The organism is Planktothrix prolifica NIVA-CYA 540, assembly GCF_963864145.1.
Lineage (GTDB): Bacteria > Cyanobacteriota > Cyanobacteriia > Cyanobacteriales > Microcoleaceae > Planktothrix > Planktothrix agardhii.
The window spans coordinates 1122665-1180335 of the sequence record NZ_CAWLTW010000001.1 but is presented as its reverse complement, the minus strand read 5'-3'; the positions used below and the strand labels follow the sequence as shown (position 1 = coordinate 1180335).

Annotated in this window: 51 protein-coding genes and 1 pseudogene; 23 read left to right on the top strand and 29 right to left on the bottom strand. The window is 39.6% G+C overall.

Annotation, left to right across the window (positions count from 1 at the left end):
- Positions 1–116: 116 nt before the first annotated feature.
- From AC559H_RS05410 to AC559H_RS05390, 5 genes are all read right to left on the bottom strand, one after another.
- Positions 117–2870, bottom strand: a complete 2754-nt coding sequence (locus AC559H_RS05410) for a class I SAM-dependent DNA methyltransferase (RefSeq protein ID WP_026793955.1) — start codon at positions 2868–2870, stop codon at positions 117–119.
- Positions 2871–3136: 266 nt separating this feature from the next.
- Positions 3137–4051: a polyphosphate kinase 2 family protein gene (locus AC559H_RS05405; protein ID WP_081693670.1), complete on the bottom strand. Its 915-nt coding sequence runs from the start codon at positions 4049–4051 to the stop codon at positions 3137–3139.
- Positions 4052–4069: 18 nt separating this feature from the next.
- Entirely contained in the window at positions 4070–4567 is a 498-nt protein-coding gene (locus AC559H_RS05400; RefSeq protein ID WP_158442151.1) for a c-type cytochrome, read from the bottom strand.
- 142 nt (positions 4568–4709) lie between these two features.
- Positions 4710–7196 (bottom strand): plasma-membrane proton-efflux P-type ATPase, encoded by a 2487-nt coding sequence (locus AC559H_RS05395; protein ID WP_026786786.1) that lies wholly within the window; start codon positions 7194–7196, stop codon positions 4710–4712.
- A gap of 94 nt (positions 7197–7290) precedes the next feature.
- Positions 7291–7419: a helix-turn-helix domain-containing protein gene (locus AC559H_RS05390; RefSeq protein WP_081693671.1), complete on the bottom strand. Its 129-nt coding sequence runs from the start codon at positions 7417–7419 to the stop codon at positions 7291–7293.
- A gap of 423 nt (positions 7420–7842) precedes the next feature.
- Between AC559H_RS05390 and AC559H_RS05385 the strand changes: the two genes are divergently transcribed.
- Positions 7843–7995 (top strand): four helix bundle protein, encoded by a 153-nt coding sequence (locus AC559H_RS05385; protein ID WP_081692338.1) that lies wholly within the window; start codon positions 7843–7845, stop codon positions 7993–7995.
- A gap of 61 nt (positions 7996–8056) precedes the next feature.
- On the opposite strand, the gene AC559H_RS05380 is transcribed toward AC559H_RS05385, so the two are convergent.
- A complete protein-coding gene (locus AC559H_RS05380) occupies positions 8057–9493 on the bottom strand; it encodes an aminotransferase-like domain-containing protein (RefSeq protein WP_026793953.1) in 1437 nt (478 codons plus the stop codon).
- A gap of 224 nt (positions 9494–9717) precedes the next feature.
- Between AC559H_RS05380 and AC559H_RS05375 the strand changes: the two genes are divergently transcribed.
- Positions 9718–10011 carry a hypothetical protein gene (locus AC559H_RS05375; protein ID WP_036831873.1) on the top strand — a complete coding sequence of 98 codons (294 nt, stop codon included), beginning with the start codon at positions 9718–9720 and terminating at the stop codon, positions 10009–10011.
- Positions 10012–10182: 171 nt separating this feature from the next.
- Here AC559H_RS05375 and AC559H_RS05370 read toward each other — a convergent pair whose 3' ends face one another.
- Complete coding sequence (locus tag AC559H_RS05370) at positions 10183–10842, bottom strand: L-threonylcarbamoyladenylate synthase (protein ID WP_026793952.1); 660 nt, start codon at positions 10840–10842, stop codon at positions 10183–10185.
- 68 nt (positions 10843–10910) lie between these two features.
- Here AC559H_RS05370 and larC point away from each other — a divergent pair, with 68 nt between their 5' ends.
- The gene (gene larC, locus AC559H_RS05365; RefSeq protein ID WP_026793951.1) at positions 10911–12164 is read left to right on the top strand and encodes a nickel pincer cofactor biosynthesis protein LarC; all 1254 of its coding nucleotides are present in this window, start codon (positions 10911–10913) and stop codon (positions 12162–12164) included.
- A gap of 68 nt (positions 12165–12232) precedes the next feature.
- Here larC and AC559H_RS05360 read toward each other — a convergent pair whose 3' ends face one another.
- Positions 12233–13498 (bottom strand): acyltransferase family protein, encoded by a 1266-nt coding sequence (locus AC559H_RS05360; RefSeq protein ID WP_043937494.1) that lies wholly within the window; start codon positions 13496–13498, stop codon positions 12233–12235.
- A 154-nt stretch (positions 13499–13652) separates the two neighbouring features.
- On the opposite strand from AC559H_RS05360, the gene AC559H_RS05355 reads away from it, so the two are divergent.
- Both AC559H_RS05355 and AC559H_RS05350 read left to right on the top strand, forming a co-directional pair.
- On the top strand, positions 13653–14435 hold the full coding sequence (locus AC559H_RS05355; RefSeq protein WP_026786792.1) for a slipin family protein: 783 nt from the start codon (positions 13653–13655) through the stop codon (positions 14433–14435).
- A 140-nt stretch (positions 14436–14575) separates the two neighbouring features.
- Positions 14576–15103, top strand: a complete 528-nt coding sequence (locus tag AC559H_RS05350; RefSeq protein WP_026786793.1) for a Ycf51 family protein — start codon at positions 14576–14578, stop codon at positions 15101–15103.
- Here AC559H_RS05350 and AC559H_RS05345 read toward each other — a convergent pair.
- The 11 genes and pseudogenes from AC559H_RS05345 to AC559H_RS05295 all read right to left on the bottom strand — a co-directional run.
- On the bottom strand, positions 15100–15759 hold the full coding sequence (locus tag AC559H_RS05345; RefSeq protein ID WP_026793950.1) for an SH3 domain-containing protein: 660 nt from the start codon (positions 15757–15759) through the stop codon (positions 15100–15102). The genes AC559H_RS05350 and AC559H_RS05345 overlap by 4 nt on opposite strands.
- 188 nt (positions 15760–15947) lie before the next feature.
- Positions 15948–17273, bottom strand: a complete 1326-nt coding sequence (guaD, locus tag AC559H_RS05340) for a guanine deaminase (RefSeq protein ID WP_026786795.1) — start codon at positions 17271–17273, stop codon at positions 15948–15950.
- A 266-nt stretch (positions 17274–17539) separates the two neighbouring features.
- Entirely contained in the window at positions 17540–17956 is a 417-nt protein-coding gene (locus AC559H_RS05335; protein ID WP_026793949.1) for a type II toxin-antitoxin system VapC family toxin, read from the bottom strand.
- Between the two features lie 9 nt (positions 17957–17965).
- Positions 17966–18223: a hypothetical protein gene (locus AC559H_RS05330; RefSeq protein ID WP_026786796.1), complete on the bottom strand. Its 258-nt coding sequence runs from the start codon at positions 18221–18223 to the stop codon at positions 17966–17968.
- Between the two features lie 291 nt (positions 18224–18514).
- A complete protein-coding gene (uraD, locus tag AC559H_RS05325) occupies positions 18515–19018 on the bottom strand; it encodes a 2-oxo-4-hydroxy-4-carboxy-5-ureidoimidazoline decarboxylase (protein ID WP_026793948.1) in 504 nt (167 codons plus the stop codon).
- A gap of 5 nt (positions 19019–19023) precedes the next feature.
- Positions 19024–19386 (bottom strand): hydroxyisourate hydrolase, encoded by a 363-nt coding sequence (uraH, locus tag AC559H_RS05320; RefSeq protein WP_026793947.1) that lies wholly within the window; start codon positions 19384–19386, stop codon positions 19024–19026.
- Between the two features lie 106 nt (positions 19387–19492).
- Complete coding sequence (gene hpxO, locus AC559H_RS05315) at positions 19493–20662, bottom strand: FAD-dependent urate hydroxylase HpxO (protein ID WP_026793946.1); 1170 nt, start codon at positions 20660–20662, stop codon at positions 19493–19495.
- Positions 20663–20666: 4 nt separating this feature from the next.
- Entirely contained in the window at positions 20667–21416 is a 750-nt protein-coding gene (locus AC559H_RS05310; protein ID WP_081694475.1) for an SGNH/GDSL hydrolase family protein, read from the bottom strand.
- 390 nt (positions 21417–21806) lie between these two features.
- Positions 21807–23294: an ammonium transporter gene (locus AC559H_RS05305; protein ID WP_036831892.1), complete on the bottom strand. Its 1488-nt coding sequence runs from the start codon at positions 23292–23294 to the stop codon at positions 21807–21809.
- A gap of 206 nt (positions 23295–23500) precedes the next feature.
- Positions 23501–24874, bottom strand: a complete 1374-nt coding sequence (locus tag AC559H_RS05300; protein WP_339367664.1) for a PAS domain-containing sensor histidine kinase — start codon at positions 24872–24874, stop codon at positions 23501–23503.
- A 135-nt stretch (positions 24875–25009) separates the two neighbouring features.
- Positions 25010–26185, bottom strand: a pseudogene (locus AC559H_RS05295) (ammonium transporter); the annotation flags it as partial.
- 464 nt (positions 26186–26649) lie between these two features.
- On the opposite strand from AC559H_RS05295, the gene AC559H_RS05290 reads away from it, so the two are divergent.
- The 3 genes from AC559H_RS05290 (at position 26650) to AC559H_RS05280 (ending at position 30222) form a co-directional block, all read left to right on the top strand.
- Positions 26650–27774 (top strand): THUMP domain-containing class I SAM-dependent RNA methyltransferase, encoded by a 1125-nt coding sequence (locus AC559H_RS05290; RefSeq protein ID WP_026793943.1) that lies wholly within the window; start codon positions 26650–26652, stop codon positions 27772–27774.
- 28 nt (positions 27775–27802) lie between these two features.
- Positions 27803–28444, top strand: a complete 642-nt coding sequence (locus AC559H_RS05285; protein WP_026786804.1) for a histidine phosphatase family protein — start codon at positions 27803–27805, stop codon at positions 28442–28444.
- Positions 28445–28629: 185 nt separating this feature from the next.
- Positions 28630–30222, top strand: a complete 1593-nt coding sequence (locus tag AC559H_RS05280; RefSeq protein ID WP_026798453.1) for an FAD-dependent monooxygenase family protein — start codon at positions 28630–28632, stop codon at positions 30220–30222.
- Positions 30223–30265: 43 nt separating this feature from the next.
- On the opposite strand, the gene psaK is transcribed toward AC559H_RS05280, so the two are convergent.
- The gene (gene psaK / locus AC559H_RS05275; RefSeq protein ID WP_423212663.1) at positions 30266–30526 is read right to left on the bottom strand and encodes a photosystem I reaction center subunit PsaK; all 261 of its coding nucleotides are present in this window, start codon (positions 30524–30526) and stop codon (positions 30266–30268) included.
- 346 nt (positions 30527–30872) lie between these two features.
- On the opposite strand from psaK, the gene AC559H_RS05270 reads away from it, so the two are divergent.
- The 3 genes from AC559H_RS05270 (at position 30873) to AC559H_RS05260 (ending at position 34192) form a co-directional block, all read left to right on the top strand.
- The gene (locus AC559H_RS05270) at positions 30873–32093 is read left to right on the top strand and encodes an NAD(P)/FAD-dependent oxidoreductase (protein WP_026797693.1); all 1221 of its coding nucleotides are present in this window, start codon (positions 30873–30875) and stop codon (positions 32091–32093) included.
- A 107-nt stretch (positions 32094–32200) separates the two neighbouring features.
- Positions 32201–32926, top strand: coding sequence for an HAD-IA family hydrolase (locus AC559H_RS05265; protein WP_233422981.1), 726 nt, complete (start codon positions 32201–32203; stop codon positions 32924–32926).
- Positions 32927–32980: 54 nt separating this feature from the next.
- The gene (locus tag AC559H_RS05260; RefSeq protein ID WP_026798451.1) at positions 32981–34192 is read left to right on the top strand and encodes a DUF4336 domain-containing protein; all 1212 of its coding nucleotides are present in this window, start codon (positions 32981–32983) and stop codon (positions 34190–34192) included.
- A 958-nt stretch (positions 34193–35150) separates the two neighbouring features.
- Here the strand turns inward: AC559H_RS05260 and AC559H_RS05255 are convergent.
- Positions 35151–36242, bottom strand: a complete 1092-nt coding sequence (locus tag AC559H_RS05255; protein WP_026795269.1) for an ISAs1-like element ISPlr1 family transposase — start codon at positions 36240–36242, stop codon at positions 35151–35153.
- Between the two features lie 374 nt (positions 36243–36616).
- Between AC559H_RS05255 and AC559H_RS05250 the strand changes: the two genes are divergently transcribed.
- The 5 genes from AC559H_RS05250 (at position 36617) to AC559H_RS05230 (ending at position 41914) form a co-directional block, all read left to right on the top strand.
- Entirely contained in the window at positions 36617–37552 is a 936-nt protein-coding gene (locus tag AC559H_RS05250) for a DUF1517 domain-containing protein (RefSeq protein WP_026793939.1), read from the top strand.
- 284 nt (positions 37553–37836) lie between these two features.
- Complete coding sequence (locus AC559H_RS05245; protein ID WP_043937060.1) at positions 37837–38064, top strand: hypothetical protein; 228 nt, start codon at positions 37837–37839, stop codon at positions 38062–38064.
- Positions 38065–38077: 13 nt separating this feature from the next.
- Complete coding sequence (gene hpsL / locus AC559H_RS05240) at positions 38078–39688, top strand: hormogonium polysaccharide biosynthesis protein HpsL (RefSeq protein WP_043938676.1); 1611 nt, start codon at positions 38078–38080, stop codon at positions 39686–39688.
- A 201-nt stretch (positions 39689–39889) separates the two neighbouring features.
- Positions 39890–41686 (top strand): EAL domain-containing response regulator, encoded by a 1797-nt coding sequence (locus tag AC559H_RS05235; protein ID WP_026793938.1) that lies wholly within the window; start codon positions 39890–39892, stop codon positions 41684–41686.
- Positions 41687–41914, top strand: coding sequence for a response regulator (locus tag AC559H_RS05230; protein WP_081692312.1), 228 nt, complete (start codon positions 41687–41689; stop codon positions 41912–41914). It begins immediately after the preceding gene.
- Position 41915: 1 nt separating this feature from the next.
- Here the strand turns inward: AC559H_RS05230 and AC559H_RS05225 are convergent, their stop codons facing one another.
- The 4 genes from AC559H_RS05225 to AC559H_RS05210 form a co-directional block, all read right to left on the bottom strand.
- Positions 41916–43211, bottom strand: coding sequence for a recombinase family protein (locus tag AC559H_RS05225; protein ID WP_026793937.1), 1296 nt, complete (start codon positions 43209–43211; stop codon positions 41916–41918).
- Positions 43208–43570, bottom strand: coding sequence for a VOC family protein (locus AC559H_RS05220; RefSeq protein WP_026793936.1), 363 nt, complete (start codon positions 43568–43570; stop codon positions 43208–43210). Before AC559H_RS05220 ends, AC559H_RS05225 begins: the two co-directional genes overlap by 4 nt.
- Positions 43571–43650: 80 nt before the next feature.
- The gene (locus AC559H_RS05215) at positions 43651–44448 is read right to left on the bottom strand and encodes a phycobilisome rod-core linker polypeptide (RefSeq protein WP_026793935.1); all 798 of its coding nucleotides are present in this window, start codon (positions 44446–44448) and stop codon (positions 43651–43653) included.
- 116 nt (positions 44449–44564) lie between these two features.
- Complete coding sequence (locus AC559H_RS05210) at positions 44565–45071, bottom strand: bilin-binding protein (RefSeq protein ID WP_026786815.1); 507 nt, start codon at positions 45069–45071, stop codon at positions 44565–44567.
- Between the two features lie 247 nt (positions 45072–45318).
- Between AC559H_RS05210 and AC559H_RS05205 the strand changes: the two genes are divergently transcribed.
- The 3 genes from AC559H_RS05205 to AC559H_RS05195 all read left to right on the top strand — a co-directional run bounded on the left by AC559H_RS05205 (position 45319) and on the right by AC559H_RS05195 (position 48235).
- Positions 45319–46002 carry a pentapeptide repeat-containing protein gene (locus AC559H_RS05205; RefSeq protein WP_026797688.1) on the top strand — a complete coding sequence of 228 codons (684 nt, stop codon included), beginning with the start codon at positions 45319–45321 and terminating at the stop codon, positions 46000–46002.
- A gap of 64 nt (positions 46003–46066) precedes the next feature.
- A complete protein-coding gene (locus AC559H_RS05200; RefSeq protein ID WP_026793933.1) occupies positions 46067–46804 on the top strand; it encodes a cytochrome c biogenesis protein CcdA in 738 nt (245 codons plus the stop codon).
- 21 nt (positions 46805–46825) lie between these two features.
- Positions 46826–48235 (top strand): cytochrome c biogenesis protein, encoded by a 1410-nt coding sequence (locus AC559H_RS05195; RefSeq protein ID WP_027250332.1) that lies wholly within the window; start codon positions 46826–46828, stop codon positions 48233–48235.
- A 97-nt stretch (positions 48236–48332) separates the two neighbouring features.
- Here AC559H_RS05195 and AC559H_RS05190 read toward each other — a convergent pair whose 3' ends face one another.
- Positions 48333–48704, bottom strand: a complete 372-nt coding sequence (locus tag AC559H_RS05190; RefSeq protein ID WP_026793931.1) for a HEPN domain-containing protein — start codon at positions 48702–48704, stop codon at positions 48333–48335.
- Positions 48701–49063, bottom strand: coding sequence for a hypothetical protein (locus AC559H_RS05185; RefSeq protein WP_051319805.1), 363 nt, complete (start codon positions 49061–49063; stop codon positions 48701–48703). Before AC559H_RS05185 ends, AC559H_RS05190 begins: the two co-directional genes overlap by 4 nt.
- A 460-nt stretch (positions 49064–49523) precedes the next feature.
- On the opposite strand from AC559H_RS05185, the gene AC559H_RS05180 reads away from it, so the two are divergent.
- The 3 genes from AC559H_RS05180 to AC559H_RS05170 all read left to right on the top strand — a co-directional run bounded on the left by AC559H_RS05180 (position 49524) and on the right by AC559H_RS05170 (position 54388).
- Positions 49524–53507, top strand: coding sequence for a magnesium chelatase subunit H (locus tag AC559H_RS05180; protein ID WP_026793929.1), 3984 nt, complete (start codon positions 49524–49526; stop codon positions 53505–53507).
- A gap of 99 nt (positions 53508–53606) precedes the next feature.
- Complete coding sequence (locus tag AC559H_RS05175) at positions 53607–54212, top strand: transposase (protein ID WP_026786823.1); 606 nt, start codon at positions 53607–53609, stop codon at positions 54210–54212.
- A gap of 26 nt (positions 54213–54238) precedes the next feature.
- Positions 54239–54388, top strand: coding sequence for a PIN domain-containing protein (locus AC559H_RS05170; protein ID WP_155806207.1), 150 nt, complete (start codon positions 54239–54241; stop codon positions 54386–54388).
- Positions 54389–54447: 59 nt separating this feature from the next.
- Here AC559H_RS05170 and AC559H_RS05165 read toward each other — a convergent pair whose 3' ends face one another.
- On the bottom strand, positions 54448–54669 hold the full coding sequence (locus AC559H_RS05165) for a DUF559 domain-containing protein (RefSeq protein ID WP_431602508.1): 222 nt from the start codon (positions 54667–54669) through the stop codon (positions 54448–54450).
- Positions 54670–55202: 533 nt separating this feature from the next.
- Complete coding sequence (locus AC559H_RS05160) at positions 55203–56765, bottom strand: hypothetical protein (protein WP_026793928.1); 1563 nt, start codon at positions 56763–56765, stop codon at positions 55203–55205.
- Between the two features lie 477 nt (positions 56766–57242).
- On the opposite strand from AC559H_RS05160, the gene tnpA reads away from it, so the two are divergent.
- Positions 57243–57671, top strand: a 429-nt coding sequence (tnpA, locus tag AC559H_RS05155) for an IS200/IS605 family transposase (protein ID WP_071782788.1), incomplete at its 3' end; no start/stop codon positions are given.

The window sequence follows — 57671 nt, the reverse complement described above, 5'->3', positions numbered from 1 at the left end:
TTTGGACATAGAAAATATCCTGATATTTAGCTAATGCCTTAATACCTTATACTAAAAAGCGATCGCCCAAAAATCACGAATCACACCGAATAGCGATCGCCACATCATCTAATTTATTAACTATCTTTTTTCTTGCTTCGCTTTTTCTTCTCGACTTTGAGCAATGGCGCACTTAGGGCTTCATAGAGGCTAAATAAATACTCAATGCGATTTAGTTCGCTAACGAAGGGCTGGGGACGATAGCAGAGGTCTACCGCTTTATCTAGGGCTTGATGGGCTTTTACCAAGTCGGGCGGCATGGTGAGAGGATCGTAAAGATCGGCGAGGCTAATATCAGGATATTTTGCCCTTGTGTCTAATACTTTTTGGGCGGCAGTTTCGACTTTTTGCTTTTGTTTGTCGCTGACGTTTTCAGGGAATGGATAGTTGTTGTAAACGATTGTACTTGAATAATCAAAATCACTTTTTAATCTTCCACAGACATACCTAACCCAAGTCATGTGCATTTCAGATGTAAGAATGCCAAAAAGATAGAGATTTGCATTATGAATAATTTGAAGCTTATTGCTAGCAATTATGGACTTATCTAAAAAGCCAATAGGAATATATTTACGTCTCTCTGATGATACTTCAGGAATTGCTAAGTAGTTGGTGTCTGGTTGCGAAATGTAAAAGAAAAGAGATGGAGTTAGAGCGGTTTTTCTTGTTGGAGCAGCCGTACTATTTTCTCTAAATTTCCTAACCTTATCAATTTTTTCTAAGACTAATGGCATTTTCTTTAATTCGACTGGGGGAATGTCTTTTAACCATAGACACCAACGAAACGTATTATTAATCAACTCTGCTGAACCAATATATTTTCTAAAAAAACTGTGTGCTAGAGGCTCTTTCTTTACAAATTCATTTTTCTCTACATCGCTAAAAATAAAATTTCCATCATCGCTAGGCTTATTACCACAGGTAATGGGGCTTACATTACTTAGAGGTTTAGATCGTTTACTAATTAGAACGAGTGAACCAGAATTGAGATAAGGATTGATTTTTTCAACTATGATTTTTTGTGGATCTGAATTTATACTTTCATAATCAAAAATTTCTTTTCTAGGTCTTTCAAAGAGCGAGAATCCAATAATTACGCAATGCACTACAGCATTTCCTTTGGCTTCATTGCTCCATTTAAAAGTTCTATGAACAAAATTAATTTTTACTCCAAAATCATTGATTAATGAATTCCATAATAAATAAACTTGCTCACCTTGAGTTATTGAACTGGTAGCAACAAACCCTACTTCAACTCTAGTGTTTTTTATAATCGAGGCTGCTTTGTAAAACCATGCCGTGACATAATCTAGATCAGACAATCCTTTCATATAATCAAAAACTAACTGCATATCTTCTTTTTGATTTCTACTCTGTAAATGTTTCCCGACAAATGGAGGATTACCCAAAATAAAATTTAACTTATCTTTTGCAACAACATCCCCCCAATCAATCCGCAACGAATTACCATGCACAATCTTTGCTGCTTTCTTCAATGGCAAACGCACAAAATACTGCCCAAACTCATTACTCACCTTCAAATTCATCTGATGATCAATTAACCACATCGCCACCTCAGCCACCCGCACCGCAAATTCATCATATTCAATCCCTGCAAACTGATCTACATCGACTTGAATAATTGAGCTAATATCCGTCACTAACTGCCCACTCTTATTCAATTCCAACAAAATCAGAATCTCTAAATCTCGCAATTCCCGATAGGTAATAATCAAGAAATTACCACAACCACAGGCAGGATCGAGAAAGTGTAAATTTGCAATCTTTTTATGTAATGTTTCTAGTTTGCCCTTACTACCCTTAGCCTTCTCAAATTCAGTATAAAGATCATCCAAAAAAAGCGGTTTAATCAACTTTTGAATATTCTTTTCAGAAGTGTAATGCGCTCCTAAATTGCGGCGTTCCGTCTGATTCATTACCGCCTGAAACATCGACCCAAAAATTGCCGGGGAAATCTTACCCCAATCAAACGCACAAGCCTTTAACAACATTTCACGCATCGGTTTATCAAAAGTCGCAGGTTTTACAGTCTCCTCAAATAACTTCCCATTCACATAGGGAAACTGCGCTAAATTTTCATCTAAATTTTTTAATCGCTTCTCATTAGATGTATTTAAAATATGGAAAATTGAGGCGATGTGCATCGCCAAATCACTGCCATTTTCCTTCGTATGCAAATCAATATATTCCCAAAAAATTCCCTTATTATTAAAAATGCCCGTATCATCGGCAAACATACAGAATAATAGCCGCACTAGATAAACCTCTAAATCATGCCCTGTATAGCCAATTTCTTTGAGGCGATCGTGCAGTTCTCCCATCAATTCCGCCGCTTTAATATTGACAGGATCTTCATCCTTATAAACCCGTTTTTCATATCCCGCCATAAAGCCGAATAGATGGACATGATCTAAAAAATCCTTTAGCTCAAACTCTGTAGTTTCGGCCGTATCTAAATCATAAAGCCGGAATTTTTGGAAATCCGAAACCAAAATATATTTTGGTAATTCATGTTCTTTTAAATTTGGAAAATAATCTTTTGCTTGTTGTGTAGCCTTATCTAAGTCCTTGCCCCTAGACTTATGCTCCACCAAAATCGTCCCCTTCCACAGCAAATCAATAAACCCTTGCTTATTGTCTGCCTTTTTAATTGGTAGTTCAAAACTTCCTACCCGCCGCCGTGAAATGCCAAACACATTAAAAAAGTTATTCCAGAATGATTGCGACTCTGACTTCTCTGAAGTTTCACTTTCCCATTCCTTAGAAAAGGTGATCGCCCTTTGTTTAATCTCATTCCAACTTAGAGGCATATCGGCAAATGTTAAGACATAATTTTAGTTAATATTTTATACTAGCACTCATTTTCTAAAATTATAGCAGGGAACAGGCTGCGTCGTGAGCCGTGAGCCAGTCGAACGGTCGAACGAGAACAGGGAACAGGGGGGAAATACTTCACCGTCTGGGTTCCAATATCCGTCTGGTGTCCTAACTGCCTTGGCGGTTGCTATACCTATAATCAACTTGAGGAGAGAAAAAACAGGAATATGGCGATCGCTAAATCAACCAATTCTCATGCTTATTTCTGGCTCTCCAGAATCTCTTTCGCTTTTAAAAGCTCCTTATGTTGCTCTTTACTGAGACTAGGATACTTGAGATTCAGTTCCTTTAACTGCGTGTAAATGATACCCGCCACAACTAGACGAGTAAACCATTTATGATCGGCAGGAATAATATACCAAGGGGCATATTTTGTACTGGTGTGATTGAACATATCCTCATAGACACTCATATAGTCATCCCAAAATCTACGCTCTTTCGCATCATTTTCAGAAAATTTCCAATTCTTTTCAGGGCGATTAATCCGTTCTAAAAAACGTTCTTTTTGCTCCTCTTTCGATACATTGAGAAAAAACTTGAGGATGATCGTCCCATTATTAACTAGATGCTTCTCAAAATTGTTGATTTCTTCAAAGCGGCGCTTCCAAATATTATTATCAATTATGCTCATAGGGAGCGGTCGCTGCTCTAGGATTTCTGGATGTACTCTTGTTACTAAAATTTCTTCGTAATAAGATCGATTAAAAATTCCAATTCGTCCTCTTTCGGGTAAAGCCTTAGAACATCGCCATAAATAGTCATGATTTAACTCCTCCGTAGATGGTGCTTTAAAGCTATGCACCTGACATCCTTGAGGATTAATACCTGACATAACGTGCTTGATGGTGCTATCTTTTCCCGCCGCATCCATCGCCTGAAAGATGATTAGCACAGCGTGGGTATTTTGGGCATAAAGAACATCCTGATATTCAGCTAACGCCTCAATTCCTTCCTTTAATTGACCTTTAGCTTTCGACTTTTTGAGATGATCGGCTTTGTAGCCTGGATCATAGTCTTTGGCAAGGGAAATTTTTCGTTCTGGTGGCACAATAAAAGGACGAGTCAAATCGTCAATATTTTTAATCGGAAATAGGTTCAATGATGAATCAGTCATACTTTTAACTCTCCCCTGTTAAGGTAGTGTCTTGAGATAAGTTATTAAATCAGCTAAGTCTTCATTCCCGATGTTCCAGCGCGGCATATAATTATTCAACTGCTTCTTACCGTCGGGGTCTTGACCTTTCGTAATTGCTAATCGGAATTTTTCGGCATCAAATTCATTTTTTAAAGCTGACCAGCGAATGTCGGGTGCATTCATTGTTTGTATTCCCATCATGGTGCTTGTACCACCACGACCATTCAAACCATGACAGGAAGCACAGGTCATGTTGCTATTACCCATCATCCCACCGGATGATCCACCGCCCATCATTCCACCCTGGGAACCACCGCCCATGCTACCCGATGATTGTTCGTTAGTATAAGTAATGTTTGTGCCGCGATCGCTTGTAGAAGTCACATAAATCCGTTCGCCGTTGGAGTTAAATGTTCTTGTTGCTTGGGCGGTTTGACTGCGCTCTACTGACTGTGGGCTCGAAGTGTTTACTGCTTGGGCGGTTGGACTGGGCACTACTGAATGTGGGCGCAATCCACAGGTGACAAGTAGTAAAGTAAACATGAAAACCAACAGGCTGTTAACAATAATTTTGATTTCCCGGTTCATAGTTTGTTCTCCTTTAATGGTGATTGCTAGAAATTTTTGTTTTGATTACTTAGTTAACAGGCTTATGAAAAAACCATTGATTCAACAGTCTTAAACCCCGTGTTACATAGACAGGCTGATCATGATTAAACACACCGTAGGCAAGTTGTTTTACCCAGTCTGCAATCAAAAACCAGATCAACGCATAAATCCAGACAAAACCTGCCAAACCCCATCCGAGAGGGGTCATAAAGATGCCATACACTGCAATCAGGGTGGCGATTATTTGAGTTCCCACGACGGCTGCAAGTAAAATTCGGGCTGGTTTAATTGACCAAAATGGCCCCTTAGTGCGGGTTACGAAAATAGTTAAATGTCCAGCAATGGAGAGCTTCAGGTAAATTAGCGTTTGCAGAATGCTGCGATCGAGGTGAAAATACCGTTCTCCCAAATACAACATCCCAAAAGAACTGGCTAATCCAGTTATTCCCAAAATAGTTGCCAGTCCCAAGACGATGGGCATATTCCAGGTTTCAGGACGCTTGGCGGGACGGGTGTTATCGTAGGCAATGGAGATAATTGCACCATCATTTAATAATGCCAGCAGCACAATCATGATGGCGGTGACGGGATAGAAGTTATAGACCACAATGGAAAGGGTCATGAACAACAAAACCCGGATGGTTTCGGTAATCCGGTAAATAGCGTAATTGTTCATCCTCTGAAAGATGCGGCGACTTTCTTGAATCGCCTCTACGATTACAGAAAGTCCAGGGGTGAGCAAAACAATATCGGCAGCCGCACGGGCGGCATCAGTGGCTCCAGAAACCGCAATCCCAGCATCAGCTTTTTTCAGGGCAGGAGCATCATTAACCCCATCACCAGCCATACCTACGAGATGCCCCCGTTGCTGCAAGACATCGACGATGTGGTATTTGTGTTCTGGGAAGACTTGAGCAAATCCGGCGGCGGCTTCAATGGCATCACCAATTTGTCCAGTTTCGTGAGGTGCGGCGGAACTTAGCAGGCTGGCATCGAGGATATCTCCCTTTAGTCCTAGTTGATGGGCCGTTTCACGGGCGATCGCCTGTTGATCTCCGGTTAACATTTTCAAGTCAATTCCCAGCTTTTTGACTGCCTGAATCATCAGTTGGGAGTCGCTGCGGGGTGGATCGAATAGGGGTAATACGCCCAAAAACTGCCAGTTATCACCATCGTCAGTCCGGGCAACCCCCAGGGATCTAAATCCGCGTTTGGCAAAACCTGCGATCGCTTGATCCACTTGCGGTTGCACCTGATCGACATTTTTTGAGAGCGCCAGAATTACTTGGGGTGCACCTTTAGTTACTTTAAAGTTATCGCCATCGCTTTTAACGGTGGCTTCAGTACGTTTTCCCACGGGGTCAAACGGTTGGAAGTGGACAATTTGGTAAGTATCTAAAGATTGATCTGGCTTCAAACCAGCGAGAATTGCCAAATCGATCGGGTCTTTATTCTCATCACGGGAAGCCAGGGCAGCGTTGAGGATCAGGGATTCTGGAGCCGTATTGCCTACACAAAAAGGCTCTCCCAAAGTTAACTGGTTGAGAGTTAAAGTACCTGTTTTGTCGGAACAGAGAATGTCAATACCAGCCATCTCTTCAATAGCTGCTAACCGACTGACAATCGCTTCCTTTTTCGCTAGTTTTTGCGCTCCTACAGCCATCGTCACTGACAAAACCGTTGGCATGGCTACGGGAATGGAGGCAACCGTTAGCACCAGTAAAAACCGCAGGGTAGTTAACCAAGGATCGCCCCGAAATAGTGTTACTACCAGCACTAAGACCACCAGCACCAGGGCAATCATGATCAGGTAATCGCCAATTTTTAATACTGCTCGTTGAAAGTGGCTGACTGTCTGAGCCGATTCTACCAGGTGGGCGGTTTTGCCCATGTAAGTATTAATTCCCGTGGCATAGACAATGCCATCCAATTCTCCTTGCTTGAGGATGGAACTGGAATACAACACACTTCCAACTTTGCATTCTACGGGTAGTGATTCCCCCGTTAACGCCGATTGGTCAACCTGTGCCGGATCGCCTGACAAAAACCGTACATCTGCGGGGACAATATCGCCCAGACGTAACCGGATCAGGTCGCCAGGAACTATTTCACGGGCGGGTATCTGCGTCCAGGTGTTTTCTCGTTTCACCCGTGCTTGGAGTGCTAATTTTGCCTTGAGAGCCGCGATCGCATTTCCGGCTTGAAATTCTTCCCAAAAACCCACTACTCCGTTGCCAATTAGGAGTACCAAAATGATGCCAAAATTAACCCAGTCTCCAACTATTGCCGAAAGAATCACTGCTGCCTCTATCATCCAAGCGATCGGCCCCCAAAAGTGCGATAGGAATTGCATGATTGGGTTGACGGTTGTTTCGGGTAACTCGTTGTAGCCACCTGTTGATTGTCGTTGCAGAGCTTCTTTTTTGCTCAATCCCTGATTAGAAGTATTTAGTTGCTTTTGTAATGCTTCTAAAGATAGATGCGAAAGTGTTTCTTGATCGGTAGATACTGTCATAAAATGGCTCCTATAGAACTCATTTGGGATCTTAGATTTTGTATGGCACTACGCATTACAGTTAAGACATCACTGCTTACTATTTCCTATTCCCTCATTTATACTCAGAAATGCAGAAAGCCAGACCATCATTCCACACTACCTGTACACACCCAAATGACTTGGCTAATGCCAATTTTTGACGGAGTGCTGGATAGCATTTATAACGATATCTGGCTTTTATTTATGGTTGTTGACTTTATTCTAATTTAGTCTATCATGATTTTTGGTAAGATGAAAAATAGACGCCGTACTCTAGTAGATTAACCGAGCATTTATAGATTAATAGGCTCTCAATCAGCTATTCAATTAAGAAAGTGTCCTTTGTTTTTTACTTAAAGTGAACTGTTCAATTAATTCTCTATATTGAACCAAATAATTTTCATATTTGATCTGACCTGTTCCTCACGTCAAGGGTTTCAAACTATCACAGGTTTATCCAAGCTCTATCACTGCAAGTCAAAAATTAAAACAGGCAAAAATCACTGAAAATGTTCCTTTATTGTGGATGAGTCGATGTCGAAGGTGCTCAAAAAATTGTGGGGAAAATTCAACTTCAAATCCGTTCTCTACAAATTCCCCATGCTTCATCCCCGATTAGTTCTTTATTGCACAAGGCTCTATTAATGAATTACAAACCCATCTTTTTCTGGTTGAATCTGTAGGATTATGTGAGAAAAAAGATATAGAATCTTTAATAAATGATCTACAATCTGAAACTAGAATGATTATTTCTCTTATTAGAACACTTGAAAAATAAATCCCTATTCTCCAGTCCTTTTTTTCCATTGCCCATTGCCCATTCCCTATTCCCTAATTATTTATATTTTAATTAATTTTCCCAAGGTTTGCATGGCTTGATCGAGTTGATCTGACCAAGGTAAACCACAGTTTAAGCGAAAACAGTTTTGATAGGCTCCCGATGCTGAAAACATCGAACCCGGAGCAATACTAATTTGATGTTGATAGGCTTGTTCATGTAATTCTAAAGCGTCAAAATGAGCGGGCAATTCCACCCACAATACATGACCCCCAGAAGGACGAGAAACCTTAGTTTCTGGAGGAAAATAATCACAAATTGCCTGGGTCATTCTCATCACTTGTTCATAATAAGCTCGCCTTAATTGGCGTAAATGTCTTTCATAGCCACCATTGGATAAAAAAGCGGCGATCGCTAACTGATTTACCGTCGCCGTAGCCATATTGGTAAATAGTTTTAATTGTTCGACTTGAGTTTGATATTGTCCTGCTACCAACCAACCGACCCGTAATCCTGGGGATAGGGTTTTACTACAAGAAGAACAATATAAAACCAATCCTTTTTGATCAAATGCTTTAATAGCTTTGGGGCGATTTCCTTGAAAACATAAATCCCCATAAATATCATCTTCTACTAAGGGAATATTATATTTTTCTAGGACAGTTACTAATTGTTTTTTATGTAAATCACTCATACAAGTGCCTAAAGGATTACTAAAATTAGACACTAAGGCACAAGCAGCAATTGAGCCTTTTTTTAAGGCTGTTTCTAAGGTGTCTAAACAGAGTCCGTCCCGGGGATGGGTCGGCAATTCTAAGGCGCGTAAATTCAGTGAGGCTATGACTTCTAATAATCCATAATAGGAGGGGGATTCAATGGCAACGGTATCCCCAGGTTTGGTGATCGCCCTCAGTGATAAATACAGGGCTTCGGTGGTGCCATTGGTAATCAAAATCTGATCCGGTGTGATCGAACATCCGGCTTCCATTAACCGACGGGCGACTTCATGCCGCAGGGGTTCACAACCGGGTAGGACATCATAGGAATGACAGCGCTCCGGGTCATTTCTCAAGGTTTGTCCGATCAAACGGTTTAATGTGGCCAGGGGAAGCAGGGAGGGATCGGCTACTGCCGCCCCCAGTTTAATAATATTCGGTTCCCGTAGGGCGCGATTAATCCGAACAGCGAGGGACGTATCAACCTGTAGGGCTCTGTGGGGAGGGGCTGAGGGGTTGGGTTCATCTCGATGGGATAACAGGCCTGGACGGACAAAATAACCGGACTGGGGACGCACGGCAATTAATCCCCGGTCTTCTAATAGACGATAGGCTTCTAAGACTGTAGAAATACTTACGTTCATCTGTTGGTGCATTTTTCGCACGGAGGGAATGCGATCGCCTGTTTGTAAAGTGCCTTCGCTAATTAAGCCTTCTATGCGATGGGCTACCTGCTCATAGAGGTTTGTACCATTTTCCATTTCCAGGGGTCTAACTTTCATGGGGGTAGAGGGGTAACAGTTAAGGGTAAGAACTAGCATAACAGTTTAGATCAATAAAACTGTTATGGTTACAATTTAGTATAACTGCATCTGTACGGGTGAGAGAGAAACCGCAACAATAGGAATATAACAAGATTAGTTTTCCCAAGTGGGAATTAAGCAAGGATTGAGTATTTGTTTAATTTTGGGATAACTCACCATCCATTTTTAGTGAGGTGATTCGGATGAAAATGACCAGAAGTTCATCATTGGCGACGCTGCAAATATCTTTTCCTGTATTGCCCAGTTATCAGGCTAAAGGGTTGAATGTTGGCAAAAATATTCTTCATAGCCTCAAAAGTATTACAGCAATATTTGTGAATGCCTTAACTTCACCAACTGAACCTAAAATCTGGCAAAAAAAAGACGCTGATGGAAATATGATTTGGCAGATTTATGATCCGGTGACGGGTCATCAAGCCCGGTTTGATACGGAACAGAAAGTTAGAATTTGGTTAGAAAAACGTTATAATTTATAGAAAAATAAAATTATCTAAATCCTCCTTAAAAAGAGGATTTTTATCTAATAATTTTAATTAAAACACAAAGACACAAAGGCACAAAGAGGTTGTGTAAGGGCGGTTTCTGTTAGATATTTTTTAATCACCTAAATCTCGATTAACCCGCCCCTACAACTGCTACAATTATTCTTAAAACCATTCTTCTACTTGTTCCCAGCCTTGACCTTTTCTCACAATTACTGGTTCATCAGTGGTTAAATCAATAATAGTTGAAACATGATATCCTGGGTCTGAGGTATCATCTACAATAATATCAACTAACTTACCTAAACTATCGTACAATCTGGCTTTATCAACTTGATGTTCTATGGGTAAAGCAATCGGGGCTTGACCTTCTTCTTCTGTGGTAATATGGGCAGAAGTGGAAATAATGGGATTGCCTAAAGTTTTAAGAATGGACAAACAACCTTGATGATTCGGGACACGAATACCTGTGGTTTTACGTTTAGGAGACATGACTAATTTAGGAACTAATTTAGTCGCGGGTAATAAGAAAGTGTATGTCCCTGGAACTAATCTTTTAATTAAACGATAAGCGGGGTCACTAATGATCGCATAATCGGTAATATTAGATAGGGAAGAACACAGGAACGTCAAGGGTTTATCATTGGAGAGTTGTTTGATGCGTCGGACTCGTTCAATGGCTGACTTGACGGTTAAATCACAACCAATGGCATAGACCGTATCGGTAGGATACAGCATCACCGCCCCATCCTTGAGGTCGTCTTTGATTTTTTCTAGGATGCGTTCTTGGGGGTTTTGGGGATGGATTTCATATAGAATTGCCATGGTAATATGTTGTATTTTAGAGAACAAATTTTATATCGATTTCAAGACTAGCAGACTAACGACAAATTATGGCTAAGATTGCTTATTTTCAATGTCCGACAGGAATTTCCGGCGATATGTGTTTGGGAGCATTAGTCCACGCTGGTGTTCCTTTGGATTATTTAAAAGAAAAGTTAGAGTTACTGGGAATTGGGGCAGAATATGAGTTAAAATCTGAACCTGTTCGTCGTCAGGGACAGTTAGCAACAAAAGTTTCTGTTAATTTAACTCAACACAACTCTGATGATCATGAAGATCATCACCATTCTAGTACCACCCGGCATTTATCACAAATTGAAGCCATTATTCTACAAGCTAAATTGCCTCAACAGGTGGAAATTAGGAGTTTAGCTATTTTTAGGAAGTTAGCAGAAGCGGAAGCGGATGTTCATGGTATTCCCGTTGAAGAAGTTCATTTTCATGAAGTTGGGGCGACGGATGCTATTGTTGATATTGTTGGGACTTGTTTGGGTTTAGATTGGTTAAATATTGAACAATTTTATTGTTCGACATTACCCACGGGCGGGGGAACGGTTTGGGCAGCCCATGGACAATTACCTGTTCCAGTTCCGGCGGTTTTAAAGTTATTTGAAATGGGGAAAGTTCCGGTTTATAGTAATGATATTGAACGGGAATTAGTGACACCAACGGGGGCGGCAATTGCGGTGACTTTAGCTCAAAGTTTTGGAGAACCTCCGGCTTTATCTATTCAAACCATAGGCTTAGGTGCAGGTTCTCAGGATTTACCTATTCCTAATATTTTAAGGCTATGGGTTGGGGAACAACATCCATCCCTAGATAGCGATATTTTCTCAACGGTTAATACAGAAATTCAAACGATTACAGAAACTATTTCTGTACTACAAACTCAAATTGATGATTTAAGTCCTCAAGTGATTGCTTATACTTTTGAATTATTATTTCAAGCGGGGGCTATTGATGTTTTTAGCCAACCAATTACCATGAAAAAATCCCGTTTGGGGGTATTATTAACGGTTATTTGTCATCCCGAACACCGTCAAGTTTGTGAAGCCATATTATTTCGAGAAACCACAACATTAGGAATTCGTCATACCCTACAAAATCGCAGTATTTTGAAACGGGATATTCAAACTGTTGAAACTCAATATGGTGCAGTTAGAGTTAAAGTTGGTTTTTCAGGTAAAAAAATCACTAATGTTCAACCGGAATATGAAGACTGTGCAAAACTCGCTAAACAGCATAAAGTTAGTTGGTTAGAAGTGCATAGATTAGCATTACAAAGTTGGTATGGTTTGCCTTAAAGATGGGTAATAGGTAATGGGTAATAGGTAATGGGTTTAGTTGGATTTTAGTTTGTTGATTATGGATGTTAGTATTTTGATGATTGTGAAGAATTATATTTTTTTAATTTCGCATAGGGAACTTCCACCAAAGAATAAGTAACAGCAGATAAAATAACGGATAAAATCACAACGACGGAGAGTTTATGAAAAAATGTGGTTAAGGGGTCAGTAACTTGAACAATGGGAGCTATTTTTTGGATAATATGATAATGCCATAAATAAATTCCATAGGATAATACTCCCATAATTTCTAACACTCTAACTGGATTTTCCAGACAGGTTTCAAAAGATAATTTTTTGTTTTTTACTCTATTATTATACTGACCATTCCGCTCAAAAGCATAGATAAAGAATGTTGTACAAATTCCAGTGATTACAGGCATAAAATAATAACTAAATGGAGTAATAAATAGGCTTCTTTGCATTAATGTGGCTGGACGAGTTGCAACATTCCATAATTCTTGATGGTAGCCATGATAGGCTGAAATTAGATATAAACCTATCATAGCTAAAATAGCAATTACTTTTAAAGAGATTAAATTTTTAAACCGTTTTCTGAAAGGCATAAAAATTGAAGTCTGAATATTTTTTATAGGTTTACACTGAAACCAAGCATTGAGTAAAAAACCAGATAAGAACACATCTAAGTTGAGGACAAGGGAGGTATGATGGGGAAAGAAAAGTAACGCAAAACCTCGACAAATTGATGTAAACCCAATAATGGCTAGGGCGGTAATTAAAATTTTAGTTCGATTAACCAGAATGGGTCGAAACGCTGTATATAAAAAGGGTACAATTAAATAAAATTGAACTTCCGTTGATAATGACCAAATCACTGGATTAAAATTAAAATCTGGATGATTAGGGGATAAAGGCAAAGGAAAGGTATAGGTAAAAGTTAGAATCCTGAATAATTCAAACCATTTTTCTGCTTTTAAAATTTCAGGATAAACAAAAATTGCAATAATTAATACGGAAAAGTAATAGAGGGGACAAATTCTTAAAACTCGATTCATAAAAAATGCTTTATATCCCGATACCGTGGGTAAATAACGATAGGTATAAAAGGCTTTTCCCATTAAATATCCTGAAAGGGCAAAAAATATCCAGACGGCAACAATACCATCCCCTAGTAATAACCAAGAAAAATCATAGGGGGGATAAACAATTAATTGCCGTGAAATACTACAATGAAATAATACAACGACTAAACAGGCAATTCCTCGCAAGCTTAATAGCGCATCAACGGAGTTAGAAACAGCAGGTGATGATTCTGAGGACAAAGGATTCATAAAAATTTTAATTTGGGATTCTCCCAAAAATTACCAAACTGGTGTAAAATTATATCATAAAAATTAATTCTCCTAATCATAAAATAATATTAAGAAATTAGGCTTAACTTCTGGTACTGTTTATAATGGAGTTGAGATTGGAGATCAAAAAACCATGAATTATTTCTTTGGCTCTTTCTTTATTCTATTAGCTTATTTAACCATTTCCGGCTTTAAGTTAGATCGAGAATATCAACGGGGAGTTGTTTTTAGATTGGGGCGAATTCAATCGGTTAAGGGGCCGGGTTTATATTGGATTATTCCAGTATTTGATCAAAAAATTCAAGTGGATATTAGAACCAAAACCGTTGATATAGAACCGCAAGAAACCATCACATCTGATAGTGTAACCATTCGAGTAAATGCAGTTCTTTATTACCGTTTAATTGATCCTTCCAAGGCAATTGTTAAGGTGGAAAGTTATGAAAAAGCAGTTTATCAAGCTGCCTTAACAACCCTGCGGAATGTCATTGGTCAAAGTAGTCTTGATGATGTTTTACAAAATCGAGATAAGATTAATCAGAAAATTCAAGAACTCGTGGATGAAATGACTGAATCTTGGGGAGTTGTGATTGAAAGAGTAGAAATGAAAGATGTTGAAATTCCTACTTCTATGCAACGAGCTATGGCAAAAGTAGCAGAAGCACTTCGAGAAAAACGTTCGCGTTTAATTAAAGCAGAAGCGGAACAAGAAGCCTCTATTAAGTTAGCAGAAGCCTCTCAATTAATTATGGCAAATCCCGCCGCCCTGGAGTTAAGACGGTTACAAATGCTCTCGGAAATTGGGATAGAAAATAATACCACAACTATTGTGGTGCTTCCCTCAGATTTATTGCCATTTGTTCAAAATTTGAGTGTTCCACCTACACAAAAACCCCCACTTCCTCCGAAAGTCTAATTCTAAGTATAACCCTCAAGAAAGTTTGGAGATCTAACCCCTAACGTTATTTGAGGGTTAATGATAGTCAATATTAATATGCAAATTCACCCTTTTAAGATTAAGCTATAAGTTTAGATGTTGTTTCTTTCATATCTGTTATGGACTTCTCATTCTCAACCGCAGAATTGCTAAATTTTGCTAAATGGATCGGAATTGCTACTTTAGTTCTGGCTATCGTTACCGTATTCTCATTTATTTTTAAATGGGGTATTCGGTTTAGGTTAGTAGGAATTACAGCCTTTACAGGAGTTTTAACGGGCGGGGTTTTTGGTTTGAGTTTGGGTTTATTTCATCATGTTCAAGTTCCTGGGGCGGCGCGCTATAGTCGGGTATTTGATGATGGGAGTAGACAGATTGTTATTGCTGTTGCACCTAATATTACCAAAACTGAATTAGATGCCACCTTACGTCAAGCGGCGTCAGATTTATATTCCTCTGGACGGGGAGGACAATTTCAAGCACCACTATTAATTCGCGCTAGAACTATTGTTCACCCCGATGCAAATGTTTCTCAACCACTCTATTTGGGTCAAGTTAAACGTTCTGTTATTGAACAACAGGAGGATAACTTAGACATTCAGATATTTGAGAAAAATCTAGCTCGTTTAAAACAAGTTCAATCTTAATTTTCTGGTTTCTTAACAATTAAATGGGTGGGTTGATATTCGAGAATAAAGGTTGTCATCATCTCACGTTCTTCTATTGTCGGTGTGGCTAAACATCCTGATGTTCCCGTTTCAGAAACATATAACAAAGCCGAAGGATCATAATGTACACCTAATCCCACTCTTTCTGTGGGAAAAGTCGGTGTAATTGCTGACCAAACTCCGCCAAATTCTCCGGGTGCATCTTCAACGATACCCGGAGCATCAAAGGTATAAATCCCAAAGGGTAAAGGAGTTTGAGAACCCGATATATCCGAGGGAATTTGTTGACCAATGCGACCAGAAACACAGCGCACGGTATTAATAATTGTACCTGTATTATCCAGTAATTTAGTTTGATAAACTTGTAAACCCCCTCCGATTTGTTCCTCGGTTTGTGTAGATATTATTTTAGCGCCTGGAATAGCTAAAATTTCGTCATCAATAAGCGTTAAGTATTTCGCAGCCACCCAACGATTTATCCCAATGGGTGTCCAGATTTCACCCTCAATATTAACAGAATCTCCACTAATTTCAACCTGGGTGCCATCGTCCAAAATATCAACAATTTCACCGTTAGGAGTAGAACGCACATTCAGGGTATCACCGGGAGTCGTAACAATAGCTGTAGGAGTCATATAGCAGGGAACAGGGAACAGGGAACAAGGGAACAGCCCCCCAAACCCCCCGTGCACGGGGGGCTAGGGGGGGGAGGGAACACCGGAGGAAAAGACTTCACCGTCTAGCTTTGCTGCATCACTCTTTGTCCTAATAGGTCTGGCGACTGCTATATTAAAATTGGCAAGTCTATTAGTTCTATTTTATCCTATTCTTTTGAATATGCCCTCTCTCCCATAATATAGGTGGCTTGAATAGCTCGGTCATCCCCTAATATAATTAAACTAAATATAGTTTCCGCAATTTTTAATCGGGTTTGAGGTTCGGAAATTTGTTGATTTCTCAATCTCATTAACGGGGTCGAGTTATAGTCTAAAACAATAAAATCTGCTTCTTTCCCGATGTCAAAATTACCAATTTTATCCTCTAATTTTAGAGCTTTTGCTCCGCCTAATGTGGCTAAAAATAAAGATTGAAAAGGTGAAAGAGTTTGATTTTGTAGTTGAGCAATTTTGTATGCCTCATTAGCAGTTTGCAGGAGGGAAAAACTGGTTCCCGCTCCAATATCGCTACCCAAACCGACATTAATGGGATAGGTTTTAGATTTAGCTTGATGGAGTTTAAACAGTCCACTTCCTAGGAATAAATTAGAAGTGGGGCAAAATGCGATCGCAGATTTAGCCTCTGATAACCGTTGAAATTCAGCTTCTGTTAAATGAATACTATGGGCAAAAATTGAACGTTCTCCGACTAAACCCGCTTGGTCATAAACCCCTAAATAGTTTGGAGATTGGGGGAAAAGTTCGGCGACTAATTCAACTTCTTTGAGATTTTCTGAAAGATGGGTTTGTAAATAAACATCGGGAAATTCTGTTAATAATTTTCCAGCTATTTTTAATTGTTCAGGACTAGAAGTTATGGCAAATCTGGGAGTAATTGCATAGAGTAAACGTCCTTTTTTATGCCAAGTTTGGATTAATCTTTTGCTATCTTGATAGGAGGTTTCCGGGGTGTCTTTTAAATAATCCGGGGCGTGACTATCCATCATCACTTTACCCGAAATCATGCGTAAATTTCGCCGATAGGCTTCTTCAAAGAAAGCATCAACGGACTGGGGGAAAACCGTGGCAAAAACTAGGGCGGTTGTGGTTCCATTTTTAAGTAATTCATCTAGGAAAAATGACGCAATTTGTTGAGCATATTCTTTACTACTAAATTTACGTTCTGTGGGGAATGTATATTGATTTAACCATTCTAATAGTTGTTTTCCATAGGAGGCTATCATTTCGGTTTGGGGGAAATGAATATGGGTATCAATAAATCCGGGTAATATTAATAAATTAGAATAATGGGTAATTGTAAACCCTTGATATTTTTCTTTTAAAATGTTATAATCGTCGAAGTCTATAATAATTCCAGATTCTACGACTAATAATCCATCAGGAATATAACGAACACTATTCTGTTCTGATTCATAAAATGGGTCATCAATAAAGTCTAAAAATGCTGAACGAAATAGTTTTAAATGGGTCATCAGTGAGGAGATTTTAGGTTGGTAAGCTGTTGTGTATTTAAACTGTGATTATAGCATTAAGTACCTAAACAAAATTAATTACACATCCTCCACCCTGTTCCCTCCCCCCCCTAGCCCCCCGTGCACGGGGGGTTTGGGGGGCTGTTCCCTTTCTCAACTAGGTAATTTATTTTGTGTAACTACTTACCTTTGTTTTTAAGTTTACGTCCCCTGGTTGTTTCATATCAGTATTAATAATTCTGTTGATTGTGTGATATTAAAACCATTTATTTGAGGTTAGGAAGGCAAATAATCCCTAATCCTTTCATTTGGCGTATATGTTCATCAAAAGCAAAAACTTCACAAATATTGAGACGATTTGCCATTACTAAAATAGAACAATCTGTATAACTCCATTTTTTGTCATCATATTTACAAAAGGCTTCCCAAACAGCCTGATCATCTTGATCAGAAATAGTGACATAGCGATGTTCAGTTCTTAAGATTTGACCAATTTTAATGGAAGCAGAACTAGAAATTTTTGTTCTAATCCAAGTTACAGTTTCATCAAAGACTGTCTCTAAAATCACCCAGCGATAATGATAATTGTTTAATACATACTGTTTGGCTATTTGATGGTTAGTTTCGGATTTAACAAAAAAAGCAATTAAAGCTGATGTATCAACAATTATTTCTTGATTCATAATCCTACTTTAATATAAAATTTGATCAATCTTTTCAGCGTAGTTAGTGGATAATTCTGAGTTTTGCTCACTAACAATAAATTCTGGTTCGGGATTGGGTATTTCTAAACTACCGCAAAGTTCCCAAGTTTTTGTTTTAGTAATATCTAAAGATTCTTTGGTCAAATAATCCTCTAATGCTTTGAGTAAAATAGATTCTATAGATTCTGATTTGTCTCGGATTAGATTCATTAATTGGTCAGGAATTTCTAAGGTAATTTTGTTCATCTAATTAACTCCGTGTTTTTAGTATTCTTGATTTCTTACATTACAGGGTTTTTCTTATGCTGGAGAATCAATTTAGGACAGTTTTGCTCAAATTGGATGAGAAGCCATCCGAGCAGTTAATCGTCTAAACTCAGCCCCGGAAGCACGTTGTCGGCAACTAATATGGTCAGTATAGTTTTCTGCCTGGTGTTACTACTAAATATTATAGCTAGGACTAACCACACAATCTTTAGGTGCAACCACAGGGAGATTGCCCATACTACCGATAGATACGGGGTAGGATTCTGGCTGTTAGCGAACTGTTTTTTCATAAAGACGAAATTGGGCGATTTTATAAATTTCTTCTAGGGCGGTTATTTTTTCGGCTTCAATAGAATGATTTAACCGTTGTTCAAACGCCGCTAAAATACTGGTTTTGGTATGATTTTTAACGGCAATAATAAAGGGAAACCCGAATTTATCTTTATAGGTTTGGTTGAGTTGATGAAAGTATTGATATTCGGCAGATGTTAGACGGTCTAACCCAACTCCGGCTTGTTCTTTGACTGAAGATCCTGCCATTTTTGCTTTACTTCCTAAGTCGGGATGGGTGCGAATTAAGGCTAATTGTTGTTGTGAATTACTATTTTTAACGATGGCAACCATAGTTTGATATAATATTTCTATAGTCCCAAAGGGTCGTTTTAATTCTGCCTGTTCTGCCACCCAAGGAGATGCTTCAAAAATAGTTCCTAATACTGCGATAAATTCCGCTTTAGTCATTTGATTAACTTGGGATAAGGAATAGGTTTGCATGATGTTTAACTGCCTCGATAGGTACTATAAGACCAGGGAGAAACTAATAGGGGAACGTGATAGGCAACGGTGGGGTTAGCAATGCCAAATCGAATCGGAATATTATCTAAAAATAAGGGATAATCTAGGGATTCATATTGGGTTTTAAAATAGTCCCCAACGGCAAAGACTAATTCATAAATTCCCTGCTTTAATTCGGTTTCTGTTAATAGGGGGATATCGGTTCTACCATCCTTATTTGTAATAGAAGTTTTGAGAAGGGTTCGTTCTCCTATTTCTGAATTGATTTGCCATAATTCAATCTTTAAATGGGCAACTGGACGACCTTGGGCTGTGTCTAATACATGGGTTGTTAGTTTACCAACCATAGGAAAAAGTTAAGGGTTAAAATTAATAATACCTCAGAAACCGGGTTTCTAATTATGGTCTATTAACTCAAATCAAGATTTTTTTAGAAACCCGGTTTCTTTTCTTTTAGTGAAAGGGGCCGCCTAGGATGGTTTTAGATAAAGCATTGGTAACATCCTGTTCGGTTTCTTGTTGGAGTTGTTGATACCATTGTTGGGTTAAATGGGGGTCTTTTCCATAAATCATATCGGCTCGTTTTCGGGCTTTGAGAACTAGGGTTGAAGTCCGTTCTTTGCGTTCAGATTCATATCGTTTTAAAGCATATTCTACTCCTAAATTAGTAGTTAATAGAAATCGAGATAATATTTCTGCATCTTCCATGGCTTGACAGCCGCCTTGTCCGAGGGTTGGGGTGGAAGCATGGGCTGCATCTCCTAACAGTGCAACTCGACCTTTAACGATTGTTTCTAAGGGGTCTAAATCATGAATTTCTAAACGGTTTAATTCCTGGGGATTGAGATTTTCTATTAAAGATTGAACTGGAGACGGCCATCGGGCAAAAATTGATTTTAACTCCCGTTGACGATACTCTGGTTCAACAATTGTTCCCCTTGCCATCGGACAACCAAAAAAGTAATAAAATCGGTTATTTCCTATGGGCATCATCGAGGCTCTTTTGCCTTCTCCAACATAAATAACCCAAGTATTTTTATCTCCTAAATCGGGATTAATTTTAATTAAACCATTCCAATTAACATAATCGGCATAACGCAATTCTACCGGATGACCGACCACATAATCCCGTAATTGAGAATGAATGCCATCGGCGGCAATTAATAGGTCTGCACTGGTTTGATATCCATTGGCAAAATAGGCGGTCACGCCCTGGGTATTCTGTTCAACGCCAATACATTGAGCATTCAGTTTAACGGTTTCAAGATTATTATTAAAGGCGTTTAAAAGCAGGGATTGTAATTCCGTTCGAGACACGGGATAGGGTCGCTGTCCTACGGTTTCGGTCACAGGATTGAGATTAATTTGATTTAATAATTTATCGGTATGACTGCGATATTCCATCCTATCCATCTGACCACCGATTTTGGCAATTTCATCCCCCAAACCTAAACTATTCAGAACTTTAACCCCATTTGACCAAATAGAAATTCCTGCCCCGGCGGGACGAATTTCGCTGGTTTTTTCATAAATTTCTACGGTATATCCTGCCCGTTTTAGGGTTAAACCTGCGGTTAAACCACCAATTCCTGCACCGATAATAATAATTTTGAGATGATTCATAATTTTAAGGGTTAGAAGATGGTTCTAGGGCAATTTGACTATAAATTTTTAAGGCGGAACTCCAAACTAAATAACCTTGTTGATTTAGATGTAAACCATCGGTGCTTAATTCCGGTCTTAAATTACCATCTGCATCGGTAAATAGGGAATGTAAATTTAAAAAATAAGCTCCTTCTTCCTGGGCGATGAATTTTAACTCTTGATTTAAGTGACGAATGCGTTGATTAGAAATTTTTAATAGGCGTTCCCGTCCTTCCCAATTAGAATTTTTATCACTATGGGGAAGAATTGATTGGACAACAATTTGAGTATCGGGATGTACCCAACGTAAATCCCTAATAATTTCTCGATAATTATTTAATAATGTACTATCATCTATGCCCCGAATTAAATCATTAATGCCAATCATGACAAAAATAGTTTCCGGTTGAGTAATATCAAATAATTTAACCCGCTTTAATAATCCTGCGGAAGTTTCCCCAGAAATTCCTTGATTTAACCAAGTTCTGTCTTGGGGTAAAAGTTCCGCCGGAAACCACAAACTTAAGGAATCCCCCGCTAAAATAGTTAAACGTTCCGGGGGGATAGCCGCCACCGCATTGGCTTCGCGCCGCAACTGTTCCACCCATTGTTCATAAGTCCAGCGATGACGGGGGCCTGTAGCATTAATTGACGCCGATTCTGAGGGCAAAGGATGGGTCAGAACAACATCCGTCAGGGAGGAGGGAGTATGGGAAACAGATTGTCGGTGCATTATCAATCCCAGGATGATAAACAAGAGTAATCCATTGCCGATTAAGGATATCCAAGCCCAATACGGAATTATTTTCGAGCGAATAAATACTGGATTCCAATGCTGCTTAAACAAAACTCACTCAACCTAATCTGTCCATTAATATTTAACCAAGATTTCTTCAAATCCACAAAAAATCCCCAGCTAAGGGAAGCCAGGGAAGGAGTCGTGGGAGCACCGGATGCTCCCTAATAGTCGGCTAATATAGCAACCGCCAAGGCAGTTAGGACACCAGACGGATCTTAGAACCCAGACGGTGAAGTATTTTCCCCCCTGTTCCCTCCCCCCTAGCCCCCCGTGCACGGGGGTTTGGGGGCTGTTCCGGTGTTCCCTGCTATACCTGAAATATTATTAACGACTTTTGAAGGTACTTCCTTCGGAGGGAAAGCTAGAGCCAGAACTGCCTAATCCTGGGCCGACTTCATCCTTGAGGAATCCGGCGTAGGCTTCCATCCCGTGTTCAGCAATGTCTAGTCCTTCAAATTCCTGTTCAGGATGCACCCGTAAGCCGACCGTGGCTTTTAGGGCTAACCAGAAAATCGTACTCAGAGCGACGGTAAATCCGCCCACGGCAAGAATACCCAGGATTTGGATACCCAAATTAGCGCCACCAAAAATGCCCGCCGCTAGGGTTCCAAAAATCCCACAAACCAAGTGAACAGAAGTAGCGCCCACGGGGTCATCAATTTTGATGCGGTCAAAGAAACCCACGGAATAGACAACAAGCACCCCAGCAATCGCCCCAATAATTACAGCCTGGAGGTAGCTGACCGAATCACAACTAGCGGTAATTGACACTAAACCCGCTAAAACCCCGTTAATAATCATGGATAAATCGGGTTTACCATCCTTCAACCAGGAGGTGGCACTGGCAGTGACGGCTCCGGCGGCGGCCGCTAAGTTGGTGGTAACAGCGATGTAAGAAATTTGTTCATTAGCGACTAGGGTGGAACCGGGGTTAAAGCCAAACCAGCATACCCACAGGATTAAACATCCCAGGGTGGCGATACTCATGTTATGACCCGGAATCGCACGAGATTGTCCATCGGCCCCATATCGACCCAAACGGGGCCCCAGGAAAGCAGCCCCCATTAATGCTGCCCAACCACCAACGGAGTGAACGGCAGTTGAACCAGCAAAATCCTTGAATCCCGCTTGAGCTAACCAGCCTGAAGCATCCCAAATCCAGTGACCTGTAATTGGGTAGGCAATCCCCACCAACAGTAAACTAAAGAGTAAAAAGGCAATAAATTCAATGCGTTCGGCAACGGCTCCCGATACAATCGTGGCTGCGGTTCCAGCGAAGGCAACTTGAAATAAGAAATAGAGAGAAACAGGTAATCCCGCCGGAAAGGGTGATAAACCGTAGGTTTCTGGCTGTCCGGTCAGAAAATAACCGCCCCCGCCAATCCAAGGGTTTTCTCCCCCAAACATAAAGGAGAATCCAAAACTCCAAAAAATCAGGGTAGCTAAGGCAAAGACAATTAAGTTTTTTGCCAAAACGTTAACGGCATTTTTCTGGCGACAGAAGCCCGTTTCTAACATACAGAAACCCGCATTCATAAAAATCACCAGAATTGAAGCGATTAGAACCCAGGCAATGTTTAAATAGCCCTGAACCATTTCCGCCGTCAGGGGAGGGGCATCTGTTTGAGCAACGGCCGCGAAACTCCAGACTCCGACGATAATCGCGGTTAGGGGGATACAAGCTAACCAAGTCGGAGACAGCCATCGAGAATGCTGTAATTTTGAAATCACCCTATTGATTTTAGCGGTGAAACGACTCACATTTTTGTGTCGTCGATTTCCTAAATCGGTCGTTTTTTTGGAGATAAACATCATGTTGGGTTTATGAATCGACATTAGTAGGAGAAACCAATTGCAGATATCTATTGAAATTGGCTACAGATAAATCACGGTTTCTGTGGCTGAATTTTTAGCTAAAGTGCTAACAATTTTTGATAGATTATTAACCTAATTTCTGTATTAAGTAATACAGTTTTTTCATCAATTTTCGATTAAGGGGGCAGGTTTGTGGTTGTGGGTTAACCATCAATGGTCAACAGCCGTTCACTGGTTTTGTTGACTTTAGACTCCAGGGTCTGTTTGACCGGAATTTCGATCAAAAATTTAGTGTATTCTCCCACTTCTGACTCACACCAGATTCGACCCTTATGGTGTTCGACAATAATTTGATAACTAATGGATAATCCTAAACCCGTACCTTTTCCGACGGGTTTAGTGGTAAAAAATGGGTCAAATAGCTTAGACCGAATCTCTTTAGGAATACCCAAACCATTATCAACAATTTCGATAATAATTCTTTGGTTATTCACCGATAGGGTTCTAATCAAAACTTGGGGTTGGATTCTGGATTTATCACAGGATATCAGAGAGAACTTATCCTGCATCATCGAGTCATGGAGGGCATCAATGGCATTACCAATCAGATTCATAAACACCTGATTCAGTGGCCCAGGATAACATTCAACTAAGGGAATATTGCCATAGTCCTTAATAATTTCAATTCCGGTTAATTTCCCCTGGGGTTTGAGTTTGGTTTTCAGAATCATCAAGGTACTTTCTAATCCATCATGCAGACTTACCTGTTTTAATTCGGCTTCATCATGGCGAGAAAAGGTTCTTAAAGACCTAACAATATCCCGAATTCGGTCAGCCCCTACCTGCATTGATTCTACAATTTTGGGAAAATCCTCCTTGAGAAATTCCAAATCAATAGATTCAATTTCCTGCTGAATTTTAACGCTAGGATTAGCATATTCTTTTTGATAAGTATCTAATAAATTCAGCACATCTCGGGTGTAATTTGTGGCATGGATTAAATTACCATAAACAAAATTAACTGGATTATTAATTTCATGGGCAACTCCAGCGACTAACTGACCCAAACTCGACATTTTTTCGCTTTGAATTAGTTGAATTTGAGTTTTTTTAAGTTCTTTGAGGGCGTGTTTGAGTTGGTCATTTTTTTGTTTTAATTCCAGGGAAGTTTTTAACCGTTCTTCGGCTTGCTGTAGGGCTTCTTCGGCCCGTTTATGGGCAGATAAATCCCGAAAACTTCCCAAATAAAAGGATTGATAGCCGAATTTTGCTTGATTAATCGTAGCTTCTAGGGGAAAACAAGAACCATTAGCTCGTCTCCCCACAACCGCTTGCCGTCCCTGTGATAACCATTTTTCCAATAGGGTTTGCTGTTCTTGAATTTGGGAAGTCGGCCATTCAAATAACTGTAAAATGGAAGTTCCAATTAACTCCGCAGCCGAATATCCAAATATTGCTTCTGCACTAGGATTAGTCCTTAAAATTTCTCCCGATGGGTTACTAAAGGTAATCATGGCATCCGTGGCATTTTCAATAATTGCCTCGGTTTGGTTTAAGGAATCTTCTAAAGCCTGCATTACTTGGTTATAGCGACAGCCAATTTGACCGACTTCGGTAAATTGATTTTCGGGAACCCGCCGTTTAAAGTCTTGGGTACGGGCTTGATATTCCATGACTTCAAACAAATCATAAATTTCAGTTTTGGCTCCATGTTCAGAAATATTTAATCCCGTGGTTTCTGCCTCCAGAGAAACCCGTAATGGAAAATAATGATTAATGGTGTATAAAACCAGCCAGGTTAAGCCAAATCCCCAAACAAAAGAAACTCCAATCCCCAAAACTTGAACCAGCAATTGTTGACTACGCGATAACCCCGTATGCAATAAATCCAGATTTCCAAACAAACCTACGGCGAGGGTTCCCCAAACCCCACCACCCGCATGAACCGCAATGGCATCAACGGCATCATCAATCTGACATCGTTGCAAGGTCAAGGATACTAACACCATAACGACAGCACCCACCCCACCAATTAAGGGAGCCGCGGTCGTCGAGATAGCATGGGAAGATGCGGTAATTGCCACTAAACCCGCCAAGGAACCATTAATAATCAATTCAACTTCCGGTCGGCGATATAACAGCCAACCCAAAACCGCCCCGACTAACATTCCCGACGTCCCGGCCAAGATGGTATTGACAATCACCGTGGCGACTCGAATATCTAAATGTAAATAACTGCCCCCATTAAATCCTAACCACCCTAACCACAACAACATCGCCCCCAATACGGATAACTAAAGGTTAGAGCCGCGCATTTCTTGGGTGGTTTTATCGGGGGTAAACCGTCCCAGCCTTGGCCCAATCACTAATAGAACTGCCAAAGAAACCCATCCGCCCATACTATGAACAATGGTAGACCCGGCAAAATCCACAAATCCAATTTTTCCTAACCACCCCAATAAATGGTTAGTTTCAATCCCATTCCAGGCCCAATGGCCAAAAACGGGGTAAATAATTCCCGAAGTTAAAGCCGCAACTAATAAATAAGCTCCAAACTTCATCCGTTCCGCCGATGCCCCTGAAACGATTGTTGTGGCGGTACTACAAAACATAGCTTCAAACAGAAAAAATGCGGCTTGCCCCGGATTCGATGTCGTATCAAAAAACAAAGCCTGGGGGTCAATCCCGCCCATCGCCGCTCTGCTGAACATAATGGCATAGCCAAAGGCCCAAAACAAGGCCACAGAAATGCCGAAGTCGGCAAAATTTTTGACGGCAACGTTAATACTATTCTTGGAACGGGTCAAACCCGACTCTAAACACATAAATCCGGGCTGCATCAGAAAGACTAAGCCCGAACAGACTAGCAGCCAGAGAATATCAATCACTGAATTATTGGTTACTTAATCAACCTCCCATTCTCTCAATTTATCTTAGGAATTTTTGTGGACTTTTATACCGTTACGCAATCCGAATGGATTTTACAAGGCCCAAACCAGCATCCGTCAGTCAAAAAGCCTTATTTTATGGGCTAAAACCCTGAAATCAGAAAAAAAAATATTTTAGGTGTTGACAAATGGGATCGGGTTTGGGTAGAGTAACAAGCGTGTGAGGAGCGAACCAGTTAAGGACACCGAGACGAAACACGGCCAGTCGCCGGTGTCCTTTTCTGATCAAAAGGAAACATACGTTCTTTGTGAAAACTCTGATTTTGCAGAGAATATTAGGAATAATACAACTGGGTTGAAATCGGTAATTTACCGGGTATTTTTCTCTTGTTTATGGTTATATAGTTTTAACCCTGGCTTTGTTGTGGGATTATAAAATAGTAATATTCAAAATTTTCTCCTGAATGACCCAGTATTTTGCCACGGTTGCCAAGGGTTTAGAGCTTATCGCTGCTCAGGAATTGGAACGTTTAGGTGCTCATGATGTTCGTCCTGATTTTGCTGGCGTTCATTTCGCTGGTTCCCGCCAACTTCTCTATCGGGTGAATCTTTGGGGGAGAACTATATATCGGGTTTTAGTTCCTATTGCTGAATTTCCCTGTCCCAATGGAGAACGGTTGTATCAGGAAATTCAAAATATTGACTGGAATCAGTATTTATCACCCCTGAATACTTTTGCTGTTAATTGTACAGGCAAAAATGAAGTTTTAAATCATACCCATTTTACCGCCCTTCAGGTCAAAAACGCCATTATTGATCAACAGCGTTTGGAATTTGGAGAACGTTCTGATATTGATATTAATAATCCTGATTTATGGATTAATCTTCATATCCATGAAAATCAAGGGATTCTAAGTTTAGATAGTTCGGGAAGCAGTTTACACCGCCGGGGATATCGTCCGGCCGTGGGACTAGCCCCTTTAAAAGAAAGTCTAGCTGCCGCCTTATTAGAGATGGCAGAATGGCATCCTGATTTACCATTTTTAGACCCCCTATGTGGCTCAGGAACCTTACCCATTGAAGCCAGTTTAAAAGCCTTAAATATTGCCCCCGGACTATTCCGAGAAACCTTTGGGTTTATGAAGTGGAAAGATTTTGACGCTCAATTGTGGGATAGTCTAAAACAGGACGCTTTAGACGCACAATTAACTACCTTAACCGCGCCGATTGTCGGTTCAGACGAGGATGAAGATACCATTCATCAAGCCTCGGAAAACGCTCAACGCTGTGGGGTAGCGAAACAAATTCGACTACAACAAATAGAATTATCTCAAGTTGAACCTCCGGCGGCTCATGGGGTAATTATCTGTAATCCTCCCTATGGGGAACGTTTGGGTCATACTGAAGACTTAGCTCCTTTATATAAACAATTAGGAGATACTTTTAAACAACGGTTTAAGGGATGGACAGCTTATATTTTAACAGGAAATAAGGCATTAGGAAAACAAGTGGGGTTGAGAACATCTCGAAGAATTGCGGTTTATAATGGTGCTTTACCTTGTACTTTATTAAAGTATGATCTTTATTAAGGGAAACACAATACTATTAACTTAACCTATGTCTAAAACTGTATGGATAGCCCGCCATGGAAATCGGATTGATTTTGTCAATCCCGCCTGGTTTGATACCGCAGAAAGACCTTATGACCCCCATTTATCCGAGGATGGTCAAATTCAAGCCCAACAATTAGCTAATCGTTTAGTGGGGGAAGGAATTACTCAAATTATTGCTTCTCCCTTTTTGAGAACCGTACAAACCGCTAATGCTGTGGCTAAAAAATTAGATTTACCGCTTAAATTAGATTGGGGTTTAGGAGAATGGTTAAATCCTGAATGGATGGGTTTTCCAGAAACATTATCCCCAGATTTTTTAGCTAAAAAATTCCCTAAAATTGATTTATCCCATCCTCTGGGAGTTCCTAATTATCCTGAAACTTGGAAAGATTGTTTACAACGAACCGGAGAAACTTCCCAACGTTTAGTTAACACCTTTCCCGATGATAATTTATTATTGGTTGGACATGGTGCTTCGGTATTAGGAACAGCCATGGGATTAATTCCAACCTTAGAAGAAATGGATATTAAAGCCTCCCTTTGTTGTTTAGTGAAAATTGTTCAAAATGGAGATAAATGGATACTAGAACTCAACGGAGATACCGCTCATTTGACTGAATTAGAAACGGTTATTCGGTTTAATTAACAGATATAGCAATCCTAAATCAGTTGTAACATTTTAATACTGACATGAAACAGCTAGAAGTATTACCCCTGTTCCGGTGTTCCGGCGTTCCCTCCCCCCCTAGCCCTGCGTGCACGGGGGGTTTGGGGGGGCTGTTCCGATGTTCCCTCTCTCAACTAGGTAATTTATTTTATGCAACTACTTATATGTCTCTGACTGAAGAAATTTTATCTCAAATCCAGGGAAATCCTTTCAAGGGTCTACAAAAAGCGGATGAACTTTGGACGGGGTTAAAAAATAATACTCTCCCCCTTCCTGATACCATTAAACAGGATGATAAACCCTTGGAAAGTCTGGATTATGATGTAGTTATTTGTGGGGGAACTCTGGGAATTTTAATCGGTGCTACCTTAGCAATAAAAGGCTGGCGAGTGGGATTAATTGAACGGGGAAAACTCCAAGGACGGGAACAGGAATGGAATATTTCTCGTCAGGAATTAGAGGTTTTTATTGAATTAAATTTACTATCTGAGGTAGAATTAAAAACAGCGATCGCTACGGAATATAACCCCGCCCGTTTAAGTTTTCCCCAGGGTAATGATATTTGGGTGAAAGATGTTCTTAATATTGGAGTTGATCCGGTTTATTTATTAGAAACTCTCAAAATTAAATTTTTAGAAGCCGGAGGAATATTATTAGAAAATACGGCTTATCAAGGGTCTATTATTCATCCTGATGGTGTGGCGGTAAATGTAACCGAAATTCATTCCCCTCGCCTTGCAGGAGATGGGTTAGGGGACAGGTCAATCATCCTAAAAACCCGCTTATTAATAGATGCAATGGGTCATTTTTCCCCCCTAGTTCGACAAGCTAGACAAGGACAAAAACCCGATGCAGTTTGTTTAGTGGTGGGAACCTGTGCGACGGGATATCCTAATAATCAAACGGGGGATATTTTCGCTTCTTTTACTCCTTTAAAAAATCAATGTCAATATTTTTGGGAAGCGTTTCCGGCTAGGGATGGAAGAACAACTTATTTATTTACCTATTTAGATGCTGACCCCCAAAGGTTTAGTTTAGAATCTTTGTTTGAAGACTATTTTAAACTGTTACCCGAATATCAACAGATTGAGTTAAATCAATTAACCTTTAAACGGGCGTTATTTGGATTTTTTCCCTGTTATAAAAATAGTCCGTTAAAAATGCCCTGGAATCGGGTTTTGGCGGTGGGAGATAGTAGCGGAAATCAATCTCCCTTAAGTTTTGGGGGATTTGGGGCGATGGTACGTCATTTACAACGGTTAACGGATGGAATTGATCAAGCCTTAACCACCGATCAATTAAGTCAAAATGCCTTATCTTTATTACAACCCTATCAACCGAGTTTATCCGTAACTTGGTTATTTCAAAGGTCGATGAGTGTGGGGATTCAACAAACTATTAACCCCGAACAAATTAATCAATTATTAACTACCGTATTTCAAGAAATGGAACAATTGGGAGAACCGATTTTAAAGCCATTTTTGCAAGATGTGGTAAGGTTTTCCGCCTTAACTAAAACCCTATCAAAAACCGCAATTTCCCATCCCGGTTTGATTTTTAAAATTATTCCCCAGGTGGGGTTAATCAGTTTAATTGATTGGACAATTCACTACTGGAATTTAGGGCTGTATACGGGTTTATATCCCCTGGCAAAAACCCTAGAACCGATGTTTAATAAATTACCCCTTTCGTCTCAATACTATTATTATCGTTGGTTAGAAGCGTGGAAATATGGGTCAGGACAGGATTATGATTAAAAGTAGGAGTAATTCATGAATTACCCCTACTAAATAAAATGAGTTAAATAACTCCTAAACTAGATAATCCTAAAATCACACCAGCCCCTAAAACATGACCAAAACTTGTGGTTGCTAAAACCGCAGGTAAGCCAAACCCACCGAACATATTAGGTGAAGGTAATTGAGGGCCAGCATTAGGCTGTTGGATGGAGAATTTACCAATGGCGATCGCTACAATATTACACACAATCATCACAATAGCGATGGTAGGACTCCAGGCGTGGGTGACGGGAGTGGCGACGGTCGCGGCTAAAAGCATCATGGAATTATCTCCTAAAGTTTTTTAAACTGTAACCAATGGAAATTAATCGTTATATAGCAATCCTAAATAGGTTGTAACATTTTAATACTGACATGAAACAGCTAGAAGTATTACCCCTGTTCCCTCCCCCCTAGCCCCCCGTGCACGGGGGGTTTGGGAGGCTGTTCCGGCGTTCCCTTTTGCCCAGGACTTTTGAACACAACTCAAATAGGATTACTATAGTTAAGATGTTTTACCAAACAAAGGGAATTGATTTTCGTCCTTGTAGCAATACTTAACATTTTTTGACTAAAATTGCTATCCTAGTTGAAAGAAACAGCCCGACTCAAAAACTCCTAATTTTAATATGACTGAACCGCAAACCCGCATTTGTATCCTTGGTGGAGGCTTTGGTGGACTGTACACCGCCTTACGTTTAAGTCAACTTCCTTGGCAAAAATCGGAACAACCGGAAATTGTTCTGGTGGATCAAAATGACCATTTTTTGTTTTTACCTTTGCTGTATGAATTACTGACTAATGAACTGCAAAGTTGGGAAATTGCCCCCGCTTTTGCAGATCTATTAAAAGATACCAATGTGCAGTTTTGTCAAGGAATTGTTAGCGAAATTGATATTGAAAATAAACAGGTTAAATTGCAAGATGATTTGCAGATTTCCTATGATTATTTGGTTTTGGCAATGGGAGGAGAAACAGCTTTAGATAAAGTTCCAGGGGCGAAAGACTATGCAATTCCTTTCCGAAGTATTGCTGATGCTTACCGTTTAGAAGAACAGTTAAGACGATTAGAAACCTTAGATCAAGATAAAATTAGAATAGCCATTGTAGGTGGCGGTTATAGTGGGGTAGAACTCGCCTGTAAATTAGCCGATCGCCTAGGAACAAAAGGACGAATTAGAATTATTGAACAAGCGGAAGAAATCTTAAAAACTTCTCCCGAATTTAATCAAGAATCCGCTAGAAATGCCTTATTAAATCGCCAGGTTTGGATAGATTTAGAAACCACTGTAGCGGCTGTTGAAGTCAATAAAATTTCCCTAGAATATCGAGGTGAAATTGATGAAATTCCAGTGGATTTAGTATTATGGACAGTGGGAACCCAGGTGTCTCCGTTAGTGCGATCGCTACCTTTAAAACACAATCAACGAGGTCAAATTGTCACCACATCAACCTTACAAGTAATTGATCATCCTGAAATTTTTGCATTAGGAGATTTAGCAGAATCTCAAGACGCTGACGGTCAAAAAATTCCCACCACAGCCCAAGCCGCTTTTCAACAAGCTGATTATACCGGATGGAATCTTTGGGCGTTATTAACAAGAAGACCCTTATTACCCTTCCGATATATTAATTTAGGGGAAATGATGACATTAGGAACTAATAACGCTACCTTAACAGGTTTAGGGATAAAATTAGAGGGTCAATTTGCCCATTTAACCCGGCGTTTAATCTATTTATATCGCTTCCCCACCTTTGATCATCAAATTCGAGTGGCGTTTAATTGGATGACCAAACCCTTGCAGGATTTCTTAATTTCAATCGATCAAAAAATGGCAGATAGAGAATAACTCATATTCCGTTGTTGCGCTTAAGCGCATCTTAAAATTTAATATTCTAAACCAACAAACCGGGTTTATATAAACCCGGCTTATCGCTAATTATAGCAATCGTAAATATGACTAATTCGCAGAATTCTACAATGGAAAAACCCCGTGTTATTTTTTTAGATGCCGTTGGGACGTTATTTGGTGTGCGTCATAGTGTGGGGGAAGCCTACCGAATTATTGCAGAACAATTTGGGGTCAATGCTGAAGCTGAAATTTTGGATAAAGTGTTTTTTAATTGTTTTTTAGCGGCTCCGGTTATGGCATTTCCAGGGGTTGATCCCAATGAAATTCCCCCCTTAGAATTTGAATGGTGGAAAGCGATCGCTGAACAAACCTTTAAAACCGTCGGACTCTATAATGATTTTACAGATTTCTCCGCTTTTTTTCAAGCTCTATATCATTATTTTGAAACCGAAAAACCTTGGTTTGTTTATCCCGATGTTCTTCCTAAATTAAAATCTTGGCAAGAGCAAGGGATAGAATTAGGGGTATTATCTAACTTTGATTCCCGATTATATCCGGTTTTAGAATCTTTAAATTTAGCTGATTTTTTTCAAACCGTGACTATTTCTACAGAAGTAGGAGCCGCTAAACCCAGTGCTGAAATTTTCCAAATTGCCTTAACCAAACATCAATGTTTACCCCAAGAAGTTTGGCATATTGGTGATAGTTTTAAAGCCGATTATCAAGGTTCAAAAGCCCTAGGAATACGCGGAATATTATTGCATCGAGACGAACCCCCAAAAGGGATTTTAGATGAATATGAAAGTTTAGAACCAATTCCGATATTCTAAAGTAGAGACGAGCCACGGCGCGTCTTCCTACAGGACACAGGAGTAAAAAAAACAGTGGAGTACCCTCGGAAACCCCCAGAAGCACCCCGTCAAAACCGTTTATTGCGGGACTATTCATGGCCCCTGTGGCCCGTTGTCCCGATTTATCCCTACAGTCAGCGGCGCACCCTCCGCACGGAAGTAGTTCCCGATAGCATTTGGACATTTGAGCAGGTACAGGGGATTCTCTATGTTGTAGTTCCCATTCGGATGACCGTGGTAAAACTAGAACAGGGGGGTTTGTTGGTGTATGCTCCCGTTGCTCCAACTCCAGAATGTCTGAATTTAATCAGAGAATTAATTGTAGAATACGGCGATGTAAAATATATTATTCTACCTACGATTTCAGGAGTTGAACATAAGGTTTTTGTTGGCCCCTTCGCGCGAAAATTTCCCAACGCCCAAGTTTTTGTCGCCCCCGGACAGTGGAGTTTTCCGATTAATTTACCCCTAAGTTGGTTAGGTTTCCCCGCAAAACGCACCCATATTCTACCCCAGGACAGTCGAAATACACCCTTTGCTGATGAATTTGACTATAAAATTTTAGGGCCTTTAGCATTAGGAATTGGACAATTTGCCGAGGTAGTTTTTTTCCATAAGCGATCGCACACTTTATTAGTAACTGATACTATTGTTTCTATTCCTAACACCCCTCCAGCGATTCTACAAATAGATCCCTATCCCCTCCTATTCCATGCTAAAGATCATACTTTTCATAAAGTAGAAAATACAGAAACTACCCGTCGCCGAGGATGGCAGAGAATCTCGTTATTTTCCTTTTATTTTCGTCCGAGTGTTTTAGATACGATAGAATTGGGGGAAGCGGTGCGGGAATCGTGGCAAGCTCCCGACCGTTCAAAAAAAGCCTATTTTGGGATTTATCCGTTTAAATGGAAACCCAATTGGCAAGAAACCTTTGAAGCATTAAGCAGAAATGGGCAGTTATTTGTGGCTCCCATTTTACAAACTTTAATTTTAAATCGCGCCCCAGAAGAAACCTTAAATTGGGCAAATCAAGTTTCTAAATGGGAGTTTAACCGGATTATTCCTTGTCATTTTGATTCCCCGATTATGGCAACACCGGAACAATTTCGGCAAGCATTTAGTTTTTTAGAAAAAAATAGTCATTATGATTTATTGCCTGAATCAGAGTTTGAGTTACTATTAGAAATTAATGATCTTTTAAATAAATTTAAGATTACACCCCCCTCTAAACCTAAAGTTTAAGGAGAAAAACCCATTACCCGACTGGAAGTGAGTTTGAGGGTTAATTCCAAAAAGAAAGCCACAGTCCCTAAAAAATAGTGGCTGTGGCTAGATCAGTTATCAGTTATCAGTTATTTTCGATTATAACAGCGATCGCAAAATTTTTCTACCCATTTGGATAAATATTCTGGCGGGCGTCGGACTCATTGACACTCCCGGTGCCTAAAGGCGTGGGGATTCTTGGTTCAACGAAACCACTTAATCAAAGTACCTTGCAGTGCCTTAACCAGAGGTGGGATTCTCCCCAAGCTAAAGAGCGGGTATGCCCTACCCTATTCGCAGTGAGCCTGTCGAACTGCTGCGAGTTCTTTTTTGCTGGAAACAAATTTGTTTCCAAAAAACTGGTTGTCTAGCTCCCATGAATCTTTTACCCACTGCTGGGGGGAAACTAAAACTGTGCAGTAGAACCCTATAGATTCAATTGTCAAGGTTCAGCGTTTTACCGTTAGGTGACTAGGTTTTTATACAGGTTATTTACCTTTCCTGTTACCTGAAATGGTAGCACAATCAGATGTCAATAGACAACCCCATATAAAGCCGTCCTAGAAGGACGGGGTTTTAAACCCATTTTTTCGATAAGCTCAAGGACGGTATAGCAACCGCCAAGGCAGTTAAGACACCAGACGGATCTTGGAACCCAGACGGTAAAGTGTTTCCCCCCTATTCCCTCCCCCCCTGCCCCCCAGGGCTGTTTCATGTTTGAAAATTATAGCCTACTTTTGGGTCATAATTCTCAAACATGATAGCTATTTTCCGAATAATTAATATTTCATATAATTGCTATATTAATATTAATTATAGGAGGTATTATCTAAGCAGCATAAATATTCTTATTCCCTATGGAGTAAGACTTACATTCCCGATTTTTATCTATTTTTCCTAAATTAATTGCTCTATTTTTTCATTTTTAACTTTCGGATTAAGAGATAGCCACTAATTTCTCCCAATGATTTCCTAACCACCTTCTTCCCTCTGTTATTGACAAAAATCCTAAACCTCTGAAAATATTCAATCCTAGGGTGTTGAGCAGTGCCCAATTAGTCGCGGCTTGTACTTGATGAATTTTCATACTATCCTCTTTAAATAACACATCTTTTACCCAATGAACTTGATTCTCAATCCCCCAATGCCCTTTAATTTTTTTGGAAAAAAAATCCGCCTTTTCCCAGATACTACTTATATAATAAACCGTTTCTCTATAAGGCTTTTTTCCTCTGTATCCCCACCTTTCTACCTGAATTATACTTTGAATATGTTCCCAAGGGCTTTCAATTTTTATCGAATTTTTAAACACTGATACCCGACGAGTTATTTCTCGTCCATGACCCCTCTCTTTTTGAGTATCTATACTTTCAGCTTTCGTCGTTTTTGTAATTTTTTCAATTTGATTATACAGTTTGATTTGATTCTTTTTAACCGCGATTAAATAATCGTTTTCACTCTCGATAATCTTTCGGACTGTGGTGACATTACAATGTAACGCATCCGCAGTTATTAACTTTCCTTTTAGACCACATTCTTCTATTATCCCTTGGGCTACAGCTTGTTCTGAACCGGTTTTACTCTCGAACTTTTCCGTCGCTAATACTAATCCGGTTTCTTGACTAAATAGAGATACCATTATTACCATGTTTTGCTGCTGATTGCCTGGGTCTTTTACCGTACTTCTTAAACTTTTTCCATCTATTGCTAATCCCTCTATTCCCTTTAATTTAGGAGAATTCTCTCTTGACCATTCTTTTACTATTTTGCTTAAATCCTTCTCGTCTACTCCTCTCATCACCCTCCTTATTGTTGAATAAGATGGCATTCCTTGGCTATAGATATTGAATGTTCTTTTCAGGATAACTTCGTTGGCTTTGACAAAATATTCCATCTCTCGATATCCTTGATGCCCTGACATCACCCCTAAAACTACTACTAATAGCACTTCCCATAAACTATACCTTTTTCCCTGATTTTTTCGGAAATCCTTGACTTCTTTTAAATTTTCTATTAAACTTGTTAGCATCTTTATTTTAGAAAAAAATGGTGATCGCTCTCCATTTTATCAGGTGGCGATCGCTCTTTCTTTACTCTTTTTCACCTGACTTTGAAACAGCCCTGCCCTAGCCCCCGGGGGCTGTTCCAGTGTTCCCTGCTATAAAAGGTAACGGAAACCCGCGAGGAAGACCAGGAGAAAATTCCCTACCCTTGAGGGTAAATCCCGAACCGGAATCTGGCTGAAGCAAAATTAAAAAAACGTTACAGTATAGATAAAATTGTAGAAAAACTCCCACAATCAAGGAAGTGAGGAAGTCCGTAAACCGGAATCAATAGAGCCTCTGTTGTCTTCCTCAAGAGAATTTTCCAGTTTCTATGTCCTAAAAAAATGAGATGTGATTTATGTTCAAAAAACTTTTAAAACCCGTAGCTATTTTCAGCCTAGTTGCTGTTTTGTTTTTCAGTCAAGTTGATGGTGTATTGGCCGCTAGAAGTGGGGGACGCATTGGTGGTGGCTCCTTTAGATCGTCTCCTAGTCGCAGTTATAATACCAGTCCTGGCCGTTCTGGAGGGGGGTACTACGGTGGTGGCGGTTTTGGATTTCCCTTTCTGATACCCTTCTTTGGGTTTGGTGGGGGTGGGTTATTTTCCCTGCTGATTTTCATGGCGCTCGCCGGGTTCATTTTCAACAGTATCCGGTCAGCCATGGGACAGGGACAGGATGAACCGGGATATAGCAGCAACCCGACGGTTTCTGTGGCCCGTTTGCAAGTGGGGTTACTGGCCCAAGCTCGAAATTTACAAGGAGATTTAGACCACATGGCCCAAACCGCCGATACGGGTTCGGCCTCCGGTCGCGCCCAAGTTTTGCAGGAAGCCACCTTAGCCATGTTACGCCATCCTGAATATTGGGCCTATGGGTCTTCGGCGTCGGAACAAACGGGGATGAATTCGGCTGAAGCTAAATTTAATCAATGGGCTTTAGCCGAACGGAGTAAATTTGCTGAAGAAACCCTGTCTAATGTTAATAATCAGTTAATTGGTGGAGCAGCCCATTCTTTGGCTGGAAATAATCCAACTTTAGCGAGTCAAACCGGAGAGTTAACCGCCACGGACAACGAATATATTGTGGTGACATTAGTGGTAGGAACTTTGGGGAAAATTGAACTTCCTCAAGTTAATAGTCCTGAAACATTACGTCAAGCATTAAGTCGTTTAGGTTCGGTTGGAAGTGAACAATTATTAGCCGTAGAAATTCTCTGGACACCCCAAGCCAGTGGGGATACCCTCAGCACCGATGATATGTTGGCATATTATCCTGATTTAAGTTTAGTTTAGTCCGTTGGGTGGCGTAAGCCACCTTTTTAATTATCGTATTCCGGTTCAGACTTTCCCTCAAAAATTCCCAGATCAAGATTACCTCTTGCTATAATCAATGAATTCAAAAGCCCACACTGTAACGTCTTACCAAGCCAATGAAAAACGTACTTTAGGATTTGCCATCAGTTTTCTGGTTAGCGTTACCCTATTGGGGGTGCTATAGTTAGAGTGATTCTCTCGCTGATTTCGGCAGTAAAATCCCCCCTATTTTGAATGTTCTGTAATCTTTTGTTTGAAATCCGATGGCAACAACACTTTTACCTTTAGAAAAAAAACTGAATCTGCACACCCTTGAAAATCAACTGTTGCAATCAGCTTTATTACAAGCTGAAACGGTGGGTGAACTCACAGCTTTGATTATTGATCATACCCATTTAGAGATTATGCAGGCTTTTGAACAACTTTCCTTTCCTGAGCAACAGCGAGTACAGGAACTTTGGGAAGCCAGAATTTCTCGACGTTGGAAATAACTATTAGCCCCTGATGTCTAACTTCCACAGCCCCCCTGAAAAATCGTCACTTCTGGGTCAAGATAACCCTGAACTTAATCAAGTCCCCTGTCCTGTTATTGAGAGTGAAAATATCTCCGCCACGAGATCGGATTTTCTGCGGTTTTTGGGCATCGTCAGCGCAGTAGGATTGTTAGTCGGACTACTGCTTTTTGCCAATGGGTTGAGTGCAATTACCATCACCCTGATCACTTTGGCTCTGATCATTATGGCGCTTTGTTGGCGCTATCCCCGTCAAGGATTATGGGCTTTTTTAATTTATTTACCTTTTGCGGGGACGATTTCTTATTGGGTGGGTAACGATCATTATCTATTTCATTTAGCCAAAGATGGGTTGTATATACCCGCATTAATCGGTTTGGTTGTGGAATTAAGGAAAAAAAAGTTACCCCTAATTAATCCCCCGCAACTTAAAATTCCTCTGTTAATTTTATTTATAATTGCGATCGTTACATTAATTGCTGTTAATGGTGTCCTACAGAAACACGGGACAACGGATAATCAACCCTTTGCTGTAGGACTGTTTGGCTTAAAAGTTTTAATCGGATATATTCCCCTGATCACCTGTGGTTATTATCTAATTCGTCATCGTCAAGATCTAGAATTTTTTACTCGGTTACAAGTCATTTTAATCTTAATTTGCTGCATTTTAGGATTAATTCAATTTGGATTAGTTGTTAGCGGATACTGCCCTGATAATACGGGTTTACCCGAACATTTATTATTGAGGGCAAATGTGCAGCGAAAATGTTTGGTAGGAGGGGCTTTGGGATATTTACCCGCAGAAAATTTTATTCGTTTACCCGGAACTTTTGTTGCCCCCTGGCATTGGGCTTGGTTTTTAGTTTCCAGTACGTTTTTTTGTTTTGCTACATCCTTTAGTGATCCCAAATTACGTTGGCGTTTCACAGGTTTAGTTACCTTGGCTTTAGTGATTCTAAATGCCATTGTTTCCGGTCAGAGAACGGCCCTTTTAGCCTCTCCATCAATTGTGATTTTACTACTGGTTGTCACCAGTCACATTTCAAGAATTAAGCGAGTTTTAGTGATTGTTTTGGGGATGTTGGTTTTTATCATGGGAACCTGGATTGTTGCACCCGAAATCATGACCGAAAGGGTCGATAACTTTATTGGACGTTGGAATGCCGATCCTCCGGCGGTGTTTTTAACCAAGCAAACTAATTTGAGTTTGGAAGCCCATCGAGGCTTTTTAGGTAATGGTTTAGGGCAAGCCACAACTTCAGCCCGAGGATTAGGAAAAATTCGATTAATTGAAGCCTATTATCCTAAATTGTTCTATGAAATTGGGCCATTTGGAGTAGCTGCTTTCTTGTTCTTAGTAACTAATATTACGGTTTTAGGGTTTAAATCCTATCATCAATTACAGGATAATAGTCTGTGGGGCTATGGAATTATTTTCTGGATTTTTATTGTTTTAATTAGTTATAATCCCTACTGGTATCCTCTGGATACCGATCCAGTAGCGGTTTATTATTGGTTTTTAGTTGGTGTACTTTTCAAATTACCTAATATTCAAAAGCAAGAACAGAAAAAAGATCGGCCAGAGGTATCTATTCCTGATTAATATTGTTTTTATAAACCTTGATATAAATGTTAATCGGATCACAATTCAACGGGCTTGAGTTAAGTAGCAAAAAAATGTTATAATCGTAAACTATATTTTAATATGAAGGATTATTAAAGAACACGAGCTTTGGGATATGGATTATTTCTAGGATCAAAGTCCCCAAGCCTCAATCCATCCCCTATCTTATCTAATTGCCAAATGAATCATTACAACCTTGATCCCACAAAAACGGAAGATATTCTCATCGTTGATGATACCCCGGATAACCTGCATTTATTGTCCCGAATGCTGACTCGTCAGGGATATAATGTGCGTAAAGCTTTGAGTGGGCCCATGGCTTTAACCGCGGTTCAAACCGTTGCTCCCGACTTAATTCTCCTAGATATTATGATGCCGGAGATGGATGGTTATGAGGTTTGCCAAAATCTGAAAGCCGATGCTAAAACCGCAGAAATCCCAATTATTTTTTTGAGTGCTTTAGATGATGTTCTCGATAAAGTTAAAGGCTTTCAAGTTGGAGGTGTGGACTATATTACCAAACCTTTCCAGTTTGAAGAAGTCTTAATCAGAGTTCAAAATCAATTGGCTTTACGAGCCGCGGAATTAGAGATTCGGGTCTTGAATGCGGAACTAGAAGCCCGGGTTAAAGAACGCACTCAGGAATTAGAAGCAACCAACACTCAACTATTAGAAATGGCACTGCATGATTCCCTAACAGGCTTGCCTAATCGGGCTTTATTGATGACGGATTTACGCCGATCTATTCATCAGGCAAAAGCTAATCTGAACTATCAGTTTGCGGTGTTATTTTTAGATTGCGATCGCTTTAAAGTGGTGAATGATTCCTTGGGTCATTTAGTTGGAGATGAACTCTTAATTTTAATTGCTCACCGTCTTAGCTGTTATGTTAAACCCCAAAATACATTAGCTCGTTTGGGAGGCGATGAATTCGCAATTTTATTAACAGAAATTCCTAACTTTCATGATGTAACCATACTATCAGATCAGATTTTACAGTGTTTTTCTCAACCCTTTAACTTAGAACGACACGAGATTTTTATTAATGCGAGTATTGGTATTGTGATCGGGAATTGTGAATATAACGAACCAGAACATTTACTCCGAGACGCAGATACGGCAATGTACCGAGCCAAAGCCCTAGGTAAAGGACAATATCATCTATTTGATCCGGTGATGCACACCGCCGCTTTAGAACGATTACAGTTAGAAACGGATTTACGTCGTGGGATTGAACAAGAGGAATTAGTTGTCCATTATCAACCCATTGTCTCTTTAATTACAGGCAGAATTTCCGGGTTTGAAGCGTTAGTCAGATGGCGTCATCCCAAACGGGGATTAATCCCACCGGGTTTATTTATTCCTATTGCTGAAGAAACCGGTTTAATTACAGCGATTGGCTATTGGGTTTTATCAGAATCTTGTCATCAATTACGAACTTGGCAACAACAAAATTCAATTGATCCCAATTTATTTGTCAGTGTTAATTTATCCGTAAAACAGTTTGCTCAACCCAATTTATTAGAACAAATTGATCAAGTTTTAGAGCATAGTCAACTTTCCCCCGACTGTTTAAAACTGGAAATTACCGAAAGTGCAATTATGGACAATCATCAGGACGTTGCTACTATTCTTAAAGAACTCAGAAAACGTCGCATTTTAATTAGTATTGATGATTTTGGGACGGGTTATTCCTCTCTAAGTTATCTGCATTCTTTTCCTGTTGATACCCTAAAAATTGATAAATCCTTCGTGCAAAGACTAAACCTAACATCGGAAAATATCGGCTTAATTCCTGTGATTATTAGTTTAGCTAAAACCATGAATATGAATGTCGTTGCTGAAGGAATTGAATTAGTTGATCAATTGAAAATACTCAGGGAATTAGACTGTGGATTTGGTCAGGGATATTTCTTTGCTAAACCTCTACCCGGAGAAGAATTGATCAATCTTTTATCCTTAACTCCCCAGTGGTAAATTCAGCTAAAATCAAATTTAGAAACCTATGAGATTCCGATCATTTTTATTAGTGCGCTGAATCAAATTGAAGATATTATGCAAGCCTTTTCTGCTGGAGGGGTAGATTATATTACCAAACCTTTTAAAGTGGATGAGGTCTTGGCTCGGGTCAAAAATCAGTTGACCATTTGTGACTTTAAAAAGAAACTTGTGGAACAAAATCAACAACTATTACAACAAAATTGAATCAAAAAATAAAGACAACCTTTAAGTCCCAGTTATCTCCCTCTCGAATAATCTCAATTGTTCTAATAAATTCTCTAAAATAAAATCTTCGTTCAGTTTCCGATAAATCCAACCAAAACTGTGGAATACAAACCGCCTGCGCCGTTTCTTTTAAATTAACTGGGGGAAGTTCTGCTAACTTTCCTTGTAACTGAGCAATTTCTATCAGCAGTTTATAACTTCTTAAATCTGCTGTTTCTAAATCCAATATTCCAGAAGTTAATAAATCGGGAATTTGTAATAAAATATTTTGTTTGTGATTAATCTCCTGAATAATACCTTGTTTAACTATCTGTAAATCTGGTAAATTTAAACCAGAAACCGCTTGCGGTAAATCTTGACAAATGCGTTTAATAGTTAACTCTAATCCCCTTTGATAAGATAGGGCTTTACACTTAGGATTTTTCGGACAATTTATCGGACGTAAATATAAATATTCCCTGTCTTTCCGATAGGTTGTAACCCGCGCAACAGTCATTAAAGATTGACATTCTCCACAATTAACTAACCCCGCCAAAGAACGTGGCGCACTGGCTGTTCGAGGGGGAAGTCGTTGATTTCGCCGTAATAATCGATCCACCTGGGCGGCTTCATCTCTGGAAATAATTGGAGGATGGGTATTAGAAATAATCTCTCCATTTTTATATTCTAAATCCCCTCGATAAACGGGATTTGTTAACCATCTTCTTCCGGTAGTTACTGATATTTTTTTCCCATAACGTTTTTCTAAATGTCGCACCGCACCCCGCAAAGATCCATAAATTAAAAATCGATCAAAAAACTCTTTAACAATAGGTGAAACACTCCGATCTAAAATATAACGCTCTTTTCCCCGTCGATATCCATAAGGTGCTTTCCCGGGCGGAGGTAAGGCTTTAATTCTATTTTTAGCGTGTCCGTGACAAATGCGGCGACTGCGTTGGCGATTTTGAATTTCTATAAATAATTGGATTAAATCGGAACGATTAATTTCACCTACAGAGGTCTTAAAATCCGACTCAATGGCAATAATATTAATCTGGAAAGATTCTAATTGTTGTAAGCGATCGCTCACCTCTAAAACGGAATTTCCCAACTCCTCTAACCGTCGAATTAATAAATAATCCGGTGCTTCTAAATTACAATCTTGTAACAAGTCTTCGAGTTCCTGTCTTCCCCCTAAATCCTGATAAACCCGATCCACTTCCCATCCCCAAATCATCCGATCAGGAGGCTGTTCAAACAAAGGATCGGTATAAGAATAGGCAATAATTTTCATTGTTCATTTAATTCTATAATATTGCCATCGGGATCTTTTGTAAATAATGCCGCCCGACCAGAAGCACTCATTTGAATCGAATAATTATCAGCAATTAGCTGTTGTTTTGCGGCTTCTAAATTCTCAACCGAAAAAGCTAAATGTCGATTTCTTCCCCACTTCTCATCATTAACTTGATCATTAATTACAGTTTCAGCTTGAATTAAATGAATTTGAACCTCACCAATTTGATACCAAATCCCCGGAAAATTTAACGGACGTTCAACTTTTTCCAAGCCCAAAACCTGACTATAAAAATGTTCTGATTGTTCTAAATTAGAGACTAAAATTGCAGTATGAAGATATTTGTTAATTGGCATAATATAAAACTTAAATAAATTCTTAATTGATCAGTATATTGCTATAGAAAAATCAAAGGTGGGGGTTGCCCACCCTGGTTTTAATTTTTAAACAGTAAACTGGCATTTGTCGCACTGACATACTCCAACACTTTTTGCTGAAGGTCAGTTTCAATCTCTTGTTGACTCACAGGTTGAGGATACAGGGAGAGAATATCTGTAATTTCCTTAACACAGGCTGATAGCCGTTGAATATGTCTGGCTGTAATCTTTGTATCCGAGGAAAAATCCAAGGTTTCTTGGGTTTTTTGTATAGGTTCAACTGTTAATTTATCCTCCTCTCGAACACAAGTTCCGCCATCACAATCAATGTGTAATTCATGTTGATAATGGTTAGGAATTGCCCAGCCTCTTTGTCCCGCGTGTTCATGACCTAAACGCTCATTTTCAATATATTCACTCGCGGATTCATAACGGTGTTCATGCCAATAGGGAACAGTAAAATAACCAAAGGATTTACGATATTCCTCCGAGTCTACTATTTCTGAAACCAGTGCGCCAACGCCACGGCGAACTAAGATATCATCCCATTTCTGAATTTCTTGATTATTTCTCGGAGCTCGTCCTAAAAAATGTTTACAAGCATTTTCAATGAATTTCATATTAGAGCTATTTTCATAAAAATGCTCTAAATAGACAGAACGAACCGCCAGACTTTTTAAAAAATGTCGAATCCCTATTTTCCCCTTGATAAAATCTTTTTCTAAATCCGCTAGTTGCTTGTGTTCAAACTCATAAAGTTGACGTTCTATTACTTGCTGATAAATTTGTTTTAAAACAAACTCTCGTTCTTCTGGGGAAGCATCATGACGAGTTGTAACCGGTTGAGTTAGGGACATAAATTGAACTCCTGTGTGCATCAGTATTCCAAGTTAATTTGGAGTGATCTACAATAGAATGAGCAGTAGCTTGAAATCAAATAACACCCTGATATACAATACAAAATCAATCGGGTTTAAACCCCACTTCTTTGGACATTTGCTAATAGTTTAGGGGGAGTATCTAAAACTTCTAAAATAATGTCCATATAGGGCTTTAATAATTGATTACACACACTGGGCAATTGTTCTTGTAAGGCTTCTTGAAGATAGGTATAGGCTTGTAGACATTGGGTATTTTTTTCGTGGGCTGCCAAAATATTGGCTAACCATAACATTAAGGATTCCTTAAAAAAGTGCGGGTCATCGCGTAATAAAGCCACGGACATCAAACACATCGTCATTGACATATCATACACACAGCGTTTTGAATGCTTTTCCATGATTTCTGGATGGGAGAACATGAATTTCTTCAGGGTTTGTTTGATTAAACCTGCTGATTTTACCCGTAGAACTTCATAGGTTTTGGTGCGAGCATTTAAAGTCTGAACGTACTGATGCAGAGGCTTGAGTTCTGCATTGGTCAAATATCGCCCGTCACATTGGAGAATTAAGTCATCCCAGGTCGAGTTAATTGTCGGCATTTTGCTGTCCTCTGTATAGCCAGAATCCTACCTTCTAATTTGATACAAAATTCGATATAAGTCAAGAAAATGATGTAATTTTTAATTTAAACTATAGATAGCATCTGACCCAGTACCCGACATTTTTTTGTCGGACGACTGACTTATCCCCCAATTGAGAGTGTTTTTAGACCCGTTTAACCATCTAGGAGGCAATTTTGAGATAAACTATAATTTGTTGAAGTGCCATCAAGATCTAGGTTATGCCATGAAAGAAATTGCTTTCGTGATTAAAATTGGGTTAATTTTAAGTTTAATGGTGGGCTGGATATTGCCTGCCGATGCGACTAATTTGAAAACAATTCAACAATTGCTAGAAACCAAAGATTGTCATTCATCTCTTTGGAAATATTGTAACTTAGAAGGAGCTAATTTACAGGGATTAGATTTATCAAATACCAACTTATCAGGAGCCAATTTAAAACAAGCTAATTTGAGAGAAGCTAACTTAAAATATGCTAACTTATCGGGAGCCGATTTAAGACAAGCTAACTTAGAAAATACTAATTTATTAAGAGCAAATCTGAACAAGGCTAAATTATCTGAAGCTAATTTAACCCAGTCGAGCTTATTGGAAGTTAATTTAACTTTAGCTGATCTGAGATCGGCTAATTTAGAAAAAGCGAAATTGTTAGGGGCAAGATTATGGGGAACCAATTTAAGTCAAACTAATTTAAGCCATGCCAGTTTACGGGGAACAAATTTACAATATGCTAATTTAGAAAATAGTAATTTAAGTTTTGCCGATGTCAATAGTCTATTATTTCGAGATGCCACTCAATTTACTAATCTTAGTAATGCCAATTTACAAGGAGCAAATCTCGAAGGCGTTCACTTAGAAACCGTAATTTTACAAGGTGCTGTTATGCCCGATGGTTCAATTCATGAATAATCAATTAAGAGTCAAAACAGGGTATAATAGTATATTAAAGGACACCAATTGTTGAATAAATTTCATGCTGGAAACCCTACAAATTAGATTGTACGAACTGGCACAACTGGCAAATAATCTAGTTCAAACTCAACTCCATCATCTCAGTTTTTTGAGTATTGGCATTATTTTTATAGCGGGTTTATTGACCAGTTTAACCCCTTGTATGCTCTCAATGTTACCGATTACCATTGGTTATATTGGGGGCTATGAAACCGAAAATCGACTGCAAGCCGCGATTCAATCTATTTGGTTTGCATTAGGGCTGGCTACCACCTTAGCTGGGTTAGGAATTTTAGCGTCTTTTGTCGGACAAGTCTATGGTCAAATCGGTTTAGGTTTGCCCATTATTGCGAGTGTGATTGCAATTTTAATGGGGTTAAATTTATTAGAAGCTCTCCCCCTCCAATTACCCGCTTTTGATACGATAGGCTGGATACCTAAAGAGTTTCCCCATAGCTTGAAATCCTATTTATTAGGATTAACTTTTGGGTTAGTGGCTTCTCCCTGTAGTACCCCCGTTTTAGCAACGTTATTAGCCTGGGTTTCAAGCACCGGAGATGTCATTTTAGGCGGAGTTTTATTACTAGCCTATGCAGTAGGTTATGTCGCCCCATTAGTATTAGCTGGAACCTTTACCGCCACAATTAAAAAGTTACTAGCACTGCGAAAATGGTCAAGTTGGATTACACCTACAAGCGGAGTTTTATTAGTTGGATTTGGCGTATTTTCGCTATTGTTTAGATTTCTACCCGTCGTTTAATTGAATCAAAGGAAAATAAAAATGGATACGGAACTTTCACTATTTCAAAAAATAATTACAGGGGAAACAACCCTGCAAAAGATGATTAGAAAAGAACTTTTGCCCCTTTTGGCCGATTTAAGATTAGCTATTGTATTGTTATTATTGATTGCCGTTTTCAGTATTTCAGGAACACTGCTAGAACAGGGACAATCCCTAGAATATTATCAATCTAATTACCCTGAACATCCGGCTTTATTTGGCTTTTTAACCTGGAAAGTTCTGGTATTTATTGGACTTGATCATGTTTATAGAACTTGGTGGTTTTTATCACTTTTAGTCTTATTTGGTAGTAGTTTAACTGCTTGCACCTTTACCCGACAATTACCTACTTTAAAATCAGCCCGTCGCTGGGTCTATTACGATAAACCCAAACAATTTCAAAATATTGCTTTAAGTGCTGAATTAACTACAGGTTCATTAACAGCTTTAGAACCTTTATTGAAAAAACGCAATTATTTAGTGTTTCAAGAAGGCAATAAACTCTATGCTAGACGGGGACTGATTGGCAGAATTGGGCCGATTATTGTTCATGCTAGTATGTTAATTATTTTAGCCGGGTCGATTATCGGTTCTATGACAGGATTTATGGCTCAAGAATTGGTTCCAGGAGGAAATACTTTTCAAGTCAAAAATATCATAGATGCCGGACAATTTTCTCAATCTCAAGTACCTAAAGATTGGTCAGTTAAAGTAAATCGGTTTTGGATTGATTATGATGCTGAAGGTAGAATTGATCAATTTTATTCTGATTTATCCGTATTAAATCAACAAGGAGAAGAAGTTGATCGCAAAACCATTCATGTTAATGAACCTTTGCACTATCAATGGGTTACTTTTTATCAAGCTGATTGGGGGATTGCAGCGTTACGAGTACGGGTGAATAAAAGCCCTGTATTTCGTTTACCGATGGCACAATTAGACACCCAAGGAAAGGGCAGAATTTGGGGAACTTGGATTCCAATTAAACCGGATTTTAGTGCCGGGGTTTCTGTCTTAGCTAGGGACTTAAAAGGAAATGTATTAGTTTATAATGGCAAGGGGGAATTAGTTTCAACGGTTAGAAAGGGAATGTCAACGGAAGTGGATGGGGTGACTTTATTTATTGATGAAATTATTGGAAGTACGGGACTACAAATTAAAGCCGATCCGGGGATTCCTATTGTTTATTTAGGGTTTGGATTATTAATGATTAGTGTGATGATGAGTTATGTTTCCCATTCTCAAATTTGGGCTTTAAAAGATGGCGATCGCCTTTATATTGGGGGTAAAACTAATCGAGCAAAAGTAACTTTTGAACGGGAAATTGTCGCCATTTTAGATGACTTGGATAATCTGGATCAGAATAATACACTTTCGTTAGGGAGTTTGTCGGAAAATCCCCAAAGTTAACAAATATCACTCTTCTAAGGCACTAAGACACTAAGGATGATCAGGCAAATGAGTGAGTTTCAAATGGCGATCGCTATTTACCAACCTCTACTTTACCCTATAAACTATCAATACTTGAGATAATTCTTCTGGCTAAAGTAAGCGATTCTTGGCAAGTATTAGCAGTTATAGAAGTTGATGATTCATAATCAGCTTGGTTACGATAACCTCGCAAAACTTGTAAGCGATTGCCGATTTTTTGACGAATGGGATCAGGATGATTTTGAAATTGATTTATCACAAATTTATGAACATTTTGTAAAGGAATTGTTAATCTATCTTTTTCTTCTAAAACCTGTTTGGCTTGGTGAAAAGCTGCATAGTAAGCTCGACTAATAGCTGATCTAAATTTAGCTTGTTCACTAACAATAACCGTTTGTCCCGCTAAATTTTGAGCTAAGGTTAAATAATCCAACCAATCAAAAGTCATAAATAATCATATCTGACATAAATTTGACTGCGGATATCTCCGTCATAGCTTCCTAACCACTGATCAGAAAGTTTTTCAATTTGTTCAATCGCTGCTTCTGTATCTTCAATTATTCTTGTTAGGTAAACAACCAATTGGGACTCAGCTAATTCTGGATCTAAAATCCAGTCAAGAAATACATTTGATTCTGGGAAATATTGGCTGATTAAATCTTTACCTAATACCAAAATTGATAATAGATGGGGATGAATTGCTAAAAATTGAACAACATCATGCTCACGGCGAAACTGATAGAATAATTTTAAATCATCTATGTCCGCTTGATTGACAACTAGAGATTGGGAGATAGTGCCGATCATAGTATTAACCAAACTTGATGGAGTTACTTGAATCTTAACACAACCTATTGCCCAAACTATGAGTCACCATAAAAAATTCTCTACTTTTCATGATTTTATCCTTGATTTTCTTAGATTGATTCCTAATCTTTCAAGTTGTTGATTTATCCAAATAGTCACTGTCTGCTCATCGGTTTCAATTGCTCGTTCTACTCCTATTTTAGCAATTTCTAGTAGTTATTTAGATTTTTGCCGATTCTTTCTTATTGCTAATAATTCCAAAAAACTAAAAAGTCACAAAAGTCAAGAAATGTGAAAAATTATGACATTTTTCTTGTCGAATTGTTGCGAAGGGTCATCAAACCTGCCCAGAATGACCGTTTTCTGGTAAGAATACTCAAAGGTGAGTCCTAATGATCTGGCAATGCCCATCGCCGATCACCCTAAAAAAGCAGCAGACAAAAAAGGAACAAATTAAGATATGTTTACTTATGTAAAACCCGCCATTAGACACATCAAGCCAGATGACCTAAACGGGCGACAACTGATGAAAGTCGTCTATGTGGTGTTAGAAGCGCAATATCAAAGCGCCCTATCGGCGGCAGTGCAGTCTATTAACAAAAATAACCCTAATGTCGCGATCGAAATTAGCGGTTATTTGATCGAGGAGTTACGATCTCCCGAAAACTACGAAAGTTTTAAACAAGATTTATCTGGGGCTAATATATTCATAGCCTCCCTGATTTTTATTGAAGATTTAGCGGATAAACTCGTTGAGGCCGTAGCCCCCTATCGGGATACACTGGATGTGGTAGTGGTGTTCCCCTCCATGCCGCAAGTGATGCGTCTGAACAAGATGGGGACGTTTTCGATGGCGCAACTGGGACAAAGCAAAAGTGCGATCGCCCAGTTTATGAAGAAACGTAAAGAACAGTCGGGGAGTTCTTTCCAAGATGCCATGCTGAAGTTGTTGCAAACTTTGCCTAAAGTCCTGAAATATCTACCGATGGACAAGGCCCAGGATGCCCGCAACTTTATGTTATCCTTCCAATATTGGTTAGGGGGTTCTTCTGAAAACCTGGAAAACTTCCTGCTGATGTTAGGATCAAAATATGTTTTCACGGGCAAAGACAAGCTGCAATTTGCCGATCCTGTAACTTATCCCGATATGGGAATATGGCATCCCCTGGCGCCAAAAATGTTCGAGGATGCTAAAGAGTATTTCCAGTGGAATAATAGCCGCGACGATATTTCCGACGATCAAAAAGATCCCCTCGCTCCCTGTGTGGGGTTAGTCTTGCAACGGACTCACCTCGTCACCGGAGATGATGCCCATTATGTGGCTATGGTACAGGAAATTGAAGCATCAGGGGCGCGAGTTTTACCTGTGTTTGCGGGAGGGTTGGACTTTTCTAAACCTATTGATGAGTATTTCTGGGATAACCCCCCGAAAGGTATTCCACCCCAACCTCTTGTGGATACTATTGTGTCGTTAACGGGTTTTGCTTTAGTTGGTGGCCCGGCTCGACAGGATCACCCGAAGGCGATAGAATCCTTAAAACGGATGAACCGCCCATATATGGTGGCTTTGCCTTTAGTCTTCCAAACCACTGAAGAATGGGAAGAAAGTGATTTAGGTCTACACCCGATCCAAGTGGCGCTGCAAATTGCTATTCCTGAACTTGATGGTGCGATCGAACCAATTATTATATCAGGACGGGATGGTGCTACCGGAAAAGCGATCGCCTTACAAGACCGGATCGAAGCGATCGCCCAACGTGCCTTAAAATGGGCTAATCTGCGGAAAAAACCCAAATTAGACAAAAAAGTTGCTATTACCGTTTTTAGCTTCCCCCCGGATAAGGGAAATGTCGGGACGGCGGCTTATTTGGATGTGTTTGGTTCTATTTACGAAGTGCTGAAAGCCTTACAGGGCAATGGCTACGATATTCAAAACCTGCCTGAGTCGGCTGAGAAACTGATGCAGGAAGTTATCCACGACGCCACCGCCCAATATCAGAGTCCGGAATTAAATGTCGCCTATCGGATGTCCGTGGGTGAATATGAACAGTTAACCCCCTATTTTGAGCGCTTAAATGAGAATTGGGGGCCACCACCGGGAACCTTAAACAGCGACGGCGAGAATTTATTGATTTTCGGCAAACAGTTTGGGAATGTGTTTATCGGAGTTCAACCTACCTTCGGCTATGAAGGCGACCCGATGAGGTTGTTATTCTCCCGGTCTGCGAGTCCCCATCATGGCTTCGCCGCCTACTATACCTATTTAGAGAAAGTCTGGAAAGCCGATGCAGTATTACACTTCGGCACACACGGATCGTTAGAGTTCATGCCAGGTAAACAAATGGGAATGTCGGGAGAATGCTACCCCGATAATTTAATTGGTAATATTCCCAACCTGTATTACTACGCCGCCAATAACCCCAGCGAGGCTACTATTGCCAAACGGCGGAGTTATGCCGCCACGATTTCTTATTTAACTCCGGCTGCGGAAAACGCTGGGTTATATAAAGGGCTGAAAGAACTCAACGAGTTAATTGGGTCTTATCAAACCCTAAAAGATAGCGGTCGGGGTGTGGCAATTGTTAACACAATTATAGATAAATCCCGCTTGGTTAATTTTGACCAAGATATTACCCTTCCCGAAACCGATGCGGCGGAATTAACCCCCGAAGCACGGGATCATATTGTTGGACAGGTCTATCGGCGGTTAATGGAAATTGAGTCGCGGTTATTACCCTGTGGGTTGCACGTTATTGGTAAACCACCCACGGCCGAAGAAGCAATTTCAACTCTGGTAAATATCGCTAGTATTGATCGGGAAGAAGATAATCTTCTCAGCTTACCCCGAATTATTGCCAATAGCCTGAACCGCAATCTTGAGGAACTCTACTCTAACAATAACTTAGGGTTGTTAGCGGATGTGGAGTTATTACAAAAAATCACTGAAGCGTGCCGCGCGGCTGTTATCGCCTTAGTTAACGAACAAACCGACGCCGAAGGACGGGTTTCCTTAGTCTCGAAACTCAACTTCTTCAATATGGGTAAAAAAGCACCCTGGATTGAAGCACTGCATGAGTTCGGTTTTACCAAAGTTGACCCCGAACCCATTAAACCGTTATTTGAGTATTTGGAATTCTGCTTACAACAAATTTGCGCTGATAACGAGTTGGGCTCCTTGCTGCGGGCGTTGGAAGGGGAATATATCATCCCAGGGCCAGGAGGCGACCCCATCCGTAACCCCGATGTCTTACCGACGGGCAAAAATATGCACGCCCTCGACCCCCAGTCCATCCCCACGGCGGCAGCAGTTAAATCTGCTCAAATCGTCGTAGAACGGCTGTTAGAACGGCAACAGGTTGAAAATGGTGGAAATTACCCCGAAACCATCTCCGTCGTCCTCTGGGGAACCGATAACATCAAAACTTACGGTGAGTCTCTGGCTCAAGTTATGTGGATGGTGGGGGTTATACCTGTACCCGATGCCTTGGGACGGGTGAATAAGTTGGAGTTAGTCTCTTTAGAAGAATTGGGACGGCCTCGAATTGACGTCGTGATCAACTGTTCTGGGGTGTTCCGAGACTTATTTATTAACCAAATGGCACTATTAGATAAAGCGGTAAAAATGGCTGCGGAATCTGATGAACCTTTGGAAATGAATTTCGTTCGCAAACACGCTTTAGAACAGGCGAAGGAGTTAGGAGTATCGGTAAGACAAGCTGCTACACGGGTATTTAGTAATGCTTCCGGTTCCTATTCTTCTAACGTCAATTTAGCCGTAGAAAATAGTAGTTGGGAACAGGAATCTGAGTTACAGGAAATGTATTTAAAGCGCAAATCTTTTGCCTTTAATTCTGATAATCCGGGGATGATGGAACAGGATCGAAATATCTTTGAGTCGGCGTTAAAAACCGCAGAAGTCACATTCCAAAACTTAGATTCTTCGGAAATTAGTTTAACGGATGTCTCCCATTATTTTGATTCTGACCCGACGAAATTAATTGCTAATTTACGCAAGGATGGCAAAAAACCGACCTCTTATATTGCGGATACGACAACAGCTAATGCACAGGTGCGGACGCTATCGGAAACGGTGCGTTTGGATGCACGAACAAAACTTCTAAATCCGAAATGGTATGAAGGAATGTTATCCCATGGTTATGAAGGGGTGCGTGAACTTTCTAAGCGCCTGGTTAATACAATGGGATGGAGTGCTACAGCCGGGGCGGTGGATAATTGGGTTTATGAAGATGTGAATGAAACGTTTATTCAAGATGCAGAAATGCAGAAACGTTTGCTGAACTTAAACCCCCATTCTTTCCGTAAGATTATTAGCACTTTGTTAGAGGTTAATGGTCGCGGCTATTGGGAAACCAGCGATGAGAATTTAGACCGTCTGCGGGAGTTATACCAAGAAGTTGAAGACCGAATTGAAGGGATAGAATAAAAAAACCCTTATTCCCCTGTAGAGACGTGCCATGGCGCGTCTCTACCAGGTCTAGGGAACACCACCCTGATATCCTATAAAAACCAATAATAAACACCGATGACATTATATAAAAATAAATATCGGATTGAATCTACACGATTACCTCATCATAATTATGCTGCCAATGGCTGGTATTTTGTCACCATTTGCACAAAGGATAAACTGTGGTTTTTTGGTGATATCGTTTCCGGTAATATTCAATTTTCTGCTATTGGTGAAATTGCGACTAAATTTTGGTCAGACATTCCGAATCATTTTCAGGATGTTTACCTAGATGCTTATATTATCATGCCTAATCATGTACATGGGATTATTGTTATTGAGCGATCGCATAACGAAGAGAGTCACGAACAGACGCACGGAGATCAAGGAGAGACGCGCCGTGGCACGTCTCTACAAAGCACGTCTCTACAAAGGACGGATGAATCTAACAAATTTGCCCCGTTAAAACCAGGTTCCTTACAAGCTATTATTAATGCTTATAAATCTTCTGTAACTCGTTGGTGTCGTAAAAATGGTTACGATAATTTTGCATGGCAACCCCGATTTTATGATCATGTTATTCGAGATGAACATTCATTAGCTAAGATTCAGGAATATATTGTTAATAATCCAGATAAGTGGGATGAAGATCAAGACAATCCTGCTAATTTATGGATGTGATAAAATATCAATATAGACTTTTGCTTATGACTGTTATTTTAGAGCTATATATTATTAGTTTAGCAGGCGATCGCTATTTAGTCTTAACGGATGATTTAAGGTTAGCTCACTATCTGCAAAAAATCGGAATTGATACCGTAAATTTTAATAATATTCGGGTATATGGTTGGAAATAATTATTATTTTAAAACATAATTATACTATAGAAATTAAAAGCGATCAAATATTTTAAAAACTAAAAACCAATGAATTCTTTTAATTCTTCTAAAATATCGTTAACTCGATTGTCTACATCCCAGTTACTTATTCTGAAGATTTCCCATCCTTTTTGGCGTAAATCTCGATCTTCTTTCAAAGTTTTTGAATAAGATTCTTGATTGGAGTAATGGCTTTCACCATCTATTAAAATAGCAAACCTTTTATTATTCCAAAATGCAACAAAATCTATACGATATATATCATCTTTAAGTGAATGAGTGGGTTTTAATTTATCTTTAGATGATGAATGCCATTGAATCCATGCTTGAGGTATTAATATAGGGGCATCGTTTTTTCTGATTTTTCTGCATTGAGAAAATTTTCCATGTTTATAGAAAAAATCTTTTTCTTATTTAGTTTGATTCATTTCTATTAAACAGTCGCGCAGAGTATTATTATCTGTATCACATTTTAAGCAACTAGCCAGTTTAGGATAAGTAAAATTAGGATATACATCAACATTATTTTCAATAATTCCTATTCCTGTCTTCCATTCAAATTTAAAAATTTGACTTTGATCTACTGCTTGAATTAAATAGTCTGGTTTATATATACCAAATGGTAAACCCGATGAATTCCCTTAGTAACCCTTAAGAATTATCCTAAACAATCTTCTTCTATTGTTGACTTTATTTATGACCACCTACTTACCTGAAATAGATTGTTAATAAATAGGGGTTACTTCGTTGGGAAGGCGTGAAAATGAAACAGTGGGGGGTTAGGTCTTAGGGTTTACTTGGGAAATATTTTTCGGGCTACCCAAACTATCAGCAATGTTAGCAAGCCAAATCCTAAACCGAACAGTACACTACAGATAAGTGTGGCAAAAAAGGGATGCAAAGGTAGAGAAAAATCGGGTTGCCATTGAATTGGTGTATCCTTAATTAAAGGATAGGCTGCGGAAAATATTTGTCCGCCGCCGATGGCAGTTCCGACAAAAAAGATGATATTCTCAAGTTGGCGATCACGGTTTTTTTCATTTTGTTCCTGTTCCGTATCTAATTGCATTTGTTGGCGATCGCGAGTTTTTTCAGCTTCTTCCTTTTCCCTGTATAGTTCCATTTGTTGACGATCGCGCGTTTTTTCATTTTGTTCCTGTTCCGTATCTAATTCCACCTGCTCAATTTGCACCATCCCTCGCACAGTGGATATCGACTGCTGGAAGAAATTTTGACTAGCAATTAAGTAGTTTAAATCTATTTCAATTTGCCGTTGATATTTATTTTCAGCTAAATCTAAAAACTTCTGCAAAAATTCCAAATTGTCGCCGTCGATGCACAAACTTTTAATTTTTGTCAAGGCATCACTATAATTTTCAGCATTAGTATCAATGGTATTTCTATCTTCTTGTAAATACCGCATTTGTTGAGAAAAATCTAACATTTTAGTGCGGACTTCAGCCAGCAATTTCTTTAATTTCTGCAATTTAATTTGTCTATCTTGTTCCTTTTCTATTTCACTGAATTCGGGAAGTTTCCTTTCTAATTCGCCGACTATTTGCTGTGCTTTGCGATACTTTTTTCGAGATTCGTGATAGACAAATACGATTTTTGCGCGAAAACAAAGTAGATTAATCAAGTAAAAGTTGAACTCCGCAACGTCGGCGTTTAAAGTTTCGGGATTTTGTTTCAGCCATACGAGAATATGACACCGCTTAGTCGCATCATCATCTCGGCTGTCATACTCAAAAATCGGACTACCAAATAACTTTCCTTCGGCCCGAAAGTCTACTGATTTATCCTGTTTATTTTGTACAAAAGCTTTAACGCATTCGTCAGCCAGTTTCCGGTAAGTATCATAAACGGCGGGTTCGGCGTATAACAATAAGGTTTGTCCCAAAGATGGTTTAATTGCATTGGGCAACAAGCAACCTTGGGGATTTAATTGAGTTAATTCTGATACTTTTATTTTGGAATTTTGATAGTAAAATGTTAAATCTGCGGTGTAAGTGTCGTGAACTCGTAGGGGACAAATAGAACCGTAAAGCGTCGGGCGATCGGGCTGAGTAATGGGCTGAAACTTCAGAGTTTTTTCGTCGGACGTTAGTAATTTTCTGTCATTCAGATTTTCCTGTTTATCGTCTGGTTTGTAATGTCCGTTTTTGTAGCAAATTAGCTTGTCTCTGAGGGATTTTAGTTCGTTAATATCAAACTCTTTACCAACATTATCCGCTAGATTTTCCCACAAATTTTGAGCATTTTTGGCTACTTGCTGATTGCCTTCGTCCCTATCATCCCGCAGGTGGAAAGGATAGAGGGTAATACTGGGATTTTTAATTTGCTGTGCTTCGTTCATAATCAAAGAAAATATAAGACATTATCTTAATTCCATCTTAGTCCGCGCAGGCGGACTTCGTTTCTGTAGACGCGATTTCTAATCGCCGGATTTCTGTAATCTAATCGCTCTAATTTCGGCGATTGAAATCGCGTCTACACGGACAAAACCCGCCTGCGCGGGTTGAAATCCCTGGATTTCCTAATCTTGGCGATTGAAATCGCGTCTACACAGACAAAACCCGCCTGCGCGGGTTGAAATCCCTGGATTTCCTAATCTTGGCGATTGAAATCGCGTCTACACGGACAAAACCCGCCTGCGCGGGTTGAAATCGCCGGATTTCCTAATCTTGGCGATTGAAATCGCGTCTACACAGACAAAACCCGCCTGCGCGGGTTGAAATCCCTGGATTTCCTAATCTTGGCGATTGAAATCGCGTCTACACAGACAAAACCCGCCTGCGCGGGTTGAAGATAAATTTAGTCTATTGTAATTAAAATGAGAGAAAATTTTACGCAAATGTATCTCCATTATGTTTGGGCAACCTGGGATAGATTACCTTTGATTACTCCCGATATTCAGCAACAAATCTATGCAGCTATTATTGCAGAATGTAACAAGTTAGAATGTACTGTAATCGCAGTTGGAGGTATAGAAGACCATGTTCACTTGCTAATAGGTTTTCCAACAACTTTAGCCGTAGCTGAAATAATTAAGCAAATTAAGGGCAGTTCTTCTCATTTCGTAACTCACCAACTTAAACCCGGTGATTTTTTTAAGTGGCAAGGCAGCTACGGGGCGTTTACCGTTAGCCGCGATGCCATCGACAGTGTAGCTAATTATATCAGAAATCAAGCTGTTCACCACCGTCAGCAATCAATGATTTCTGAGTGGGAATTAATTTCTAAAACTACCCCTAGTCCGCGT

Excerpts from the sequence above, each read along its gene's own strand:
- AC559H_RS05270 (WP_026797693.1), top strand. The coding sequence starts at position 30,873 with ATGACTGAACCGCAAACCCGCATTTGTATCCTTGGTGGAGGCTTTGGT.
- AC559H_RS05410 (WP_026793955.1), bottom strand. The coding sequence starts at position 2,870 with ATGCCTCTAAGTTGGAATGAGATTAAACAAAGGGCGATCACCTTTTCT.
- AC559H_RS05405 (WP_081693670.1), bottom strand. The coding sequence starts at position 4,051 with ATGACTGATTCATCATTGAACCTATTTCCGATTAAAAATATTGACGAT.
- AC559H_RS05190 (WP_026793931.1), bottom strand. The coding sequence starts at position 48,704 with ATGACTTTTGATTGGTTGGATTATTTAACCTTAGCTCAAAATTTAGCG.
- AC559H_RS05180 (WP_026793929.1), top strand. The coding sequence starts at position 49,524 with ATGTTTACTTATGTAAAACCCGCCATTAGACACATCAAGCCAGATGAC.
- AC559H_RS05170 (WP_155806207.1), top strand. The coding sequence starts at position 54,239 with ATGACTGTTATTTTAGAGCTATATATTATTAGTTTAGCAGGCGATCGC.
- AC559H_RS05310 (WP_081694475.1), bottom strand. The coding sequence starts at position 21,416 with ATGCACCGACAATCTGTTTCCCATACTCCCTCCTCCCTGACGGATGTT.
- AC559H_RS05235 (WP_026793938.1), top strand. The coding sequence starts at position 39,890 with ATGAATCATTACAACCTTGATCCCACAAAAACGGAAGATATTCTCATC.
- AC559H_RS05345 (WP_026793950.1), bottom strand. The coding sequence starts at position 15,759 with ATGACTCCTACAGCTATTGTTACGACTCCCGGTGATACCCTGAATGTG.
- AC559H_RS05330 (WP_026786796.1), bottom strand. The coding sequence starts at position 18,223 with ATGAACAAAATTACCTTAGAAATTCCTGACCAATTAATGAATCTAATC.
- AC559H_RS05255 (WP_026795269.1), bottom strand. The coding sequence starts at position 36,242 with ATGCTAACAAGTTTAATAGAAAATTTAAAAGAAGTCAAGGATTTCCGA.
- AC559H_RS05175 (WP_026786823.1), top strand. The coding sequence starts at position 53,607 with ATGACATTATATAAAAATAAATATCGGATTGAATCTACACGATTACCT.
- hpxO (WP_026793946.1), bottom strand. The coding sequence starts at position 20,662 with ATGAATCATCTCAAAATTATTATTATCGGTGCAGGAATTGGTGGTTTA.
- uraD (WP_026793948.1), bottom strand. The coding sequence starts at position 19,018 with ATGCAAACCTATTCCTTATCCCAAGTTAATCAAATGACTAAAGCGGAA.
- hpsL (WP_043938676.1), top strand. The coding sequence starts at position 38,078 with ATGTCTAACTTCCACAGCCCCCCTGAAAAATCGTCACTTCTGGGTCAA.
- AC559H_RS05200 (WP_026793933.1), top strand. The coding sequence starts at position 46,067 with ATGCTGGAAACCCTACAAATTAGATTGTACGAACTGGCACAACTGGCA.
- AC559H_RS05350 (WP_026786793.1), top strand. The coding sequence starts at position 14,576 with ATGGACTTCTCATTCTCAACCGCAGAATTGCTAAATTTTGCTAAATGG.
- AC559H_RS05205 (WP_026797688.1), top strand. The coding sequence starts at position 45,319 with ATGAAAGAAATTGCTTTCGTGATTAAAATTGGGTTAATTTTAAGTTTA.
- AC559H_RS05375 (WP_036831873.1), top strand. The coding sequence starts at position 9,718 with ATGAAAATGACCAGAAGTTCATCATTGGCGACGCTGCAAATATCTTTT.
- larC (WP_026793951.1), top strand. The coding sequence starts at position 10,911 with ATGGCTAAGATTGCTTATTTTCAATGTCCGACAGGAATTTCCGGCGAT.
- AC559H_RS05210 (WP_026786815.1), bottom strand. The coding sequence starts at position 45,071 with ATGCCGACAATTAACTCGACCTGGGATGACTTAATTCTCCAATGTGAC.
- AC559H_RS05395 (WP_026786786.1), bottom strand. The coding sequence starts at position 7,196 with ATGACAGTATCTACCGATCAAGAAACACTTTCGCATCTATCTTTAGAA.
- uraH (WP_026793947.1), bottom strand. The coding sequence starts at position 19,386 with ATGGTTGGTAAACTAACAACCCATGTATTAGACACAGCCCAAGGTCGT.
- AC559H_RS05380 (WP_026793953.1), bottom strand. The coding sequence starts at position 9,493 with ATGAAAGTTAGACCCCTGGAAATGGAAAATGGTACAAACCTCTATGAG.
- AC559H_RS05265 (WP_233422981.1), top strand. The coding sequence starts at position 32,201 with ATGACTAATTCGCAGAATTCTACAATGGAAAAACCCCGTGTTATTTTT.
- AC559H_RS05245 (WP_043937060.1), top strand. The coding sequence starts at position 37,837 with ATGGCAACAACACTTTTACCTTTAGAAAAAAAACTGAATCTGCACACC.
- AC559H_RS05250 (WP_026793939.1), top strand. The coding sequence starts at position 36,617 with ATGTTCAAAAAACTTTTAAAACCCGTAGCTATTTTCAGCCTAGTTGCT.
- AC559H_RS05355 (WP_026786792.1), top strand. The coding sequence starts at position 13,653 with ATGAATTATTTCTTTGGCTCTTTCTTTATTCTATTAGCTTATTTAACC.
- AC559H_RS05300 (WP_339367664.1), bottom strand. The coding sequence starts at position 24,874 with ATGCAGGCTTTAGAAGATTCCTTAAACCAAACCGAGGCAATTATTGAA.
- AC559H_RS05370 (WP_026793952.1), bottom strand. The coding sequence starts at position 10,842 with ATGGCAATTCTATATGAAATCCATCCCCAAAACCCCCAAGAACGCATC.
- AC559H_RS05195 (WP_027250332.1), top strand. The coding sequence starts at position 46,826 with ATGGATACGGAACTTTCACTATTTCAAAAAATAATTACAGGGGAAACA.
- AC559H_RS05335 (WP_026793949.1), bottom strand. The coding sequence starts at position 17,956 with ATGAATCAAGAAATAATTGTTGATACATCAGCTTTAATTGCTTTTTTT.
- AC559H_RS05305 (WP_036831892.1), bottom strand. The coding sequence starts at position 23,294 with ATGTTTATCTCCAAAAAAACGACCGATTTAGGAAATCGACGACACAAA.
- AC559H_RS05185 (WP_051319805.1), bottom strand. The coding sequence starts at position 49,063 with ATGATCGGCACTATCTCCCAATCTCTAGTTGTCAATCAAGCGGACATA.
- AC559H_RS05160 (WP_026793928.1), bottom strand. The coding sequence starts at position 56,765 with ATGAACGAAGCACAGCAAATTAAAAATCCCAGTATTACCCTCTATCCT.
- AC559H_RS05360 (WP_043937494.1), bottom strand. The coding sequence starts at position 13,498 with ATGAATCCTTTGTCCTCAGAATCATCACCTGCTGTTTCTAACTCCGTT.
- psaK (WP_423212663.1), bottom strand. The coding sequence starts at position 30,526 with ATGATGCTTTTAGCCGCGACCGTCGCCACTCCCGTCACCCACGCCTGG.
- AC559H_RS05220 (WP_026793936.1), bottom strand. The coding sequence starts at position 43,570 with ATGCCAATTAACAAATATCTTCATACTGCAATTTTAGTCTCTAATTTA.
- AC559H_RS05280 (WP_026798453.1), top strand. The coding sequence starts at position 28,630 with ATGTCTCTGACTGAAGAAATTTTATCTCAAATCCAGGGAAATCCTTTC.
- AC559H_RS05215 (WP_026793935.1), bottom strand. The coding sequence starts at position 44,448 with ATGTCCCTAACTCAACCGGTTACAACTCGTCATGATGCTTCCCCAGAA.
- guaD (WP_026786795.1), bottom strand. The coding sequence starts at position 17,273 with ATGACCCATTTAAAACTATTTCGTTCAGCATTTTTAGACTTTATTGAT.
- AC559H_RS05290 (WP_026793943.1), top strand. The coding sequence starts at position 26,650 with ATGACCCAGTATTTTGCCACGGTTGCCAAGGGTTTAGAGCTTATCGCT.
- AC559H_RS05285 (WP_026786804.1), top strand. The coding sequence starts at position 27,803 with ATGTCTAAAACTGTATGGATAGCCCGCCATGGAAATCGGATTGATTTT.
- AC559H_RS05225 (WP_026793937.1), bottom strand. The coding sequence starts at position 43,211 with ATGAAAATTATTGCCTATTCTTATACCGATCCTTTGTTTGAACAGCCT.